At 42.9% G+C, this 44,511-nt stretch carries 40 protein-coding genes (1 of these 40 only partly in view); all 40 read right to left on the bottom strand.

Annotated features, from left to right (window positions below; genetic code table 11):
- Window positions 1-312, bottom strand: the 5' portion of a protein-coding gene (locus tag M3234_RS12210; protein ID WP_262304974.1) for an FtsK/SpoIIIE family DNA translocase. It extends 2,037 nt beyond the left edge of the window; 312 of the gene's 2,349 nt are visible here — the first part of the coding sequence; the start codon lies at window positions 310-312; its stop codon lies beyond the left edge, outside the window.
- A 129-nt stretch (window positions 313-441) separates the two neighbouring features.
- Complete coding sequence (locus M3234_RS12215) at window positions 442-678, bottom strand: YlzJ-like family protein (protein WP_066320693.1); 237 nt, start codon at window positions 676-678, stop codon at window positions 442-444.
- Window positions 675-1,430 carry a ClpP family protease gene (locus tag M3234_RS12220; protein WP_262304975.1) on the bottom strand — a complete coding sequence of 252 codons (756 nt, stop codon included), beginning with the start codon at window positions 1,428-1,430 and terminating at the stop codon, window positions 675-677. The genes M3234_RS12215 and M3234_RS12220 overlap by 4 nt, the downstream gene beginning before the upstream one ends.
- 94 nt (window positions 1,431-1,524) lie before the next feature.
- On the bottom strand, window positions 1,525-3,192 hold the full coding sequence (locus M3234_RS12225; protein ID WP_311315650.1) for a ribonuclease J: 1,668 nt from the start codon (window positions 3,190-3,192) through the stop codon (window positions 1,525-1,527).
- 120 nt (window positions 3,193-3,312) lie between these two features.
- Window positions 3,313-4,185: a 4-hydroxy-tetrahydrodipicolinate synthase gene (gene dapA, locus M3234_RS12230; RefSeq protein WP_262304976.1), complete on the bottom strand. Its 873-nt coding sequence runs from the start codon at window positions 4,183-4,185 to the stop codon at window positions 3,313-3,315.
- A 61-nt stretch (window positions 4,186-4,246) separates the two neighbouring features.
- Window positions 4,247-5,491, bottom strand: a complete 1,245-nt coding sequence (gene dapG / locus M3234_RS12235; RefSeq protein WP_262304977.1) for an aspartate kinase — start codon at window positions 5,489-5,491, stop codon at window positions 4,247-4,249.
- Window positions 5,492-5,521: 30 nt separating this feature from the next.
- Window positions 5,522-6,571 carry an aspartate-semialdehyde dehydrogenase gene (gene asd, locus M3234_RS12240; protein ID WP_262304978.1) on the bottom strand — a complete coding sequence of 350 codons (1,050 nt, stop codon included), beginning with the start codon at window positions 6,569-6,571 and terminating at the stop codon, window positions 5,522-5,524.
- Window positions 6,572-6,749: 178 nt separating this feature from the next.
- A complete protein-coding gene (gene dpaB / locus M3234_RS12245; protein WP_262304979.1) occupies window positions 6,750-7,349 on the bottom strand; it encodes a dipicolinate synthase subunit B in 600 nt (199 codons plus the stop codon).
- A complete protein-coding gene (gene dpaA, locus M3234_RS12250) occupies window positions 7,349-8,248 on the bottom strand; it encodes a dipicolinic acid synthetase subunit A (protein ID WP_262304980.1) in 900 nt (299 codons plus the stop codon). Before dpaA ends, dpaB begins: the two co-directional genes overlap by 1 nt.
- 160 nt (window positions 8,249-8,408) lie before the next feature.
- Window positions 8,409-8,651 carry a YlmC/YmxH family sporulation protein gene (locus tag M3234_RS12255; RefSeq protein WP_262304981.1) on the bottom strand — a complete coding sequence of 81 codons (243 nt, stop codon included), beginning with the start codon at window positions 8,649-8,651 and terminating at the stop codon, window positions 8,409-8,411.
- 294 nt (window positions 8,652-8,945) lie between these two features.
- The gene (locus M3234_RS12260; protein ID WP_262304982.1) at window positions 8,946-10,184 is read right to left on the bottom strand and encodes a M16 family metallopeptidase; all 1,239 of its coding nucleotides are present in this window, start codon (window positions 10,182-10,184) and stop codon (window positions 8,946-8,948) included.
- 97 nt (window positions 10,185-10,281) lie between these two features.
- On the bottom strand, window positions 10,282-11,229 hold the full coding sequence (locus M3234_RS12265; RefSeq protein ID WP_262304983.1) for a polysaccharide deacetylase family protein: 948 nt from the start codon (window positions 11,227-11,229) through the stop codon (window positions 10,282-10,284).
- A gap of 313 nt (window positions 11,230-11,542) precedes the next feature.
- Window positions 11,543-13,660 carry a polyribonucleotide nucleotidyltransferase gene (pnp, locus tag M3234_RS12270; RefSeq protein ID WP_262304984.1) on the bottom strand — a complete coding sequence of 706 codons (2,118 nt, stop codon included), beginning with the start codon at window positions 13,658-13,660 and terminating at the stop codon, window positions 11,543-11,545.
- Window positions 13,661-13,892: 232 nt separating this feature from the next.
- Window positions 13,893-14,162: a 30S ribosomal protein S15 gene (gene rpsO / locus M3234_RS12275; RefSeq protein ID WP_262304985.1), complete on the bottom strand. Its 270-nt coding sequence runs from the start codon at window positions 14,160-14,162 to the stop codon at window positions 13,893-13,895.
- 169 nt (window positions 14,163-14,331) lie between these two features.
- A complete protein-coding gene (gene ribF, locus M3234_RS12280; protein ID WP_262304986.1) occupies window positions 14,332-15,285 on the bottom strand; it encodes a bifunctional riboflavin kinase/FAD synthetase in 954 nt (317 codons plus the stop codon).
- Between the two features lie 30 nt (window positions 15,286-15,315).
- Window positions 15,316-16,236, bottom strand: a complete 921-nt coding sequence (gene truB / locus M3234_RS12285) for a tRNA pseudouridine(55) synthase TruB (RefSeq protein WP_262304987.1) — start codon at window positions 16,234-16,236, stop codon at window positions 15,316-15,318.
- An 84-nt stretch (window positions 16,237-16,320) separates the two neighbouring features.
- Window positions 16,321-16,692 (bottom strand): 30S ribosome-binding factor RbfA, encoded by a 372-nt coding sequence (gene rbfA, locus M3234_RS12290; RefSeq protein WP_262304988.1) that lies wholly within the window; start codon window positions 16,690-16,692, stop codon window positions 16,321-16,323.
- A 15-nt stretch (window positions 16,693-16,707) separates the two neighbouring features.
- A complete protein-coding gene (locus M3234_RS12295; RefSeq protein WP_066320664.1) occupies window positions 16,708-16,989 on the bottom strand; it encodes a DUF503 domain-containing protein in 282 nt (93 codons plus the stop codon).
- Window positions 16,986-19,268 (bottom strand): translation initiation factor IF-2, encoded by a 2,283-nt coding sequence (infB, locus tag M3234_RS12300; protein WP_262304989.1) that lies wholly within the window; start codon window positions 19,266-19,268, stop codon window positions 16,986-16,988. Before infB ends, M3234_RS12295 begins: the two co-directional genes overlap by 4 nt.
- Before the next feature lie 20 nt (window positions 19,269-19,288).
- Window positions 19,289-19,591, bottom strand: a complete 303-nt coding sequence (locus M3234_RS12305) for a YlxQ family RNA-binding protein (RefSeq protein WP_066320659.1) — start codon at window positions 19,589-19,591, stop codon at window positions 19,289-19,291.
- Window positions 19,588-19,872, bottom strand: a complete 285-nt coding sequence (gene rnpM / locus M3234_RS12310; RefSeq protein ID WP_262304990.1) for an RNase P modulator RnpM — start codon at window positions 19,870-19,872, stop codon at window positions 19,588-19,590. The genes M3234_RS12305 and rnpM overlap by 4 nt, the downstream gene beginning before the upstream one ends.
- A gap of 17 nt (window positions 19,873-19,889) precedes the next feature.
- Complete coding sequence (nusA, locus tag M3234_RS12315; RefSeq protein WP_262304991.1) at window positions 19,890-21,011, bottom strand: transcription termination factor NusA; 1,122 nt, start codon at window positions 21,009-21,011, stop codon at window positions 19,890-19,892.
- A 31-nt stretch (window positions 21,012-21,042) separates the two neighbouring features.
- Complete coding sequence (rimP, locus tag M3234_RS12320) at window positions 21,043-21,513, bottom strand: ribosome maturation factor RimP (protein ID WP_262304992.1); 471 nt, start codon at window positions 21,511-21,513, stop codon at window positions 21,043-21,045.
- A 229-nt stretch (window positions 21,514-21,742) separates the two neighbouring features.
- A complete protein-coding gene (locus tag M3234_RS12325; protein WP_262304993.1) occupies window positions 21,743-26,068 on the bottom strand; it encodes a PolC-type DNA polymerase III in 4,326 nt (1,441 codons plus the stop codon).
- A gap of 146 nt (window positions 26,069-26,214) precedes the next feature.
- A complete protein-coding gene (gene rseP / locus M3234_RS12330) occupies window positions 26,215-27,477 on the bottom strand; it encodes an RIP metalloprotease RseP (protein WP_262304994.1) in 1,263 nt (420 codons plus the stop codon).
- An 18-nt stretch (window positions 27,478-27,495) separates the two neighbouring features.
- Window positions 27,496-28,638, bottom strand: a complete 1,143-nt coding sequence (dxr, locus tag M3234_RS12335) for a 1-deoxy-D-xylulose-5-phosphate reductoisomerase (protein ID WP_262304995.1) — start codon at window positions 28,636-28,638, stop codon at window positions 27,496-27,498.
- A 31-nt stretch (window positions 28,639-28,669) separates the two neighbouring features.
- Window positions 28,670-29,458 carry a phosphatidate cytidylyltransferase gene (locus M3234_RS12340; protein WP_066320643.1) on the bottom strand — a complete coding sequence of 263 codons (789 nt, stop codon included), beginning with the start codon at window positions 29,456-29,458 and terminating at the stop codon, window positions 28,670-28,672.
- Window positions 29,459-29,493: 35 nt separating this feature from the next.
- Window positions 29,494-30,270: an isoprenyl transferase gene (locus M3234_RS12345; protein ID WP_262304996.1), complete on the bottom strand. Its 777-nt coding sequence runs from the start codon at window positions 30,268-30,270 to the stop codon at window positions 29,494-29,496.
- A gap of 260 nt (window positions 30,271-30,530) precedes the next feature.
- The gene (gene frr, locus M3234_RS12350) at window positions 30,531-31,088 is read right to left on the bottom strand and encodes a ribosome recycling factor (RefSeq protein WP_066320639.1); all 558 of its coding nucleotides are present in this window, start codon (window positions 31,086-31,088) and stop codon (window positions 30,531-30,533) included.
- Window positions 31,089-31,090: 2 nt separating this feature from the next.
- Window positions 31,091-31,813, bottom strand: a complete 723-nt coding sequence (gene pyrH / locus M3234_RS12355) for a UMP kinase (RefSeq protein WP_066320637.1) — start codon at window positions 31,811-31,813, stop codon at window positions 31,091-31,093.
- 116 nt (window positions 31,814-31,929) lie between these two features.
- Window positions 31,930-32,814 carry a translation elongation factor Ts gene (gene tsf / locus M3234_RS12360; protein WP_262304997.1) on the bottom strand — a complete coding sequence of 295 codons (885 nt, stop codon included), beginning with the start codon at window positions 32,812-32,814 and terminating at the stop codon, window positions 31,930-31,932.
- Window positions 32,815-32,944: 130 nt separating this feature from the next.
- Window positions 32,945-33,649 (bottom strand): 30S ribosomal protein S2, encoded by a 705-nt coding sequence (gene rpsB / locus M3234_RS12365; RefSeq protein WP_262304998.1) that lies wholly within the window; start codon window positions 33,647-33,649, stop codon window positions 32,945-32,947.
- 200 nt (window positions 33,650-33,849) lie between these two features.
- The gene (gene codY, locus M3234_RS12370; RefSeq protein WP_262304999.1) at window positions 33,850-34,629 is read right to left on the bottom strand and encodes a GTP-sensing pleiotropic transcriptional regulator CodY; all 780 of its coding nucleotides are present in this window, start codon (window positions 34,627-34,629) and stop codon (window positions 33,850-33,852) included.
- Between the two features lie 106 nt (window positions 34,630-34,735).
- Entirely contained in the window at window positions 34,736-36,139 is a 1,404-nt protein-coding gene (gene hslU, locus M3234_RS12375) for an HslU--HslV peptidase ATPase subunit (RefSeq protein WP_262305000.1), read from the bottom strand.
- Between the two features lie 19 nt (window positions 36,140-36,158).
- Window positions 36,159-36,701: an ATP-dependent protease subunit HslV gene (gene hslV, locus M3234_RS12380; protein WP_066320628.1), complete on the bottom strand. Its 543-nt coding sequence runs from the start codon at window positions 36,699-36,701 to the stop codon at window positions 36,159-36,161.
- A gap of 320 nt (window positions 36,702-37,021) precedes the next feature.
- Window positions 37,022-38,329, bottom strand: coding sequence for an FADH(2)-oxidizing methylenetetrahydrofolate--tRNA-(uracil(54)-C(5))-methyltransferase TrmFO (gene trmFO / locus M3234_RS12385; protein WP_262305001.1), 1,308 nt, complete (start codon window positions 38,327-38,329; stop codon window positions 37,022-37,024).
- A gap of 152 nt (window positions 38,330-38,481) precedes the next feature.
- Window positions 38,482-40,560 (bottom strand): type I DNA topoisomerase, encoded by a 2,079-nt coding sequence (topA, locus tag M3234_RS12390; RefSeq protein ID WP_262305002.1) that lies wholly within the window; start codon window positions 40,558-40,560, stop codon window positions 38,482-38,484.
- A gap of 331 nt (window positions 40,561-40,891) precedes the next feature.
- Window positions 40,892-41,770 (bottom strand): DNA-processing protein DprA, encoded by an 879-nt coding sequence (gene dprA / locus M3234_RS12395; protein WP_262305003.1) that lies wholly within the window; start codon window positions 41,768-41,770, stop codon window positions 40,892-40,894.
- A gap of 95 nt (window positions 41,771-41,865) precedes the next feature.
- Complete coding sequence (gene sucD, locus M3234_RS12400) at window positions 41,866-42,768, bottom strand: succinate--CoA ligase subunit alpha (protein WP_066320614.1); 903 nt, start codon at window positions 42,766-42,768, stop codon at window positions 41,866-41,868.
- Between the two features lie 23 nt (window positions 42,769-42,791).
- Entirely contained in the window at window positions 42,792-43,952 is a 1,161-nt protein-coding gene (gene sucC, locus M3234_RS12405) for an ADP-forming succinate--CoA ligase subunit beta (protein WP_262305004.1), read from the bottom strand.
- Between the last annotated feature and the right edge of the window lie 559 nt (window positions 43,953-44,511).

The following is a 44,511-nucleotide window of genomic DNA, read 5'->3' on the forward strand; positions in this document are numbered from 1 at the left end:
GGTTACATGACTTAATAGCAGAATAGCTGAAACAATAAAATAGCTACCCACTAATTTAATATGAAAGAAAAAGGGTATTTCTCTTTTCCACATTAAATAAATGCTTAGTAGAACAAGGCCGAGCAAACTGAGCATATACCATTCGCCCATCCAAAAACGGAAGAATATAACAGTAGCCCGTCCGACAGCCCCCAGTTTCGCAATCGAGATAATCGTTATTGCGAGAATAAGCAAAGCGGATAACTCATATTTAACCGTCCGTTTAAGCTGGGTGTCCCTTCGTTTCGGTTGTCGTTTCTTTTTTTTAGCCATTTAATCACCTTGGTTATTAATCGATTTGGCCGCAATCCTAACTGTAAAGCGCCCATCTAAAAAAGGAAGAAGCAGCCCTGTTAAATGGCTGCTCTTGTCTCATTTCCCTCATTATACCATAGTTTTTTCTCAGATTTCCTGATATCCATTAAGATTTGCAAAAGAAATTTTCGTTCCTGGACAAATCTGCTCATTTAAAAAATGCTGCGGGTCACTACTTAAAACCCGAATCACTTGGGCATGCTGGCCATCGACCGCTTCCACCAATAGAGGTACGCCCTGATAGGAAACCGTCTGCTGGTTAGCTAAAGAATCAGTTTCATAGGGGAAGATTAATTCCTGTGGCATCATTGTGTAAAGAATCATTGAATCAACCCCTCTTTATTTTCCCTTTTCAACTCAATCAGTTCATTTAATTTTTTCATGGCCTGCCCAAGCCCGCCGATTTCATCAATTAACCCAACTTTTACCGCATCTGCCCCGATCACATTGGTACCAATATCTCTAGTTAAATTTCCTTTTGCAAACATTAAATCCTTAAAAGTCTCTTCTGGTATCTTTGAATGTTTTGTTACAAAATTGACGACCCGCTCTTGCATTTTATCCATGTATTCAAAGGTTTGTGGCACTCCAATTACCAAGCCTGTAAGCCTGATTGGGTGAATGGTCATGGTTGCTGTCTCGGCGATGAAAGAATAATCACAAGAAACAGCGATTGGCACCCCAATGGAATGCCCGCCTCCTAGGACAATCGATACGGTCGGTTTTGACAGAGTGGCGAGCATCTCGGAGATGGCCAGGCCTGCCTCGACATCACCGCCAACTGTATTTAGGATAATCAGTAATCCTTCGATGTTCGGATTTTGCTCAATTGCCACCAGCTGGGGAATAAGATGTTCATATTTCGTTGTTTTGTTTTGAGGAGGCAAGGCCAGGTGTCCCTCGATTTGCCCGATAATCGTTAAACAATGGATCTTCGAATCCGGTGAAAGCTGCGGTACATTTGTTTGCCCGAGCTGCTGGATTTTTTCCATTAAGGCGGAAGTAGGTTTTTCCTCTTTTTGAGGCTCGACGCCTTCTTGATTATTGGATTGGAATCTATATAAATCGCGATCCATTTTAATACTCCCTTTCAAACATGATATAGTTTAGTATTTACTTGCATGATAAATTCATGCAAAAAAGCACCGAGGGAATCCCCCGGTGCCTTTGTTAAACCTCCATAATAATCGGCAGAATCATAGGTCTGCGTTTTGTTTTTTCAAATAAATAGCGGTTTAAATCATCTCTGATTTCCTGTTTAAGGCTAGCCCAGTCGAATGTGGCTTTTGCAATATTACGGTCAATTATTTCTCGGACCAATTTTGTCGAATCGTCCATTAATTTTTCCGATTCACGCACATAGACAAAACCCCTGGAGATGATTTCCGGACCTGCAGCAATTTTCTTTTCCTGTCTAGTTAGCGTTACTACGACAATCAAAATGCCGTCCTGTGACAGGAGTTTCCGGTCGCGCAAGACAATATTGCCAACATCGCCAACCCCAATGCCATCGATCAGAATATTGCCCGAAGGAACTTTTCCAGTGATGGCAATGCGTCCATCTTTCCACTCAACAACGTCCCCACGGTCCGGAATGCAGATATTTCCATCAGGGATGCCACATTCCAATGCGATTTTTCGATGTGCTTTTAGCATCCGGTACTCCCCATGGACAGGAATAAAGAATTTGGGCTGCATCAGGTTAATCATAAACTTTAATTCTTCCTGACTGCCATGGCTTGTCACATGGATGGTCCGCTTGCCCGAAACGACATTGGCGCCTGCACGGAACAGCATATCGATCGTTTTATACAAAAATACTTCGCTGCCTTTTAATGGTGATGCCGCAATCAGAACAGTGTCGCCCTGTTTAATATTCACATATTTATGTGTTTGCTTCGCCATTTTTTGCAGCGCTTCAATCGGTTCCCCTTGTGAACCTGTCATTAAGACAACAATTTCACGATCCGAGAAATTCTTTAGCTCCTCTACCGAAATAATCAAATCGTCGGCCACTTCCAAATAGCCGAGATCCAGAGCAATATGATAAATACGCTCCAGGCTTTTGCCAACAACGGCCACTTTTCGATTGTGCTCAGTAGCGGCATCAAAGATATGCTGAATTCGGTTTATGTCAGAAGCAAAACAGGCAGCGATGATTCTCCCTTGTGCATTATAGAAAGCATTGGACAGTTCGCGTTCCACAATAGCTTCAGAAGTTGTATAGCCTGGTTTCTCAGCCTCAGTACTGTCAGATAGCAGGCATAATACCCCCTGCTCGCCAATCGCAGCCATTTTTCCGATTTCAGGCTTGTAAAGTTTTGTGGCGGCCTGATCAAATTTAAAATCACCGGTATAAACAATAACCCCTTCGGATGTATGCACACAAACTCCCACAGAATCGGGGATGCTATGGTTGGTTCGGAAAAAGCTTACATTAACCGAATCCAATTCAACAACGGTATCCGAATCTACTTCAATAAAGTTTGCATTTTTGTTATTGTCTTGTTCTTTTAGCTTTGCCCCCGCCAACGCCAGAGTCAATTTTGTGCCGTAAACAGGAACGTCAGTCAGTCCCAATACATAGGAAAGAGCGCCAATATGATCTTCATGTCCATGTGTCAGAAAAATGGCCTTGACCCGATCCTTGTTTTCTTTTAAATAGGTAATATCCGGAATGACCATATCAATGCCAAGCATCTCTTCCTCGGGGAACATTAAGCCGGCATCTATTATCAATATGTCCTTGTCCACTTCCACAAGATACATATTTTTCCCAGTTTCCCCTATCCCACCAAGCGAAATAAACTTAATGGAATGATTTTTTTTCTTTATCACTACCCGTTTCCTCCTAAGTTGGTTTATGCCGATCGAAATCAGTTATGTTTATTATACTTGAAACAAGAAAATCTTTACAATCAAAAAAAAGAAAACCAACCGAAGTTGGTTTCCTTATGATCAAAGTGTATTTAAAATTGAGGCTAAAGTGGCACGTTCCTGCTCTGTCAATCCTACCAGCGGCAGTCTGACAGAACCTACATCCAACCCTTTTAATTGCAGAGCTGTTTTAACCGGTGCCGGACTTGGTGCTTTAAATAGGCCTTCCATAATCGGCAGCAGTTTTTGGTGCAAGGCTGCCGCTTTTTTCGTTTCCCCATCAAAAAATGCCTTCACCATTTCCTGCATTTCATTTCCGATTACATGTGAAGCTACAGATACCACTCCCGTACCGCCAATTGAAAGGACTGGAAGCGTGGCCGCATCATCACCGCTGTAGAGGACAAAATCATCAGCCGTGTTGGCAATAATGTGGGTCATCCCATTTAGATCGCCACTCGCTTCTTTTACCGCCACAATATTTGGTATTTTCGAGAGCCGAATAATCGTTTCAGGAACAATATTAACTACCGATCTGCTCGGGATATTATAGACCATGATAGGAAGAGATGTGGACTCGGCAATGGCCTTAAAATGCTGGTAAAGACCTTCCTGATTAGGTTTATTGTAGTATGGCGCTACCACCATAATACCGTCCACACCAACCTGCTCCGCTTTTTTTGTCAATTCGATTGAAGCGTAGGTGTTGTTGCTGCCCGTCCCGGCAATAACGGGGATTCTTTTGTTCACAACCTTCATAACATGATCAAATAATGCCAACTTCTCTTCCTTTGATAGAGTCGGTGATTCCCCAGTGGTTCCTGCTACGACAAGCGACTCAGTTCCATTTTCTATTAAATAATTGACCAACTTCGTGGTTTTGGCAAAGTCAATATGCCCTTTTTTATCGAAAGGGGTGACCATCGCCGTGGCTACTCTCCCGAAATGAACCATTTTGTTTACTCCTTTCAAGAACGGATGCATGTATTAATGGAACCCGTGTTCCTTAGCCTTTTTAAAAATCAGTTGCGTTTAGCTCAAGCGACTCTTCTTCTAAATGAAAAGCATCGTGCAAAGCATTAACAGATTTTGCCAAATCATCCTGTTTCACGAGTACCCAGATTGTTGTATGGCTGTCTGCAGATTGCAAAATCCGGATTCCCTTATCAGAAAGAGCTGTTACAATTTTTGAAGTGACGCCCGGAACACCGGCTATTCCTGCACCAACAACCGATACTTTTGCACAGTGACGCTCCACTACGGGGTCATGTCCCAATTCGTTTAACACGGTGATCGCTTTGTCAGTCATGTCATCAGAAACTGTGTAAACGACCCCATTTGGCGAAATATTGATAAAATCAACACTGATTTTTTCATTGGCCATCGCTTTAAACACTTCAGCTTGCAAGTAATACTGTTCTTTTTTCGCAAACACTTTAATTTGCGTGACATTGGAAACATGAGCAATCCCCGTCACCAGACGTTCCCTAATGTCACTTCCCCGATTATGTTTGGTGATGGAAGTGACCAGCGTTCCAAGAGAATCGGAATAAGTTGAGCGAATACGAATTGGAACCTTTGCCTGCATCGCAATTTCAACAGCCCTTGGATGAATAACCTTCGCTCCCTGATAGGCCATATTGCAAACTTCGGTATAAGTGACAACAGATAACGGGCGGGCATTTTCAGCAATCCGTGGGTCTGCTGTCATAATGCCTTCCACATCTGTAAAAATATCAATCCACTCGGCATTAAGTGCTGCACCAAGCGCTGCTGCCGAAGTGTCACTGCCGCCGCGGCCAATGGTAGTCACATCGCCGTTCTTCGCTGAACCTTGAAAGCCCGCCACAACTACGACATCATTGCTTTCGAGCTCCCTCAACAGCCGGTCGCATTTCATTTCCATAATTTTCGCATTCGTATGGTCATTATTGGTACGGAAACCTGCTTGCGAACCGGTTAACGCTGTCGCATTTATTCCGCTTTCCACAAGCATATTCGTAAACACTACACTTGAAATCACTTCGCCGCAGGACAATAATAAGTCATGTTCCCGTTTTGAGAGTCGGCTTGCATTCCCGCCAATCAAAGACAATAGTGTATCTGTTGCATACGGGTCGCCGCTTCTTCCCATTGCTGATACAACTACGACTACTTTATATCCGTCAGCTAATGCCTTTTCGATATGTCCTTGCGCTTGTATTCTGCCTTTTTCATCTTTAACAGATGTACCGCCAAATTTTTGTACGATGATTTTCATGGTGACACCCAAACCTGCCTTTTTTGGCTTTTATTTTACTAACCCCAATTTCACTAATCTTTCCGCTATTTGTACTGAATTCCAAGCTGCTCCTTTAAGGAGGTTGTCGGAAACAACCCACATATGAAAACCTCGTGGTTCATCGATATCATTTCTAATTCTGCCTACGAAGACCTCATTTTTCCCAACACAATCTGCAGGCATTGGATATAGCTGATTCTCAGGGTCATCCTGTAAAATCACACCTGGAGCATCCTTTAACAGCTCTTTGATTTCGGCTGCGTCCACATTGTCTGATTCAATTTCAAAGTACACCGATTCAGAATGGCCAACTGCAACCGGAAGGCGAACACAGGTTGCAGAAACATGCAAATCTGGCGAATGCATAATTTTCTTTGTTTCATTAATCATTTTCATTTCTTCGAATGTATAACCATTTTCTTCGAATTTATCAATTTGCGGAATCGCATTGAATGCAATTTGATAATGTTTTTTATCTGATTTTACCGGAAGGATATTTGTTTCAAAGGACTCGTTATTTAAAATTGCTTTGGTTTGCTCCATCAATTCTTCGACCGCGGCGGCACCCGCACCTGAAACAGCCTGATAGGTAGAAACAATGATTTTTTTCAGGCCATACTTTTGACGAATCGGTTCCAACGCTACAACCATTTGGATTGTAGAGCAATTTGGATTGGCAATAATCCCATTATGCTGAAGCAAGTCGGCTTCATTTACCTCAGGGACTACTAAAGGAATATCGGTATCCATTCGGAATGCACTTGTGTTGTCCACAACGATGGCGCCTCGTTTTACAGCTTCCGGGGCAAGTTCTTTTGATACACTGCCTCCTGCTGAAAATAATGCAATTTGCACTCCTTCAAAACTCTCAGGCTTGGCTTCTTGAACGATATGGTCCTCACCGTTGATATTGATTGTTTTCCCTGCAGAACGGGCAGATGAAAGCAAAGTAAGCTTTCCGATTGGGAAATTCTCTTTGATTAATGTTTGGATCATCTGTTGTCCAACCGCTCCTGTTGCTCCTACAACGGCAACGTGAAAACCGTTTTGCTGACTCATTTTAGTTCCCCTTTCAAATCTACTGGCTGGGTTATTTCCTGCTTTTCTTCCAGTTTTAATATTAGTTTATTGGTCAACCTCATCAGTGGGTTATGGAAATAACCCACTGATGAATGATTATTTTATTTTATCATATTCCTAGAAAGAAATAACCTTTTTTAAACATTGGGGAATGAATTTAATCTCCATCTTTATATCTTTCGACCAGAACAGGCTGCAACTGCCTTCCTTCCAATGCCTCTTCCACGGTTTGAGTCAGCAAGGCCATTCTTGCTACCAACGAGTTTGGTTTCTTGAGTGGATCATCCTGGCCATATGGGATAAAGTAAATGTTTTTGGTGGCCATTAATCTCATCAAATTCACGCCATTTAACCCTAAAGCATCATTGGTGGATATGCCAAGCACAACCGGCTGTTGGTTTCTTAACGTCGCTTTGGCGGCCATTAACACAGGGCTGTCATTAATGGCATTGGCAAATTTACTCATTGATACGCCTGTCATCGGTGCAATAACCATGCAGTCCAATGGCGTTTTTGGCCCTAATGGTTCAGCCTTGACAATGGAATCAATCACCTTATTGCCTGTTAAATCCTCAATCCGCTGAACCCAGTCCTCTCCTTTTCCAAAGCGGGTTTCGGTATTTTTCACTGTAAAGGTGACAATCGGAATGACCTCTGCACCGGCTTGCACCAGTTTCTCAATTTCAGGAAACACAGCGTCATACGTACAATGGGACCCGGTTAGGCCAAATCCAATTCTTTTTCCATTTAAACTCATTATGCATTCCCCTTTCTATTTTGACCGGATTCCCGAAGCAATTGTGTGAGAACATCGGCTAAAATCTGCCCGGCCGTTTTTGGAGCAACAATCCCCGGCAAACTTGGTGCCAAGAGTGCTTTAATCCCCCGCTTTTCCGCATAGCGGAAATCGGTTCCTCCTGGTTTTGAGGCAATGTCAATCACAAGAGTATGGGTAGGCAGTTTGGCTATGACTGCCGGAGTCACTATTAATAGGGGGATTGTATTAATTAAAATGTCAGTGTCTGTTACCTCTTTTTCCGTATCGTCCAAATGAAATGGCTTCAAGCCCATTTCTGTGATTCTGGCAAGATGCTCGCTTCTTCTTGCTCCGACCTTTACCTTGGCACCCAAGGCATGAAATGCCCTGGCTATGCTCATCCCGCACCGTCCTAATCCAAGCACGGTCACATTGGAGCCATGGATGGTAAAGTCCGTATGTTGAATGGCCATCATGATTGTTCCTTCCACAGTCGGGATGGAATTATAAATGGCCACATCATCCCTCGCAAACAACTGGACAAGTTTTTTCTTGGACTGCTTTACGATTCCATCCAGATATGAATTGGTAATTCCAGAATAAATCGTACAATGTTCGGGCGTTTTTGAAAGAATATCTTCTGTTAGGACTACTTTCTCGTTAGAGAAAATGGTCTCAACCTGCCCTTCTAAATTAGTGCCTGCTACTGGCAAAATCATTGCATCTATATTCGAAAAGTCAACCTCATCCAGCTTTTCCTTGACTGCACCGGTGAAGGCGTGGTCTAGCTGCTCAAAACCGATTAATGACAATCTTGCATCCAATTCGGTTAACTTTCGGATAATTTCCAGCTGTCTGGCATCTCCACCAATAACGGCTATCTGCATCCCTGTCAGCATGAAAATATTCACCTTCTTTTTTAAAGAATCCTTTCGCAATCTCTCTTTGAGCTTTTCACTTCAACATCTTATGTAACAAAGATTCATTCGGTGAGTATTCCACACTTACGAAATAAAAAAAGCCCAAGCAAATGTTGATTTGCTTGGGCTTTTGACACTTTTATTCATCTTCGTGAACATCAATAATGATCATATCGGAACCGATTTTTTTTATGTGTTGCCAAGGAACCCGGATTTCTCCTCCTTGCTTGCGAAACCCAAACCATTTTACCGAAGGAATTAACAGCGCCTGAACTTGTCCGGTAGTTTCATTGATTTCCAGATCCGTCTGCCCCAATACCCCAAGGCGCTCTGCCTTCTTCACGTCCACTATTTCTTTTCCACTTAACTCACTCAGCCTCATATAAAGAACTCCCCTCTACCCTTTTTATATTAGTTTATAGAAGGAAGTCCATATTTAGACTAAGGAAAAATCGAAGCTTCATCTCTTTAAAATCTTAGAGTTTAATGTTTGGATTGAACCTGCTATTGGGCCTGTTGATTTGCGCTCCAGGTGCTTCGCTTTCCGCGGGCGTGCCGGGGAGCGCAAATCAACAGACTATTGGCATAGACCGACCATTAATAAAGAACACACCACTACAAAATGAAAAAAGGCCATCGAAGTTTATCGACAGCCTTACATTTCCTTATCCGGATATTATATCAATTTATTGGGAAACTCTCCGTCAGGACTGATTAATGAAACAGAGAATGTATCTTTAAATACATTCCTTGCCATGTCATCCACGCTCGCTTTTGTAACTTGATCGATTTGTTCAATAATTTCATCAAGGGAACGATGGCGTTTTAATAGGAGTTCATTCTTGCCATTACGGCTCATCCGGCTATTGGTGCTCTCCAAGCTTAACATTAAGCTGCCTTTTAGCTGCTCCTTGCTGTTGGCCAGTTCCTTGTCGGTAATTCCGGTTTGTTTTAATTTTTCAAGCGTTTCCTGAATGGTTTCGTATAAAACATTCAGTTGCTTTGCCCCGGTTCCGCCATAAATGGTTACGATCCCGCTATCTTGATAAGCTGAGTGATATGAGAAGACGGAATACGCTAATCCGCGCTGTTCGCGCACCTCTTGGAATAATCTAGAGCTCATGCTGCCGCCAAGAATATTATTTAAAGTAATCAGGCTGTAAATATCCTCATGGCCAACCTTCAAGCCTTCAAAACCAATGCATAGGTGTGCCTGCTCGGTTTCCTTTTTACGGGAAATCCGATTAGAATGGAATACCGGGATATTCTCCATATCCTCTTTGCTGCTGCCGCTATAGGAACCAAAATAGGCTTCAACCTCATGAATGAAGGTTTCTGGTATATTCCCGGCAATGGAAATGACAACATTCTCAGGTGTATAGCGCTCATGAATATAATCCTGAAGTGATTGCCCAGAGAAGGTATTTAATGTTTCCTCTGTTCCCAAAATTGGATAACCTAGCGGATGATCCTCGTAGACTGCTCTGCTGAGAAGATCATGAACGATATCATCTGGTGTATCCTCATACATTTTTATTTCTTCAAAAACAACATTTTTTTCTTTCTTTAATTCCTCTTCGACGAAGGTGGAATTAAAGAACATATCTGCAAGTACGTCCAAGGCGAATTTTGAGTGGGTATCAAGAACCTTAGCGTAATAGCATGTATATTCCTTGGAAGTAAACGCGTTTACCTGACCGCCAATGCTATCGAAGGATTCAGCTATTTCTTTGGCAGTTCTGGTCTTTGTTCCTTTGAAAAACATGTGTTCCAGGAAATGAGAAATTCCATTATTTTGCGGATTTTCGTTCCTTGAACCTGTACCGATCCAAATCCCTATTGCGACAGAGCGAACGGTAGGAATTTGCTCTAATACGATTCTTACTCCATTTTGGCATGTGTATTTGTTTATCAATCGACTTCCTCCTGACTATAAACAGCAGATGCTTCTACCCATTAGATAATTATACCTATAATAACTATTTTATCCAACTTTTAGATTCTTGCCCCTATTATTTAATGATTCTTTCCTCTGACATAAGTTCGGATACAGTGCCAATTTTTAAGTTTTTTTCCTTAATCAATGTAATTAATCGGTCCAGCGATTTTGCTGTCGAGTCGGTCGGATGCATTAACACCATTGAACCGTTATCAATTTTTGAGATCACCCGATTAATTAGAACATCTGGAGCGGGTTTTTTCCAATCTACTGTATCCACTGTCCACAACACTGTCTTCATATTAAATTCGTGGGCAATTTTAACCGTTTCTTCACGATAACTTCCGCTTGGCGGCCCAAACCAGGTTACTTTTTTCTCTGTTACTGCTTCAATGATTTCATTGGTTTTTATTAGCTGCTCTCTAGCCTGCCCCGCAGTCAGCTTTGCCATGTCCGGATGGGAATAGGAATGGTTGCCGACTTCGTGGCCAGCACTAACAATCATCTTTGCCAGCTCGGGGTTTTTTTTAACCCAATTACCTTCAAGAAAAAAACTGGCCTGGACATTATGTTTTTTCAATGTTGCCAGGATGTCCGGCAAATATTCATTCCCCCAGGCCACATTAATGATAAAGCTTACCATCGGTTTTTCTGGATGACCTCTGTAAATCGGCGAAGCGGGTAAATCAGTAAGCCCTACCTTTGGTTTGATTTGGGTATAAACGAGTCTCTTTTCGTCAAAAACACCTTTTGTTTTCATATTTTTATAAGAAGCCGCAATGTCGACTTTCAACCCATTGTAACCGGGCATTGCTTTCCAAACGCGATCTATTTTGGCATCGGAAGCCGGCTTTTCGTATGTAGGAGCGTTTTTTAAAATGGTTTGATAAAGCTCATCGGTTTGTTTAACAGCCGGTTGTTCGGCGGGTTTTAAAGAACCAAAATAGTTGTTCACATATGGATTGTCAATCGCAACCCAGGCAACCAAGCAAAACAGTATCATTAAACTTACCCTTTTCATTTACCTTTCCCCCTCTTCTATACAGATTATGTATAAAACGGACAAGGTAGACCATAAAGCGGAAGCGCCTTCGGAACAAGCACAGCTTGTTCCTGCGAAGATTATTCTAAGAGCTTTCCTTAGTAATCAGGGGCGACAGGCATAAGACGAGCCGCCCAGAAGGCTGCACTTAAGCCTTCTTGACGGATTGGCTTATGACCCCGAGCCCCTAGGCGCTGTAGCTATACAGTTTCAAATTTCAGGGAACGTTGAAAAAGTCAGGGACAGCTAATGCCCCTGACTTTTGTAAACAAGTTAATATGCTAAGGGTTGGTTATTGGTTTTGCTCTGCCTTTTCCCGCTGTTCTTTCAGAACTGCCTTGCGGGACAAGTTTACCCGGCCCTGCTTGTCAATTTCCGTGACTTTCACGAGAATTTCATCGCCAATCTTGACGACATCCTCTACTTTACCGACACGTTCCTCGGCTAACTCGGAAATATGAACCAAACCATCCTTCCCGGCAAATATCTCAACAAATGCGCCAAATTTCTCAATTCGTTTTACTTTGCCAAGATACATTTGACCGACAACGACTTCACGGACAATATCTTCGATAATCTTTTTCGCTTTTTCGTTCATTTCTGGGTCACTGGATGCAATAAAAATTGTGCCATCTTGTTCGATATCAATTTTTACGCCCGTTTCTTCAATAATCTTATTGATTTGTTTTCCGCTTGGTCCAATGACGTCACGGATTTTATCCGGATTAATCGTCATTGTCATGATTTTTGGAGCAAACTTAGAAAGCTGTGCTCTTGGTTCGGCAAGGGTTGCCAGCATTGAATCCAAAATTTGCATTCTGCCGACTTTGGCCTGCTGCAATGCCTCTTCCAAGATTTCGCGGGAAAGACCCTCAATTTTAATATCCATTTGGAGGGCAGTAACCCCTTTGGCGGTACCGGCAACCTTGAAATCCATATCGCCAAGATGGTCTTCCATGCCTTGGATATCTGTTAAAACAGTGTAATAATCTCCCGATTTTACAAGACCCATAGCAATACCGGCAACCGGAGCCTTAATCGGCACTCCTGCATCCATCATCGCCAACGTGCTTGCACAAATGCTTGCCTGAGAGGTGGAACCGTTTGATTCAAGAACCTCGGATACAAGACGGATTGTATATGGGAAATCTTTTTCTGATGGCACAATAGGTTCTAAAGCCCGTTCGCCCAATGCACCATGTCCGATTTCACGGCGGCCTGGTCCACGAATTGGGCCGGTTTCACCGACACTGAAGGAAGGAAAGTTGTAATGATGCATAAAGCGTTTTTCTTCTTCAATGCCAAGGCCATCAAGGATTTGAACATCCCCCATCGCTCCGAGTGTACAAATGCTCAACGCCTGGGTTTGGCCGCGGGTAAACAGTCCTGAACCGTGCGTACGCGGCAAAATGCCAACCTGTGACGACAACGGACGGATTTCATCAATTTTCCGGCCGTCCGGACGAATCTTTTCAACGGTAATCAAGCGTCGAACCTCTGCTTTTACCATCTTGTCCAAAATCTGTTTTACCTGCTTAAGGTCATCTTCATTTGCTTCTTGTTCTTGATATTTTAATAACACGCGATCTTTCACTTCTTTAATTGCATCTTCACGGGCATGTTTTTCTTGAACCTGAATCGCTGCAATTAAATCGGCTTCACATATTTCTCTTACTTCGGCTTCGAGTTCTTTATCTAATTCAAATAAAGAAATTTCTCTTTTTGGCTTGCCAATTTCAGCCACTATTTTTTCCTGGAATTGGATCAATCGTTTAATTTCATCATGACCAAACATAATGGCCTCAAGCATGATTTCTTCCGGCACTTCCAGTGCCCCTGCCTCGACCATGTTGATTGCATCTTTTGTCCCGGCAACAGTCAGATGGATATCGCTCTGTTCCGCCTGCTCTACAGTTGGGTTGATGACAAATTCATTGCCAATCCGCCCTACAACAACACCAGCAATTGGACCTTCAAATGGAATATCTGAAGTGCTGAGAGCTAAAGAGGAACCAAACATTGCCGCCATCTCTGTCGAACAATCTTGGTCTACACTCATCACGATGCTGATGACTTGGACATCATTTCGGAAGCCATCAGCAAAAAGCGGCCGAATTGGCCGGTCAATTAGACGGCTGGCTAAAATTGCCTTTTCACTCGGGCGCCCTTCACGTTTAATAAATCCCCCCGGAATTTTACCGACAGCGTACAGCCGTTCTTCATAGTTAACCGTTAATGGGAAAAAGTCTAAGTTTTTCGGTTCCTTTGATGCGGTTGCAGTACTTAATACTGCGGTATCGCCATAGCGGACCAGAACGGCACCGTTAGCCTGTTTCGCTAATTGTCCGATTTCAACCGTTAATTTGCGGCCAGCCCAATCCATGGAATACACATGTTTCTCTTGATCCATATTTATTGCCCCTCTCTATCTAAATCACTTAGGAGGATGATGCGAAAAAAAATCGCGATAATCATCTTTCTAAAGATAAAATATATAAAAAATGACTTAAAAAGCCTATGTTGTCATTCAAATTAATATTAGTATGCACAAAAAAGCCTGAACTTAAAAATATGTATGATGCAAAAACCCCAAATTGTTTTATAACTAACAAAAAAGCGGGAAAAATCCCGCTTCTGAAAGACTAACGACGTAGACCAAGCTTATTGATTAACTCACGGTAACGTTGTACATCTTTGTTACGTAGGTAAGTCAAAAGATTACGACGTTTACCAACCATTTTCAAAAGACCGCGACGTGAGTGGTGATCTTTTTTGTGAGTGCGTAAATGGTCGTTGAGTTTGTTGATTTGCTCAGTAAGGACAGCGATTTGAACCTCTGCAGATCCAGTATCGTTCTCATGAGTTTTAAACTCGTTGATAATTTCATTTTTGCGTTCTTGAGTGATTGCCATCCATATTCACCTCCTAATATCCTAATCCCCTGTTACCGAGCAAGCGTCGGTGACTCGTCTTGCCAAGCAAAGGTTATTTTTAATACGTATTTAAGAATACAATGTTTTATGGCAAAATGCAAGTTTTATCGTGAGATTTTGCAGAAAAAACCACTTATGACAGCGATGGTTAGGATGTTTGTCGGTTTTCCTCAAAATAAGCGATTGAATTTTGCTTATCTTTATTAATCTGCGCCACAAGCTCATCAATTCCCGCAAATTTTTGCTCCGAACGAAGATAGGTATGCCATTCGATGACAACCTCTTCCCCATAAATATTTTGATTAAAATCAAACAGATGAACCTCTACCGTTTGCTTTAACAAATCCTTATGGAACGTAGGCTTATAGCCAACGTTGCAAACACCATTATACCAACGATTATTCACATTCATCCTGACAGCATAAACACCGACCGGAGGCAGAATATAGCCGCTATTTGTATCAACATTGGCGGTAGGAAACCCAATGGTTCTCCCGCGCTGATCGCCGCCGACGACATGCCCTGAGGTAGTGTAGTATCGTCCTAACAATGGTGGCAGCTCGTCCATCTTTCCCGCTTTAATTAAAGTACGGATTCTTGTTGAACTGACTTTTTCATTTTCTTCTGTGAATTTTGGAACGACAGTAAAGGTAAATTGTTCACGGGAATGGAAGGGCAAGGTTTCCATTGTTCCTTTTCCCATCCGGCCATAGGTAAAATCAAAGCCAGCGACTACATGTTTAACATTAAAACCGATGAGAAACTGATCAACAAACTCCTGTGGAAGGAGCGAAGCAAATTCCGTTGAAAAATCGACAATAAAAAGATAATCAATCCCGAGTTTTTCAATAATACTTATTTTCTGAGCCAAAGGGGTGATAAATTGTACATTGGTATTGCTTTTCCCCAAAACGACAGATGGATGAGGGTCAAATGTCATAACGGCACTTTGTAAGCCGTGAGCAAGAGCTTGTCTTTTTGCCTCCAAAATAACTTGCTGGTGTCCTCGGTGAACCCCATCAAAATATCCAAGTGCCATTGCCAATGGGGGAAAATCAATTTGCTCTATATCTAGTGGAAACTTTACCTTTTGAACTTTCAAATGAAACTCACCTTTTTCTATACTGGAAGCTTACAACTGGTTATTTCTTAATACCTTATCAGGTTTTAGCAAGCCCGGTTTTCCAGAATGCTTTGAATAAACCGCAAGTGCCATTCCATCCTTTGTTTCAGCAACAATCGGCCCGCTATAGCTATTAAACTGTTCAGGTATGGGTAGAAGTGCTCCATTTTTCACTTTCTCTGCTACTTTATCATTAATATGCAATTTCGGCAAATGAGAAAGCGCGGATTCCAAGGGCCTTAATTGGCTCGAAATGTCTCCTTCTGCCATCAGTCGTTCAATTTCAGCAAAAGTCAAGCAGTCATCCAATGTAAACGCAGCAGACCGTATTCTTGTCAAGTTTGACATATGGGCAGGGAACCCAAGTGCTTCCCCAATCATGACCGCCAATGTCCGAATATAGGTGCCTTTACTGCAGCTGACGCGGAACCTGAAGCGAATTTCGTTTCCGGAAAACTCACTTCTGTCATCCAACAATTCAATCTTATATATCGTTACGATCCTTGTTGGACGTTCAACCTCGATGCCTTTTCTGGCATATTCGTACAGGCGCACACCACCGACCTTAACAGCTGAATACATCGGAGGAGTCTGCTTAATTTGCCCTGTTAAAGACGCTAAAACACGGAGTATTTCCTCACGTGAAATCGGTCGGTCGACACTTCTTTTCTCCACCACTTCCCCGGAAGCATCTTCGGTAGTCGTGGAAAAACCGATTGTGACCTCTCCTTCGTATGCCTTTCCGGCATCAGTGATATACTCTGCCACCTTAGTCGCTCTTCCGATACAAATCGGGAGAACCCCTGTAACATCGGGATCAAGTGTACCAGTATGGCCAACTTTTTTTGTTTTTAAAATCTTTCTCAATTTAAAAACACAGTCATGACTGGTTAATCCGGCAGGTTTAAATAAGGGCAAAATTCCTTCCATTTTATCCAACTTCCCTTCATTACCGAAAAAAATGGATAGACGATTGTCTATCCATTCCCCCTCCATTTGGGGTATACCACAATATTACTCCTCTTCGTTCCGCTCCACCGGCTTATCGTCTGTATGGAGCTGGTGCAAAAGAGTTTCGATTCGATTTCCATAATCGATAGATTCATCAAATTCAAAGATGATTTCGGGTGTTTTACGGAGGCGAATCCGGTGGCCAATTTCCGAGCGGATAAATCCTTTTGCTTTGGCCAGGCCTTTTAACGTATTCTCCTTTTGCTCATCATCACCCAAAACGGAAATATACACTTTGGCTTGCTGCAGATCTCCCGTTACTTGAACATCAGTAACTGTTACAAAGCCTATCCGGGGATCTTTAATTTTACGGCCAATGATCTCCGTCAGCTCTTTCTTCATTTGTTCACCCACACGATTTGGTCTGTGGCTCATCTCATATTCACCTCTTTATAGCCATTCAATCTCGGTGATGGTTCTTTCTATTTCTGGAAAGGAATCCAAAAATTTCAAGGCATTGTTTAGCTCCTGCTCGGTCGCCACTTTGGCGCCAGTAACAGCCACAATGGCAATTTTGGTCCTTTGCCAGACATCCTGATAGTCAACCTCGGCAACTGACACATTAAATTTTTGCTTTAATCGTGTCATTACACGCTGGAGAACAGCTCGTTTCTCTTTCAAAGAATGGGCATCGTATATCAGGCATTCACACTCGGCAGCGCCGATGATCATTTACGTTCCACTTCTTCCATTACAAATGCTTCAATGACATCGCCTTCTTTGATATCATTAAAGTTTTTAACGGTAATACCACATTCATAGCCTTGGGCTACTTCTTTGGCATCATCTTTAAAACGTTTTAGGGCATCAATCGTTCCTTCAAAAATGACCACTCCATCACGGATTACACGGACACCGCTATCGCGGGTAATCTTGCCGTCGGTGACATAGGAACCAGCAATTGTACCAACCTTTGACACTTTGAATGTCTGACGAACTTCCGCTTGACCAATAATCTTTTCTTCAAATTCCGGATCAAGCATCCCTTTCATGGCAGCTTCGATTTCTTCTATCACCTTGTAAATAATCCGGTGTAAGCGGACATCTACATCCTCCGCTTCAGCCGCGCGTTTGGCATTTACGTCAGGACGGACATTAAAGCCGATGACAATGGCGTTGGACGCAGATGCCAGGCTAATATCGGATTCATTTATCGCTCCTGCTCCGCTATGAATGATTTTAATGTTGACACCTTCAACATCTATTTTAAGCAAGGAAGCCGCAAGCGCCTCGGCTGATCCTTGAACATCCGCTTTAATGATGATATTTAAATCCTTCATTTCACCCTGCTTTAATTGTTCAAAAAGATTATCAAGGCTGACGCGGGATTTTTCGCCGCGCTGGGCAGCTAATGCCTGCTGAGCACGAGCTTCCCCAATATGGCGAGCTGTCTTTTCATCATCAAAAACGACGAAACGGTCACCAGCTTGCGGTACATCATTTAAACCGGTAATTTCGACTGGGGTAGAAGGTGCAGCTTCTTTTACGCGGCGTCCGATATCATTGACCATGGCACGGACACGGCCAAATGTATTTCCGACAACAATCGGGTCGCCGATCTTTAATGTTCCGTTTTGCACAAGAAGCGTTGCCACTGATCCGCGGCCTTTATCCAGCCTTGCCTCAATGACGGTCCCGGCTGCATTTCGCTTTGGATTTGCTTTATATTCTTCCACTTCGCTTACAAGTAAAATCATTTCGAGTAAGCTGTCAATTCCTTCGCCATTTTTTGCAGAAATCGGTACAAAGATAGTATCTCCGCCCCAAGCCTCCGCTACTAATCCGTGTTCTGTCAATTCTTGCATGACACGGTCTGGATTAGCTGCTTCTTTATCCATTTTATTTACCGCTACGATAATTGGAACTTCAGCAGCTTTGGCATGGTTAATCGCTTCGACTGTTTGCGGCATGACACCATCATCGGCGGCAACTACGAGAATCGTAATGTCTGTAATCTGTGCGCCACGAGCACGCATGGTCGTAAAGGCGGCGTGTCCCGGGGTATCGAGGAACGTGATCCTCTTACCATTTTCCACTACTTGGTAGGCCCCGATATGCTGGGTAATCCCCCCGGCCTCTCCTTCGGTCACCTTTGTGTTACGAATGGAGTCAAGCAAGGTCGTTTTACCGTGGTCAACGTGCCCCATAATCGTGACGACAGCAGGACGCTCTACTAAAACTTCAGGAGCATCTTCTGTGAAATAGATTTCCAGGTCAGTGGAATCCACTTTAATTTCTTCTTCTACTTCAACACCGTATTCACCGGCAATTAATTCAATTGCGTCTTTATCAAGCTCCTGGTTAATCGTAGCCATTACACCTAATAAAAATAGCTTTTTGATAATTTCAGAAGGTTCCCGGTGCAGCTTCTTCGCAAGTTCTGAAACAGTTAAGGATTCACTGAATGTAATTTTTGCAGGAAGTTCCTTTTCTTTTCTCTTTTGCGGAGCCTGTTGTTGCTGCGCATGCTGATGATTTCTCTTTTTATTTTGATTATGATTGCGATTTTGTTGATGGCTGTGGTTTTTTTGTTTACCTTTGCCTGGTTGGAAAGGCTTATTTTCCTTTGATTGATAGTCTTGTTCTTGCTTTTTGCCTTCTTTGGCTTTCGGCGCAACTGCCACTTTCACCTTATTTGGGACAGCGACTTCGTCTTCTTCCCCCACCGCTTTTGGAGTAACCTTAGGCTGTGCCTGAGGCTTCTTCGCCGCATTTTGGTGGGCTGGCCTATTATTGGATCGTTTTTGCCCTGGAGCAGCATTATTCGACTTTTGCTGTGCCCCATTATTTTCCTTCTTATTATAGAGAGCGTCCAGCTTTTTTAAATCTGACGCTTCTAATGTTGCCATATGGTTGGAAACTTCTATGTTCATTTCTTTTAATTTCGTAATAATTTCCTTACTCGAAATGTTGTGTTTTTTTGCATATTCATAAACACGCATTTTACTCATTCTTTTCACCCCCGCAAGATTTAATCGAGCATTAGTTTCAATTTCTTGGCGAATCCATTATCCAAAACAGCTACAACAACGCGGGCTTCCTTGCCAATTGCCTGGCCAAGAAGATAACGATTTTCCACCATTTTAATCGGAACCTCATACGTATTACACTTATCGGTAATTTTTTTTGTCGTATTTTGAGATGCATCTGCGGATAATAAAACAAGCTTTGCATTTCCCTTTTGGATTTGCTTTACGGTTAGCTCCTCACCTGAAATAGTTCTACCTGCTCGATTGGCCAATCCAAGAAATGACATCCATTGATTTTCCTTCATTTGGCCGACCCGTTCTCCTTCTCTACCAACCCTAGCAGCTCATCATATAATGATTCATCGATGGATACTTCTAAATGGTTGGCTAAGATATTCTTTTTCTTTGCCAAGAGGATGGCTTCTTTATCCTTTGAAAGGTAGGCACCCCTGCCGGATTTTTTCCCGGTCAAGTCAACGGATACTTCACCCTCTTTAGAGCGAACGATGCGAACGAGTTCTTTTTTCGGTTTCATTTCACCGGTAGCCACACATTTGCGCATAGGAACTTTTCTTTTCGTGTTCACCATCATTCACCCCTTATTTATTCAAAATCTTCCTCATAATCGAAATCAGTATCATCTTGATCATCAAAAAGTCTGATTGTTTCTTCACGCGGATAGATGCCCATTTCACGAGCTTCCGATTCTGATTTGATATCAATCTTCCAGCCGGTTAATTTTGCAGCCAAGCGGGCATTTTGTCCCCGCTTTCCAATCGCCAATGACAACTGGTAATCCGGAACGACTACAGTCGTCGCTTTATCATCCTCACTGACCATAACATCGAGAACTTTGGACGGGCTTAAGGCATTGGCCACAAATACGACCGGGTCATCCGACCACTTGACAATATCTATTTTTTCGCCCTTCAACTCATTAACAACCGCTTGGACCCGTGCCCCTTTAGGGCCCACACATGACCCAACAGGATCTACTTCCGGATTATCAGAATGGACGGAAATTTTGGAACGGTCGCCTGCTTCACGGGCAACGGACTTGATTTCCACGGTTCCATCATAAATTTCAGGAACTTCGATTTCAAACAACCGCTTTAACAAACCGGGATGCGTTCTAGAAACAAAAATCTGCGGCCCTTTTGTGGTTTTTTCCACCTTGGTAATAAAAACCTTAATGCGGTCATGCGGCTTGTATCTTTCATTTGGCATTTGCTCATTAATCGGGAGCAATGCTTCAATTTTTCCAAGGCTGACGTAGATGAATTTAGCATCAAGCCGCTGGACAATACCGGTCATAATGTCTTCTTCCCGGTCGATAAATTCGGAATAGATAATGCCTCGTTCCGCTTCTCTGACGCGCTGGGTCACAACCTGTTTCGCTGTTTGTGCAGCAATCCGGCCGAAATCCTTTGGCGTGACCTCCATCTCAACGATATCTTCCACTTGATAGTTCGGGTTAATTCTTCTAGCGTCCTCCAAAGAAATTTCAAGGCGCGGATCGAAAACCTCATCGACTACCTCTTTACGGGCAAACACCCGCATGGAACCTGTCTCGAGATTCAGGTCAATTCTTACGTTCTGGGCTTGGTTGAAATTTCGCCGATAAGCCGAGATTAGCGCTGCTTCCATCGCCTCAATTAAAACATCTCTGGAAATGCCTTTTTCTCTTTCCAGTACTATAAGAGCATCTAATAATTCGCTGCTCATTTCTTTTTATCCCCCTTTTCTCCTAAATTTTTTACGAAAAAGCAACCGCCAAACGGGCATTAGCCACTTTCTCATAAGGAATTTCAATTATTTTCTTTCTTGTTTTAATCTTTACTTCCACTTTTACTGTCTGGCCGTCAAAAGCCGTCAGTGTACCCTCGAAGCTCTTTTCGCCATCAATTGGCTCATAGGTTTTGATATAAACATTCTTGCCGATTGCCTTTTCGAAATCTTTGTCTTTTTTTAACGGGCGTTCTGCCCCTGGCGAAGATACTTCAAGAAAATAGTTATGCGGAATTGGATCGACTTCATCCAGTTTTTCACTAAGACGTTCGCTTACCAGACCGCAGTCCTCGATGTCAACTCCGGTGTCCTTATCGATATATACGCGAAGAAACCAGCTTTTTCCTTCTTTCACATACTCGATTTCTACGAGTTCCAAACCAAGTTCCTGAAAAATGGGTGCAGCCAGCTCTTCAACAACTTCCGTTATTTTGCTCATGCTATACCTCCTTTTTCCACTTCATTCTATGTAGCAGACATTTGTAGAAAAATACGCAAAAACCTGTAACAACACGAAAGAGTGGGAGAATCCCCACTCTTTTACACGAGAGTATGTCTTAGTATTTCCAATAAAACTATAACATAATCAAAGGCCTTATGCAAATTAAACCAAAAGCGCCAAGGGCTGGAGCTAGATGACACTATAAGCTGAACGCCCTGGCATCGCCTTAAAACAAGGAAAGCTGGTTTTGCTCGGGAAGGGCTGACAGGCAGCCTTGCTTATCCAGGTATTCCAGAATGGTCTTTGATACTTTTCCTCGCTGCTGGAGGTCTTCTTTTGACAAGAACTCCCCATCTTCCCTGGCCTTGACAATATTGACGGCGGCATTTGTTCCGAGACCCGGTATCGAGTTAAACGGAGGGATTAACGAATTGCCATCAATAATAAATTCCGATGCGTCTGATTTATATAAATCATAGTTTTGGAAGGAATAGCCCCTCTCGGACATCTCAAGGGCAAGTTCCATCACCGTCAGAAGGTTTTTCTCTTTATTCGAAGCCTCGAGACCTTTTGCATTAATTTCCTCAATTTTAGCTCGAATCGCCTCAGAACCGCGTGACATTGTTTCAATGTCAAAATCCTCGGCGCGTACAGTAAAGTAGGCGGCATAGTACAAAAGCGGCAGATGCACTTTAAAATAGGCAATCCTTACAGCCATTAATACATACGCGGCAGCGTGCGCCTTCGGGAACATGTACTTAATTTTTTTGCAGGAATCGATATACCATTCCGGTACTTCGTTTTTCCGCATTTCCGCTTCCATTTCTTCAGTCAGGCCTTTACCTTTACGAACCGATTCCATAATTTTAAAAGCAAACGAAGGTTCCAGCCCCTGGTAGATCAAATAGACCATGATATCGTCACGGCAGCCAATTACCTCGCTCAATGTACAAATCTTCTGGTGAATCAGCTCCTGGGCATTTCCCAGCCATACGTCGGTCCCGTGCGACAAACCGGAAATTTGTACAAGCTCCGAGAAAGTGGTTGGCTTTGTATCCTCAAGCATTTGTCTGACAAAGCGGGTTCCAAATTCCGGAATTCCAAGCGTACCGGTCTTGCACATAATCTGTTCTTCTGTCACACCGAGAGATTCAGTGCCGCTAAAAATTTTCATGACTTCCGGGTCATCTGTCGGAATCGTTTTCGGATCAATTCCGCTCAAGTCCTGAAGCATCCTGATTACCGTCGGATCGTCGTGACCTAGTATATCGAGCTTTAGGACGTTATCGTGAATCGAGTGGAAGTCAAAATGGGTCGTTTTCCATTCTGAATTTCTATCATCCGCTGGAAATTGAATCGGCGTAAAATCATAAACATCCATGTAATCGGGAATAACGATGATTCCACCCGGGTGCTGGCCGGTCGTTCGTTTTACACCGGTACAGCCGGCGACAAGCCGGTCCATTTCTGCATTGCGCAGATGAAGATTTTTTTCCTGCTGATAGGCTCTCACATACCCATATGCGGTCTTATCAGCAACGGTTCCAATCGTTCCAGCGCGGTAAACATAGTCCTCGCCAAACAGAACCTTCGTATAATTGTGGGCCCTTGGCTGATACTCACCAGAAAAATTCAAATCTATGTCTGGGACCTTGTCGCCTTTGAAGCCAAGGAAGGTTTCGAATGGTATGTCGTGGCCGTCCTTGCGGTATTTGCCGCCGCAGTTTGGGCAGTCTTTATCAGGCAGGTCGTACCCTGAACCTACGGAACCGTCATTGAAAAACTCCGCTTGTTTGCAGGTCGGGCAGATGTAATGCGGCGGCAACGGATTTACCTCGGTAATTTCGGTCATTGTCGCAACAAACGATGATCCGACCGATCCCCGCGAGCCGACGAGATAGCCATCATCCAATGACTTTTTAACGAGCTTATGGGAAATCAGGTAAATAACGGCAAACCCGTGGCCGATGATACTTTTCAATTCCTTTTCCAAACGGGCTTCCACGATTTCCGGAAGCGGGTCACCGTAAATTTTACGAGCCATGGCATAGCTCATGTCCCGCATCTCATCCTCGGCGCCTTCAATTCTCGGTGTATATAGATCATCTTTAATCGGTTTGATGGAATCAATTATATCAGCAATTTTATTCGTATTCGTTACGACAATTTCCTTTGCCTTTTCTTTTCCTAGGAAGGCAAAGGCTTCAAGCATCTCATTTGTAGTCCGAAAATGGACATCCGGCAGTTCATGGCGGTTTAACGGATTGGCACCGCCCTGAGAACTGACAAGGATTTTTCGATATATCTTGTCGTTCTCATCGAGGTAGTGAACATTTCCGGTTGCCACCACCGGTATTCCCAGTTTGTCGCCGAGGGCAACAATGTTGCCGATAATTTGTTCAAGCGCTTTTTCATTACGGACCAATTCCATTTCAATCAATGGCGCATAGACCGGTTTCGGCATGACTTCGATATAATCATAAAACGTCGCGACGGATTCTACCTCGTCAGGTGACTTTTGCATCATCCCTTCAAATACTTCGCCCTTGTCGCAGCCGGAACCCACAAGAATGCCTTCGCGATATTTTTGCAAAACAGAGCGCGGGATTCGCGGCACACGGTAAAAATATTCAAGATGGGCAATAGAAACTAGCTTAAATAGATTTTTTAAGCCCTGTTCTGTTTGGGCTAACAGTGTACAGTGATACGGGCGCGCCCGTTGATAGGCATTTCCTTTTCCCATATTATGGTTAAATTCATCGTGATAGGCGATACCTTTTTCTGCGGAATCCTTCAACATTTTCATTAACAAGTATCCTGTCGCTTCCGCATCATAAATGGCCCGGTGGTGCTGGGTCAGTTCAATATCGAACTTTTTCGCCAACGTATTCAACCTGTGGTTCTTCAACTCTGGATACAGGAAACGGCCCAATTCGAGCGTATCAATAACCGGATTCTTGGCTTTTTCCAGTCCCATCTTCTTATAGCCGACATTCAGGAAACCCATATCGAACGACGCGTTGTGGGCAACCAGGACCGCGTCGCCTGCCCAGTCATAAAATTTCTGCAGGACCTCGGACACTTCCGGCGCAGTTTGCACCATATCATCGGTGATTCCGGTCAGGTTAATAGTTGTCGCTGACAAGCGGTGATGCGGATTGGCAAAGGATTCAAACCGGTCCACAATTTCTCCGTCCCTTACCTTAACAGCAGCCAATTCAATAATGGTGTCGTATACCGCTGACAGACCAGTTGTTTCGACGTCAAAAACGACATAGGTATCCTCCGCCAGCAAACGGTGGGCATCATTATACGTGATCGGAACACCGTCATCGACTAAATTGGCTTCTACCCCATAAAGAATTTTAATGTCATTTTTCTTTCCGGCGCTGAATGCTTCCGGGAACGACTGCGCCACAGCATGGTCCGTGATAGCGATTGCCTTGTGGCCCCATTTTTTTGCTTGGGCGACCAGGGCACTTACTGGGGTAACGGCATCCATTTGACTCATCGGGGTATGCAAATGCAATTCAACCCGCTTTTCATCATCCGGTGCCGTATCCTTGCGCAGGGCCGGCTTTATTTCGTTAATATCATTACAAATCATCACCAGGTCACGGACAAAGGTATCATTTTGGATGCTGCCGCGAACCCTAACCCACATGCCTTTTTTCACTTGTTGGAAAAGTGCGGCATCTTCTTTGTCGCGTGAAAACATTTTTACCATAATCGAGCTTGTATAGTCGGTCATTTTAAAGGTCAATAATGAGCGTCCGCTCCTTAACTCACGGATTTCCGCGTCAAAAATATAACCTTGGACGACAATCCGTCTTTCCTCATCGACGATATCAACAATACTGCGAAGCTCGCTGTCGTCCTTAATCGTGAGGCCGATTGTAAGCGGCCCTTCCAATGCTGCACCGTTGGCCTGGTCCTTCTCGGCTTCCTTCTTTTGCATTTCGACCATGGCGAGGAGTGCCCGTTCCTGGTCTTCCTTCTGTTTGGCCTCTAAAAATTGTTGGTATTCTTCACTTTTTTCATCGGGATTAACCTTTGTTTCGAATGATAGCGGAGGAAAGCCGACTGACTGATAGATTTCCGAGATAATCGGGCTGTATTTTTGTTTTATTGTCAGTCCCTCCGCCTCGTTTCTGACAGAAAGGGTTATTTTATTCCCGCTCACTTCGGGTACCTGCCCATTTAACAGCTTTACTAGTGGCGGTGAGATCCCGTCAATTTGCCGGATACAGTAACTCCAATAATCGCAGAAAATTTCCGGCGCATAGGTATGGTTGGCTGTCTTTAAGCTGAATGAAACAGTCGCTATATTTGAAAAGGTTCGTTCGAGCTGGGTGGTAAACATGGTGAAAACTTTAAAGGGAAGGATGTTTTCAAGTAAAAATTGAAAATGCCATTTCCTAGCTTTTTTTTCAACCAGTAGCCTGTCAATTTGTGCATTGTTGAAATACACTACAACAGCATCTTCTGTTAATTGGAGCTGCTGGAGTAAGAGTTGGAATCGCTCTTTTTTGCCAAGGGCATGTTCGCTCAACCGACATCTCTCCTATCTATAAAATCTCTTTCTCTTTCTATTTCAAAACATAATTATACCATATGATACGATAAGATTCGGGAATGTTCGACAGAAAACTTTATCCAAAAAAAAAGGAACCGCAAATACGGCCCCTCTAATAAACTTTATTTTAAGAAAAACCTTTGAATGTCGTTCCACGTAACGACCAGCATCAGCAGCATCAACAGGGCAAACCCGATGAAATGAACCATGCCTTCTTTTTGACGGTCGATCGGCTTTCCCCTGACAGCCTCAACAGCGAAGAACATCAATCGGCCGCCGTCGAGTGCAGGAATTGGCAGCAGGTTCATGATCCCCAAGTTGATACTGAGGATTCCGGCCCATTTCATTAAGTAATAAATCCCCGATTTAGCAACTTCATCTGTTGAAACATAAATGCCCACCGGTCCGGATAAGGCGTCAATCGAAAATTGACCTGTCACCAATTTCCCCAGCATGACAAAGATCTGCGTAGTCCAAAAATAAGTTTCCTTTGCCCCGGCTGTTACAGCCTGAACAGGCGATTTTTCGACAGGGCTGTACACCCCGATGATTCCTATTGTTTTGCCTTCTACTGTCTTTTCATTCGGTGTGACTTGTATTTCTTGTTCGGACCCATTTCGGACAATCATAAATTCCAGTTTTTCATTCGGATTTTCGCGAATAATTTCAACGACATCCGTCCAGCTGGAAATTTCTGAACCATTGATACTTTGAACAATATCGTCCTGTTTCAGCCCTGCAGCCTTTGCCGCACCATCAGGGGTAATTTCGCCCAATTTTGGCTCGTTTGTTGGGACACCCTGAAGCAGGGCAATTATTATAAACACAACAAATGCAAGCACAAAGTTCATCATCGGCCCAGCAAAAATGGCCATAAATCTTTGCCCTAAAGTTTTAGAACCAAATTGACGGTCAAACGGAGCGATTTGGGATTCGACCCCATTTTCAATAATAACTGCCTGTGGATGAATCAAAAAGGTTTGCATATTTTCTGAATCATCTTCAAGATAGCCCTTAATGATAAGGTCCTTTTCTATATCCGCATGCTCCACTTCCACAATGCGGCAATTAGGAAACTTTTCTTTATTATTGATGATGATTTTTGTTACTTTTTCCTGCTTGTCGAATAATAGTCCAATTCGGTATCCCGGCTTAATTTCAACCATTTCCGCATCTTCGCCGGCCATCCTAACATATCCGCCGATAGGCAACAGTCGAATGGTGTAGGTTGTTTCATTTTTATGATAAGAGAATACTTTTGGCCCCATGCCTATCGCAAACTCGCGGCAAAGAATGCCCGCTCTTTTTGCAAAAATAAGGTGACCTAATTCATGAAAGAAGACGAGTGCGCCAAAAATCACAATGAAGGCAATAACTGTACTCAAAACTCAAAACCACCTTTTTTATAAGAGTGAACGTACATACTGTCTCGTTTCTTTGTCGACCTCCTGGATCTCAGCAAGACTAGGATGTTCCATCGTTTGATGCTTGCTCAATGCCTTCTCAATCAGATCTTCAATCTGCAAGAAACGAATTTTGCCTTCCAAAAATGCCGCGACTGCCGCTTCGTTCGCCGCATTTAATACTGTTGGCATTGTTCCGCCCTGCTTTCCGGCACTATAAGCAAACTGGAGACAGCGGAATCTTTCCAAATCCATTTCCTGAAAATGCAATTTGCCAACCTGAGCCAAATTCAACCGATTGCCTGATGGAAGCTGCAAACGGTCAGGGTAGGTTAGGGCAAATTGGATTGGCACCCTCATATCAGGTGTTCCCAATTGGGCTATGATACTTGAATCGTGAAATTCAACCATCGAATGGATAATACTTTCCTTGTGAAGCAGCACATCGATTTTTTCATATGGCATTTGGAATAACCAATGGGCCTCAATCACTTCTAGGCCTTTATTCATCATCGTTGCCGAGTCAATCGTGATTTTTGCCCCCATTGACCAGTTCGGATGATTTAGCGCTTCCTCGACAGTTACGTCTTCCAGCTCTTCCCTGGACCGATCGCGGAAACTGCCGCCCGAAGCTGTAAGGATCAAGCGCTCGATATTTTTCTCCCGTTCCCCTTGCAACGCTTGAAAAATCGCGGAATGCTCACTATCAACAGGGAGAAGCGATACATGATTCCTCGCTGCGGCCTCCATCACCAAATGTCCGGCCGTAACGAGGGTTTCTTTATTAGCAATGGCAATCGTTTTCCCAGATTCAATAGCCTGTAGCGTAGGATTTAAGCCGACACTGCCAAGAACGGCATTGACAAGGATGTCAGCTTTTTTATAAACTGCTGCTTCAATGAGCCCATCGTCCCCATATGTAAATTTTACAGAGGGGAATTCTGCTTTTAATGTATTATAATCATTGCTAGTTTGTACAGAAACAAGCTCCGGTTGAAATTCATTAATAATTTTTCTGGTTAACTCAATATTTTTACCTGACGACAAAGCCACGAGGCCAAATTCGCCGGGATGTTCACGAATGATATCTAAAGTTTGGGTGCCAATCGAGCCAGTTGCACCCAATAAACTGATCTTTTTCAAAAAACTTCAACTCCCATATATGAACAGCAGATTACCAAAGGTGGAATAAGTGCAGCAATGGCAGGACAAATAACAAACTGTCAAATCGGTCGAGAATTCCTCCATGTCCCGGCAGAATATTCCCGGAATCCTTAACCCCAAAATGCCGTTTATAGGCAGACTGCACTAGGTCGCCAATTTGTCCAAAAATAGACAGGACCACCGTAATCCCCATTATTGTGATGAGGGATGCATTAAATTCGGAAAACAATCCGAAGAAAACGGCAACAATGACGGCGCAGACAACCCCTCCTAGCGACCCTTCAACCGTTTTATTTGGGCTGATTTCCGGCCACAATTTTTTCTTGCCCATCGCCTTTCCAATAAAATAGGCACCAGAGTCCGTTGCCCAAATAATAAACAAGGAATAAAAAATATAAACAATCCCTGCTGTACGTGCTTCCATCAGGAAATAGAAGCCAATCCCAACATAAATGGCCGACAAGGTAGAAAATGCGGCATCCTCAAACGTAAAGCGATTTTTTGTAATAACACTGTAGGTTAATAACAATAGAATAAAAGCGATACCCAGTTCTGTTTTGGAATAATAGAAATCAGCAATTATTTCATCATATTGTTTTGGAAATAAGATCACCCATAGCAATACAAGGGAGAGAAATCCGTTTGGTGAAAAAATGTTAAGCCCCTTCATTCTTAATAATTCATAAAGCCCGACAGTGGCCATCACATACGTTAACAATACAAACGGAAGGCCCCCATAAAAAACGATTGGCAAGAAGAGTGCCGCTGCTATGACTCCTGTAATGATTCTTTGCTTCATAAAATTGAATTCAACACCTTTTTTTAAAAAGCTACTTAAATTCCCCCAAATCGACGCTGGCGCTTTTGATAATCCTCAATCGCAGTAATCAGGTGATTCTCACTAAAATCTGGCCATAGGACATCAGTAAACCAGAATTCTGAATAAGCCAGCTGCCAAAGCATAAAATTGCTCAGGCGAATCTCGCCACTTGTCCGAATCAATAGGTCAGGATCGGGAAAATTGGCTGTCATGAGATAGGAGGAAAATCGCTGTTCGTCAATTTCCGTTTCTTTAAGTATTCCACTTTTGTATTCATTTAAGACTTGCTTAACCGCATCAAGAATTTCGGCCCTGCTACCATAATTTAAGGCGAAGTTTAACACGAGCCCGGTATTATTCTTCGTTTGCTCCATCGCATTATTGATTGCCCTTAACGTATGATCCGGAAGCTGATCCTTATATCCCATCATTTTCACTTGAACATTGTTTGCCACCAATTCAGGGAGGTAAGAACCTAAAAATTCCTCCGGAAGCTTCATCAAATAATCCACTTCATTTTTTGGCCGTTTCCAATTCTCGGTTGAAAACGCATATAAGGTTAACACCTTTATTCCCAAATCATTGGCAAGCATTGTTGTTTTTCGGACAACCTTCATCCCTTCATAATGACCGGCAACACGGGGAAGGGCCCGTTTTTTTGCCCACCTGCCATTACCGTCCATAATGATGGCAACATGCTCGGGAACAGGCAGTTTTTTTATTTCCTCTATTTTATCTCGGAGAGTGGAAGAGTTGTTTTGGTTCTTCCAGAGTTTTATTTTATTTAACATACTATTGCTCCTCCAATTAATTGATCATTTCCTCCGATAATAGATGATTCCGTTGACGAGTTAGTCATCGTATGTATTATAAAAAAATGTAGCATGCCTATATCATACCAAAAATGAAAAAAGATATCTCTTTAAAATACTTATGTAAATATTGAGGAAATAAGAATAATGTTCAGACAACTTTTAATAGACGCGGTCGAAATTGAACAATGCTTTTAGATAGTGAAAAAACCCCCTAAAAAGAGGGTCTTTTCGCCTGTTTATACTTCCATAATTTCTTTTTCTTTGTCTTTGGTGATTTGGTCAATTTTTGAGATATGTTCATCCGTAAGCTTTTGGATATCGTCGGAATAACCGCGAAGGGCGTCCTCAGTAATCTCACCATTTTTTTCAAGCTTTTTCAATTCGTCATTGGCATCACGGCGAATATTGCGGATCGCTACCTTTGCTTCTTCTGATTCCTTTTTCACTACCTTAACCAGCTCTTTGCGGCGTTCCTCGGTTAACTGAGGAATGGCAATTCGGATGACTGAGCCATCATTGGTAGGATTTATTCCCAAATCAGACTTTAAGATTGCCTTTTCAATATCGCCCAAAATCGTCTTGTCATATGGCTGAATGACAAGCAGTCGCGCCTCCGGCGTAGAAATCGATGCCATTTGGTTGACTGGAGTAGGCGCGCCGTAATAATCAACCGTAATTCGGTCCAAAAGCGATGCGCTTGCCCTGCCTGCACGAATGCTGGCAAGCTCACGAGTATAGGCTTGAATTCCTTTTGTCATTCTTTCTTTTGCAGAATTGATGACTTGCTTTGCCATTATTATTTCCCCCTAACGATTGTTCCAATTTTTTCGCCCATGACTGCCCGCTTTATATTTCCCTGTTCCATAATCGAGAAGACAATCAATGGGATATCATTATCCATACATAAGGAAGATGCGGTCGAATCCATAACGGCCAAACCTTCCTTGATTACATCCAAGAATGATAAATCATCATATTTGGTGGCATTCGCGTCAACCTTAGGATCCGCGGAATATACGCCATCAACATTATTTTTCGCCATTAGTATCACTTCGGCATCAATTTCTGCTGCCCTTAATGCCGCTGTTGTATCAGTTGAAAAGTACGGGTTTCCAGTACCGGCAGCAAAAATGACAACACGTTTCTTTTCCAAGTGTCTAATTGCCCGGCGTCTTATGTATGGTTCTGCAACCTGGCGCATTTCAATAGAAGTTTGAACGCGAGATTCGATGCCTAATTGCTCCAAACTATCCTGCAATGCCAAGGAATTCATCACCGTTGCCAACATTCCCATATAATCGGCAGTGGCCCTGTCCATTCCCATTTCGCTTCCGATTTTGCCTCGCCATATGTTTCCGCCGCCAACAACTACGGCAACCTCTACTCCCAGCTCAGCAATTTCTTTTACTTGAATGGCAATCGATTTGATTACAGAAGGTTTAATTCCAAAGCCCGAATCACCTGCCAGGGCTTCTCCGCTTAATTTTAAAACAACACGCTTATACATAGGATTGCTCATATAAACCTCCGTAAAAAAGAATGATCATTTTTCATAACCTTTAAAAATAGGGAACACTGCGTGTTCCCTATTCAAAATCAATTAATTAACAAGTTTTGCAGGCCAAGAATAATTGACTATTTCTTATTTACTTGGTTCATAACTTCTTCAGCAAAGTTATCTTCGCGCTTTTCAATACCTTCGCCTACTTCGTAGCGGATAAATTCACGAACAGTGCCGCCTTTTGATTCAACAAACTGACGCACTTTTTGATCAGGGTTTTTAACAAATGTCTGGTCAAGCAAACATACATCCTCAAAGTATTTACCAAGACGGCCTTCGACCATTTTTGCGACGATATTTTCCGGCTTGCCTTCATTAAGGGCTTGCTGAGTTAATACTTGACGCTCATGCTCAACTTCTTCTTGAGATACTTGGTCACGAGAAACATATTTAGGATTTAATGCAGCAATGTGCATGGAAACGTCTTTAGCAGCATCAGAATCAGTTGTTCCTACAAGAACAGTTAATACAGAGATACGGCCGCCCATGTGAAGGTATGCGCCAAATGCATCGTTATCTGTTTTTGAAACAACTGTAAAACGGCGAAGTGTTAATTTTTCTCCAATTTTAGCTACTGCAGCATTAATATAGTCATTAACAATTGCTCCATTTTCCATTGTTTGTGTCAATGCCTCTTCAACAGTTGCAGGCTTATTCTTTAATAAATGTTGGCCAAGTTCCTTTACAAGCGTTTGGAAACCTTCGTTTTTCGCAACGAAATCAGTTTCGGAGTTCACTTCAAGAATAACAGCTTCGTTACCTTCTGTTAAAATGGAAGTCAATCCTTCTGCAGCAATACGATCCGCTTTCTTCGCTGCTTTTGCAATGCCTTTTTCGCGAAGGTAATCGATGGCTTTGTCCATATCGCCATTTGTTTCAGTAAGAGCCTTTTTACAATCCATCATACCTGCGCCTGTTTTTTCACGTAGTTCCTTAACCATTTGAGCAGTAATTGCCATAACTACATTTCCTCCTTAATTTTACTATGTATTCCTATCTTTACCAATGAGTGTGAAGAAAAAACTTTCATTCTTTAAAAAAAGGTGATAAAGGGTCTCCCTCTTATCACCTTTTTATCAGTACACGCTATTAGGCTTCTACAGCTACCTCTTCGCCTTGCTTTGCTTCAAGGATCGCATCTGCCATTTTGCCAGTTAATAGTTTAACCGCACGGATTGCATCATCGTTAGCAGGAATTACTACATCGATTTCATCCGGATCGCAGTTTGTATCAACAATGCCTACGATAGGAATGTTTAATTTCTTCGCTTCAGCAACTGCAATGCGCTCTTTACGAGGGTCGATGATGAATAATGCATCTGGAAGCTGTTTCATATCTTTAATTCCGCCAAGGAATTTTTCAAGGCGTTCTTGTTCTTTCTTTAATTGAACAACTTCTTTCTTCGGCAATACATCAAAAGTGCCGTCTTCAGCCATTCTCTCAATATCTTTTAAGCGGCCGATACGCTTTTGGATGGTTTCGAAGTTTGTTAAAGTTCCGCCTAACCAGCGTTGGTTTACATAGTACATACCGGAACGTTCTGCTTCTTCTTTAACAGAGTCCTGAGCTTGTTTCTTTGTACCAACGAAAAGCATTGTACCGCCGTTAGCAGCAAGATCCTTTACCCAGTTGTAAGCTTCTTCAACCTTCTTGACTGTCTTTTGAAGGTCGATAATGTAGATGCCGTTACGCTCAGTGAAGATGTATTTCTTCATCTTAGGATTCCAACGGCGAGTTTGGTGTCCGAAGTGTACACCAGCTTCAAGCAATTGCTTCATTGAAATGACTGACATGATTTTTCCTCCTAGTGGTTTTATTTTCCTCCGCTCGTCTCATTTTTAAACAGAAACTAAAATTTTAGCACCATCTGCCTAAATCAACAAGCGTGTGTATTAACACCATCAAATAATATAGCACATGGTTTTTAAACAATCAAGGTTTAGGTGCGAAAAAAATTCCCAACCGCTGCTGGGAATTTTTTTCACAGAATAAATTAATGAGATTTCAGTTTATCCAGTTCAACAAGAAACTTGTCGTTTAGAACTTTGATATAGGTCCCTTTCATGCCAAGGGAACGTGATTCAATAACTCCGGCGCTTTCAAGCTTTCTTAATGCGTTAACAATGACGGAACGGGTAATTCCAACGCGATCGGCAATCTTTGAAGCAACCAAAAGTCCTTCATGACCGTTAAGCTCTTCAAAAATATGTTCAATGGCTTCCAATTCGCTATAGGATAATGAGCTAATCGCCATTTGAACAACCGCTTTGCTTCTTGCTTCCTCTTCAATTTCTTCCGATTTTTCACGTAAAATCTCCATGCCGACTACGGTTGCGCCATATTCACCAAGAATAAGGTCATCGTCATTAAACTTGTCATGCAGACGGGCTAGAATTAGCGTGCCGAGGCGTTCCCCGCCGCCAATAATCGGAACAATCGTTGTCAGTCCTTCACGGAATAAATCTCTGTTTTCCACTGGGAAAGCGGTATATTGGCTTTCGATATCGAGGTTTGAAGACGTCTCGGTAATATTAAATAAACTGTTGGTATATTCTTCAGGGAATTGGCGGTCTTCAAACATCTTCTTCATGCGTTCATTTTCAATTTGCTGGTAAATTGAAAATCCCAAAAGTTTCCCGCGGCGGCTTACGATATAAACGTTTGCTTCGATTGTCTCGCTTAGGGTATCAGCCATTTCTTTAAAGTTTACCGGCTTACCTGCAGCTTTTTGCAATAACACATTAATTCTTCTTGTTTTTGATAGTAAATCCATCTGTTTCTTCCTCCTAAATAACTACAGCCATTATTAATTTTTTTATTTGATAATACGATAATTACAACGTATTAGGGCAACAAGAATAAAAGGGCGTCGATTATGACTATAAAATGAATTGACTTAAGTCTTTGTTTTTAGAAATCGCCCCTAGCTTTTCATCAACATATTGCGGCGTGATCGTGATTTTCTCCATCGTGATATCCGGTGCTTCAAAGGATAGGTCTTCTAGCAATTTTTCCAATATCGTATGAAGGCGTCTTGCTCCAATATTATCGGTATTTTGATTGACTTCAAACGCTACTTCCGCAATCCTACGAATAGCATCGTCAGAAAATTCAATTTGTATACCTTCTGTTTCCAATAATGCTTGATATTGTTTTATTAAAGCGTTATCTGGCTCGATTAAAATCCTGAAGAAATCCTCAACTGTCAGCTTTGTAAGCTCGACTCTGATTGGGAAGCGTCCCTGCAGCTCCGGGATTAAATCCGACGGTTTAGCCATATGAAATGCGCCGGCAGCAATAAACAATACGTGGTCGGTTTTGACAGGGCCGTATTTTGTCACGACCGTAGAGCCTTCGACAACAGGTAAAATGTCCCGCTGGACACCTTCCCTAGAAACGTCTGCCGATGACCCGCCTGTATTGCGGCTGGCAATTTTATCGATTTCATCGATAAAAATGATTCCGTTTTGCTCAGTACGGTAAACAGCTTCGGCAGTTACCTCATCCATATCAATCAGCTTGGCGGCCTCTTCATTCGTCAATACTTTCCTTGCCTCACGAACCGTCAGCTTTCGCTTTTTGCGTTTCTTCGGCATAAAGCTGCCGAGGGCGTCCTGCATGTTCATGCCCATCTGCTCCATCCCGGAACCTTGCAGCAGGTCGAACATGGATGGCGCTTGCTCTTCCACCTCAACCGTTACCATTTGCTCTTCCAATTGGCCAAGTGCAAGCTGTTCCCGGACGATTTTGCGTTTTTCATGAACGGAATAATCCTCTTGCTGCGTGTCCTGGTCCTGAGTTTGGTTTCCGCCGCCGAATAACATCTCAAGCGGATTTTTATAAGCCGTTGATTTTTTTGCAGACGGCACTAACAAATCAACGAGTCTGCTGTTGGCATTCTCCTCAGCCCGTTCCTTTACGCTTTGCATCCGCTCTTCCTTTACGAGACGAACTGATGTTTCAGCGAGGTCACGTACCATGGATTCAACATCACGGCCGACATAGCCGACCTCAGTAAATTTGGTTGCTTCCACTTTTATAAACGGCGCGCCAACAATCTTGGCAATTCTTCTTGCGATTTCGGTTTTCCCGACACCAGTAGGACCAATCATTAAAATATTTTTCGGGATAATTTCATCACGGAGCTTTTCGTTGAGCAATCCCCGTCTGTAGCGATTTCGAAGTGCGACCGCAACAGCTTTCTTTGCATCCTTTTGGCCGATAATATATTGATCAAGTTTCTCAACAATTTGCCGGGGGGTTAAATTGGTGGTTCTTGCCATTAACTTTCAGCCTCCTCCCTCATATTTCTTCAACGATAATATTATGGTTTGTATAGACACAAATCTCGGCAGCAATTTCCAAAGCTGCCTTGGCAATTTCCTTGGCATTTAAATGGTCGCCCGCATATTTCTTAAGCGAACGGCCTGCGGCCAATGCATAATTGCCACCCGAGCCAATTGCTAGTATTCCGTCGTCCGGTTCGATTACCTCACCGGTTCCTGACACCAATAGTAAACTGTCACGATTCATCACAATCAGCATAGCTTCAAGCTTTCTAAGGACTTTATCGCTTCTCCACTCTTTGGCCAGCTCAACCGCCGCCCTTTGAAGGTTGCCGTTAAATTCCTCCAGTTTTCCTTCAAACAGTTCAAACAAGGTGAAAGCATCGGCAACCGAACCCGCGAAACCGGCTAATACCTTTCCATTAAATATCTTCCTTACCTTTCTTGCTGTGTGTTTCATCACAACTGCATTGCCCATTGTAACCTGACCATCACCCGACATCGCGCATTGCCCATTATGATGGATCGCAAATATCGTGGTGGCATGGAATTGTTCCATAAGAAATTCCTCCTTTTGGAGTTTCGGTTTCGAGTACACAAACTATGTAAAAAATCTGTCTACAGAGAAAGTTATGAAAACTGTAACCAATTATTCCCTTTGTCAAAAAGGATTAAACGTTTTTTTCATCTTGTTCAATTATGAACAAAATGAAAGCACTGATTCCATTATGATAATATTCATTTGTATTTTGAGGGAATATGTTCCACTTTGTAAATAGCTGCCAACCAAGTTTAATAAAACATTCACAATTATAAAATCTAGTCAATTCACAAGGGCTACTAAATAGTATCATACTTCCATAGCCCTTGCAATAAATTTTACAAAACCTTCACAAAGTTCTGAATTGTTTCCAGGGCCCGATTTGCATGCTGCAAATTACGTTCCTGTTTCCCTTTGATCTTTGCCGGCAATTCTGGAAATAACCCGAAATTGGCGTTCATTGGCTGAAAATTATTTGGGTTAGCACTTGTAATATAGCGAGCCATGCTGCCAATCGCAGTTTCTGCCGGGAATTCCACGGTCTCGAGCCCCTTTACCAACCGTGCCGCATTCAAGCCGGCAATCAGCCCGCTTGCGGCAGATTCCACATAACCTTCCACACCGGTCATTTGCCCAGCAAAAAATAAATCTTCACGATTTCTAAATTGATAAGTAGCCTTTAACACTTTTGGAGAATTGATAAAAGTATTGCGGTGCATGACACCATAACGAACAATCTCGGCATTTTCAAGACCCGGGATCAATTGAATGACCTCTTTTTGCGGCCCCCACTTTAGATGTGTCTGAAAACCGACAATATTATACAACGTTCCCGCCGCATCATCCTGACGAAGCTGGACAACGGCAAACGGACGTTTTCCTGTCTTTGGGTCCTCCAGGCCGACCGGCTTTAACGGGCCAAACAGCATCGTTTTCGGACCCCTTGCTGCCATAACTTCAATCGGCATACAGCCTTCAAAGAAGACTTCTTTCTCAAATTCCTTTAACGGGACAGTTTCCGCTGCTACAAGCGCCTCATAAAACCGGTTAAACTCTTCCTCCGTCATCGGACAATTCAAGTAAGCCGCTTCGCCTTTATCATAACGGGATTTTAAATACACCTTGTCCATGTCAATGCTTTCTTTTTCAATAATTGGAGCTGCCGCATCATAGAAATAAAGATAGTCCTCGCCGGTCAAGCTCTTAAGCTTAGCCGACAAATCCGGGCTTGTTAACGGACCGGTGGCAATAACCGTCGGTCCTTCAGGAATATCGGTTACCTCTTCATTAATTATTGTAACATTTTCATGATTCTTGACCATCTCCGTTACTTTCGCGGCGAATTCATGGCGGTCTACCGCGAGCGCGCCGCCTGCAGGAACGGCACAGGCATCGGCAGCGGCAATAATGACCGAATCAAGTCGTCTCATTTCTTCTTTTAAAACACCAACCGCGTTTGTCAATGTGTTGGCTCTCAGTGAGTTGCTGCATACCAGTTCGGCAAATTTATCAGTATGATGGGCCGGCGTTTGTTTTACCGGACGCATTTCATAAAGACGGACCTTGACACCGCGTTTGGCAATCTGCCAAGCCGCTTCACTTCCGGCGAGCCCGGCACCAATTACGTTTACAGTTATATCTTTCATGTTGACCTCCTGAAAAACTTCCACTTTTCGAAAAAAGTATCTATAAATTTAACTTTCCCTGAATTTAGTCCATCTTGCATTGTACTATACGATTGAAACAGAAAAAAGTTTTATGTTTTTAAAAATTAAAAAGAGTGAGCAGCGCCCACTCCTTAGCTTTGCGGTTCCTCTTTATAATCACACGAAACGCATTGCACCTGGACTCCCTTTTTCAATTTCTTTTCAACAAGGAGACCTTCGCATTTCGGACAGCTTCTAGGCAGCGGCTTATCCCATGAAAGGAAATCGCAATCTGGGTACCGGCTGCAGCCATAAAACAGCCGCTTTTTCTTGCTCTTTCGTTCAACGATTGTGCCTTCTTTACAATTAGGGCAGGTGACGCCGATTTCTTTTACGATTGGTTTTGTATTTCGGCAATCAGGAAAATTGCTGCAGGCCATAAATTTGCCATAACGGCCCATTTTGAACACCATTGGATGGCCGCAATTCTCGCAATCCTCGCCTGCAGGCTCATCCTTGATTTCCACTTCCTGCATTTCTTTCTCCGCTTTTTCCAAATGGATTTTGAAATCCTTGTAAAATTCATCAAGAACCCGGACCCAAGGAATTTTTCCTTCTTCAATATAATCCAAACCCTGTTCCATTTTCGCAGTAAATTCCACATCAAGGATCTCTGGGAAGAACTCCATTAATATCTCATTAATAATGATCCCAAGTTCCGTCGGTACAAAGCGCTTATTATCCAAGGCGACATAGCTGCGCTTTTGAATGGTATCCAAGGTCGGTGCGTAGGTAGACGGCCTTCCAATTCCAAGTTCCTCAAGCGTCTTGACCAATCTTGCCTCTGTATACCGTGGCGGCGGCTGGGTAAAATGCTGCTTTGGCTCGATGTCCTTTTGGAATACTTCGTCACCTTCATTCAGGTCTGGAAGCATTTTATTGATTTCTTCGACTTGGTCATCGGAACCCTCGACGTACAGCTTCATAAAACCTGGAAACTTTATTTTCGATCCGTTTGCTCGAAAAATGGCGTTTCCATTTTGCAAATCCACGCTCATGGTATCCATTACAGCTTGGGCCATTTGGCTGGCTAGAAATCGTTCCCATATTAATTTATACAGCCTGAGCTGATCCCTTGATAAGAAATCCTTTAAACTATTTGGGTCTCTATAGGTGCTTGTCGGCCGTACAGCCTCGTGGGCATCCTGGGCATTTGTCTGCTTTTTTTCTTTTCTCTGTTCAACCTTTAGGTAGTTTTCGCCATAGGTGGTTTTAATATAATCGGCGGCTTCGGTTTGTGCCACTTCAGATATTCTCGTTGAATCGGTTCTCATATAAGTTATGAGACCAACCGTTCCTTCTTTTCCTAGCTCAATCCCTTCATATAGCTGTTGGGCAAGCATCATTGTTTTCTTGGCACGGAAGTTTAGTTTCCTGGCAGCTTCCTGCTGTAAGGAGGAAGTCGTAAACGGTGGTGCCGGATTCCTTTTCCTTTCCTTTTTCGTTACCGAGATGACCTTGTATTTATTGCCGTCCATTTGCCGCAAAATATTTTGCATCTCTTGCTCTGAACGCAGTTCTGTCTTTTCCTGACCGGCCAATGTATTAAAACTCGCACGAAATTGTTCATTTCCTTTTAAAAGATCGGCTTCAATCGTCCAATATTCCTCTGGAACAAAGGCCTGTATTTCCTTTTCCCGATCAATAATTAATCTCACTGCAACAGATTGTACCCTTCCCGCACTAAGGCCCTTTTTTACCTTTTTCCATAACAATGGGCTGATATTATAACCGACAAGGCGGTCAAGGATTCTGCGGGCCTGTTGCGCATCAACCAAGTCCTTATTGATTGGACGCGGGTGCTTAAATGATTCTTTAATGGCATCTTTCGTGATTTCATTAAAGACCACGCGGCATTCCGATTCCGTATCAACACCGAGGCTATGGGCCAAATGCCAGGCAATAGCTTCCCCTTCGCGGTCAGGGTCGGCTGCTAGATAGACTTTTTTCGCCTTTTTGGCCGCTGTTTTTAATTCTTTAAGCACAGGGCCTTTTCCGCGAATGGTTATATATTTTGGCTGAAACCCATTTTCTACATCAATCCCGGTTTGACTGCGGGGCAGGTCGATCACATGCCCCATCGATGCTTTTACTTTATATTTTTTTCCTAAGTATCGTTCAATCGTTTTCGCTTTTGCTGGCGATTCTACGATTACCAGAAAATCTGACATATCAAAATCCTCCTTCAAAGAGGGAAGTGTGAAAGCGCCTTGAATTCGGCAAAAGCCTGTTCTTAAGATGCTTACCATTTAGAAGTTTTTTATATTTATTTACAAAATTACTTGCAGAAATACTTGACAAAACTCCCATATCCCAAATTTATTTTCAATAATAGTTTATTTACATTCATATTTTACCAATTTTCATATATTCTATTTTTCGAACATCTGTTGGAAAATGTAATACAAATTAGAAATAATTTCAACCATTTTAAGCTACTTTTTCTTCATTTATTCAAAAAACCCTGCAAAAACGTTTAAATTTTTTTCTTTAAAAGCAGTTTCATCTTAATTCAACCAAAATATCCCCGGCATTCGTTACAAGTTTTGCCCCCTGCTGAATTAAATCATTCGCTCCGACTGAACAAGGATTAAAGATGCTCCCTGGCAGCGAAAATACTTCCCGCCCTTCATTTACAGCGTAATTGGCCGTAATCAGCGAACCGCTTTTTCTTTTTGCTTCTATAATAAACGTTCCTTGGGACATTCCGCTAATAATTCGATTCCTTGCTGGAAAATGCCAACGCTGCGGCATCGTGTCAGGTGGGTATTCTGAGACGATCAGCTGGGTGTTCATCATTTCCTTAGCAAGTTTCACATTTTCCTTTGGGTAGATATGATATAAACCACCCGCAATAACAGCAATGGTCCGGCCATTATTTTTAATGGCATGCTCATGGGCAAGAGTATCAATTCCCTTCGCCAACCCGCTGACAATGACGATACCATTTTCAATTAGTTCCGGAAATAAGCTGCGAATGGCATTTTTGCCATACTGGGTCGCCTCCCTTGAACCCACAACAGCCAGTTTTGGCTCTTTTTCCAGAAGTGATAAATCCCCCTTGGCAAACAGGGCCCATGGCGGCTGATAAATTTCTTTCAAATATTTTGGGTATTGTTTATCAAAAATCGTAATGACCGTAATGTCATTTGTTTTGTATTGACGAATTTGTTCATGAATGATTTCGGGATAAAAGGATTCATTTGAAGGCTCAGTGGCAAGATTACCGGTGGAGGGGAAGGCCATCTTCAGCTGTTCAGATGATTGATAGGGGTGAAGGGTGTCGAGTGTGGGGTCTCTTTTCAAGATCTGGAAAACGGTACTCCACGAAATAGTCGGATAATGCAGCAATGCAATCAGTTTTTCATTAAATTCATTCACAAAAGTTTTCCTCCTTTTTGTTTTTAATCTATAGAAATAGCCCCTCAGAATATGAGGGGACTATCTGCTAGTTTCGTTAGTTGAAAAATACTATTTTAGTGGGTTTTGCACTTTTCATATAACCCTTTTTCTTTTAACACTTCAATTAAAGTTTCACCCATAACGGAAGGGGTTTCAGCCACTTTGATTCCGCACTCATTCATGACGCGGATTTTTTCGTCAGCTGTCCCTTTACCGCCAGAAATAATCGCGCCGGCATGGCCCATGCGCTTGCCTGGAGGTGCAGTGCGGCCGCCGATAAAGCCGACAACAGGCTTGGTCATGTTTGCTTTTACCCATTGTGCCGCTTCTTCTTCCGCCGTTCCGCCGATTTCCCCAATCATGATCACAGCATAGGTTTCAGGGTCTTCATTAAACGCCTTTAACACATCGATGAAGTTTGTGCCATTGACTGGGTCGCCGCCGATGCCGACTGCGGTAGTCTGGCCGACGCCGGCCTGAGTCAATTGATGAACCGCTTCATAGGTCAATGTACCAGAGCGTGAAACAACTCCTACATGGCCTTTTGTATGGATGTAGCCAGGCATGATGCCGATTTTACATTCATCAGCCGTAATCACACCAGGGCAGTTAGGGCCGACCAATCGGGTCTTTTTGCCTTCCATGTAACGCTTCACTTTAACCATATCAAGAACCGGAATATGCTCTGTGATACAGATAACCAAATCCAATTCAGCATCGACCGCTTCGATAATCGAGTCTGCTGCGAATGGAGCCGGAACATAGATAACAGAAGCGTTTGCGCCGGTTGCATCTACAGCTTCTTTAACTGTATTGAAGACAGGAACGCCTTCTACTTCCTGGCCGCCCTTGCCCGGTGAAGTGCCGCCGACAATTTTGGTGCCATATTCAAGCATCTGTTTTGTATGGAAACGGGCGGTTCCGCCTGTAATCCCTTGAACAATAACTTTCGTATCTTTATTAATAAAAACGCTCACGTTAATTCCCCTTTCTTGAGATCCTATTTTACTAATTCGACGATTTTTTGTGCGCCGTCAGCCATCGATTCAGCAGCAACGATGTTAAGACTAGATTCAGCAAGGATTTTCTTGCCCAAGTCCACATTCGTACCCTCCAAACGGACTACAAGCGGAATAGATAGTCCGACCTGTTTCGCCGCCTCGACAACACCCTCGGCAATAACATCACATTTCATGATACCGCCGAAGATATTAACAAAAATACCTTTTACGTTTGGATCAGAAAGGATAATTTTAAATGCTTCTGTAACCTTCTCAGCTGTAGCACCGCCCCCAACATCAAGGAAGTTGGCGGGGTCACCGCCGTAGTGCTTGACAATGTCCATAGTCGCCATTGCAAGGCCGGCACCGTTTACCATACAGCCGATATTTCCATCTAAGGCAATATAGCTTAAATCATACTTGGATGCTTCGATTTCCTTTGGATCTTCTTCTTCCAGGTCACGATATTCCAAAACATCCTTTTGACGGTACAAGGCATTGGAATCAAAATTCAATTTGGCATCCAGCGCCATAACTTTGCCGTCGCCGGTCACAACCAATGGGTTGATTTCAGCGATGGAACAATCTTTTTCAATGTAAGCAGTATATAAACCTGTCATGAATTTGACCGCTTGATTGACCAATTCTTTTGGTATATTAATATTGAACGCCAGTCGGCGTGCCTGGTATGGCATCAAGCCAAGAACCGGGTCAATTTCTTCTTTAAAAATTTTCTCTGGAGTCTTTGCGGCAACTTCTTCAATCTCTGTTCCGCCTTCTTCAGAACCCATTAACACCACCCGGGAAGTGGCACGGTCCAAAACAAGACCAATATAGTATTCTTTCTTAATATCGCAGCCTTCTTCAATTAACAGGCGCTTTACTTCTTTCCCTTCAGGACCCGTTTGGTGGGTCACCAAGGTTTTCCCAAGAATTTCACTTGCATATGTACGAACCTCATCAAGATTTTTCGCAACCTTTACGCCGCCGGCTTTTCCCCGTCCGCCTGCGTGGATTTGCGCTTTGACGACACATACTTGAGTGCCAAGCTCTTTCGCCGCTTCAACTGCTTCTTCAACAGTAAAAGCCACTTTTCCGTTTGGAACCATTACCCCATATTTTCTGAGGATTTCCTTCCCCTGATACTCATGGATATTCATTTCCCATCCTCCTAATCAAACTGTTCAAAAAATTGACTCCGTTTTCATTTTATATAATGACTGAAACCTTGTCTACCATAAAGCAATAATTATATTTATATTAAAATTTTTCTGTGCGTATGGAGGTGTGTTGTAAGAAAAATAATCGTATGCCTGCAAATTATTTTATTAACATAATAAAAACAGGCTTTCGCCTGTACAGATTGTCGAGAAAGGCTATATTTCTCGGCAATTTTTTGTTTATTAGAATCTGAAATACCGATTTTATTGAAAAAATTGTCCCTGCTAATGGGCCTGTTGATTTGCGCGGAAGGCACGAAGACTCCTGCGGGAGTACGGGGCAGTGGGAGACCCCGCAGGCGCTTGCGCCGAGTTATCATGAACGAAACTAGCTCCTACTCGTAAATACGTAGGTTAATTTGGTTAGAATGGTTACTGGAAAAACAAACCAAATCAGAGCTGCAATACGAAAGGAGCTAGTTATTATGAAGGATACCATAAAATATGTAGGTTTAGACGTATCAAAGGAAAAAATAGCTGTTGCGATTGCCGATGAAGG

This window comes from Neobacillus niacini (assembly GCF_023715785.1).
GTDB lineage: Bacteria > Bacillota > Bacilli > Bacillales > Cytobacillaceae > Neobacillus > Neobacillus niacini_E.

Excerpts from the sequence above, each read along its gene's own strand:
- M3234_RS12215 (WP_066320693.1), bottom strand. The coding sequence starts at position 678 with ATGATTCTTTACACAATGATGCCACAGGAATTAATCTTCCCCTATGAA.
- M3234_RS12220 (WP_262304975.1), bottom strand. The coding sequence starts at position 1,430 with ATGGATCGCGATTTATATAGATTCCAATCCAATAATCAAGAAGGCGTC.
- dapA (WP_262304976.1), bottom strand. The coding sequence starts at position 4,185 with ATGGTTCATTTCGGGAGAGTAGCCACGGCGATGGTCACCCCTTTCGAT.
- dapG (WP_262304977.1), bottom strand. The coding sequence starts at position 5,491 with ATGAAAATCATCGTACAAAAATTTGGCGGTACATCTGTTAAAGATGAA.
- asd (WP_262304978.1), bottom strand. The coding sequence starts at position 6,571 with ATGAGTCAGCAAAACGGTTTTCACGTTGCCGTTGTAGGAGCAACAGGA.
- dpaB (WP_262304979.1), bottom strand. The coding sequence starts at position 7,349 with ATGAGTTTAAATGGAAAAAGAATTGGATTTGGCCTAACCGGGTCCCAT.
- dpaA (WP_262304980.1), bottom strand. The coding sequence starts at position 8,248 with ATGCTGACAGGGATGCAGATAGCCGTTATTGGTGGAGATGCCAGACAG.
- M3234_RS12255 (WP_262304981.1), bottom strand. The coding sequence starts at position 8,651 with ATGAGGCTGAGTGAGTTAAGTGGAAAAGAAATAGTGGACGTGAAGAAG.
- M3234_RS12265 (WP_262304983.1), bottom strand. The coding sequence starts at position 11,229 with ATGAAAAGGGTAAGTTTAATGATACTGTTTTGCTTGGTTGCCTGGGTT.
- pnp (WP_262304984.1), bottom strand. The coding sequence starts at position 13,660 with ATGGATCAAGAGAAACATGTGTATTCCATGGATTGGGCTGGCCGCAAA.
- rpsO (WP_262304985.1), bottom strand. The coding sequence starts at position 14,162 with ATGGCAATCACTCAAGAACGCAAAAATGAAATTATCAACGAGTTTAAA.
- truB (WP_262304987.1), bottom strand. The coding sequence starts at position 16,236 with ATGGAAGGAATTTTGCCCTTATTTAAACCTGCCGGATTAACCAGTCAT.
- rbfA (WP_262304988.1), bottom strand. The coding sequence starts at position 16,692 with ATGAGCCACAGACCAAATCGTGTGGGTGAACAAATGAAGAAAGAGCTG.
- M3234_RS12295 (WP_066320664.1), bottom strand. The coding sequence starts at position 16,989 with ATGATCATCGGCGCTGCCGAGTGTGAATGCCTGATATACGATGCCCAT.
- infB (WP_262304989.1), bottom strand. The coding sequence starts at position 19,268 with ATGAGTAAAATGCGTGTTTATGAATATGCAAAAAAACACAACATTTCG.
- M3234_RS12305 (WP_066320659.1), bottom strand. The coding sequence starts at position 19,591 with ATGAAGGAAAATCAATGGATGTCATTTCTTGGATTGGCCAATCGAGCA.
- nusA (WP_262304991.1), bottom strand. The coding sequence starts at position 21,011 with ATGAGCAGCGAATTATTAGATGCTCTTATAGTACTGGAAAGAGAAAAA.
- rimP (WP_262304992.1), bottom strand. The coding sequence starts at position 21,513 with ATGAGCAAAATAACGGAAGTTGTTGAAGAGCTGGCTGCACCCATTTTT.
- M3234_RS12340 (WP_066320643.1), bottom strand. The coding sequence starts at position 29,458 with ATGAAGCAAAGAATCATTACAGGAGTCATAGCAGCGGCACTCTTCTTG.
- M3234_RS12345 (WP_262304996.1), bottom strand. The coding sequence starts at position 30,270 with ATGTTAAATAAAATAAAACTCTGGAAGAACCAAAACAACTCTTCCACT.
- frr (WP_066320639.1), bottom strand. The coding sequence starts at position 31,088 with ATGGCAAAGCAAGTCATCAATTCTGCAAAAGAAAGAATGACAAAAGGA.
- pyrH (WP_066320637.1), bottom strand. The coding sequence starts at position 31,813 with ATGAGCAATCCTATGTATAAGCGTGTTGTTTTAAAATTAAGCGGAGAA.
- tsf (WP_262304997.1), bottom strand. The coding sequence starts at position 32,814 with ATGGCAATTACTGCTCAAATGGTTAAGGAACTACGTGAAAAAACAGGC.
- rpsB (WP_262304998.1), bottom strand. The coding sequence starts at position 33,649 with ATGTCAGTCATTTCAATGAAGCAATTGCTTGAAGCTGGTGTACACTTC.
- codY (WP_262304999.1), bottom strand. The coding sequence starts at position 34,629 with ATGGATTTACTATCAAAAACAAGAAGAATTAATGTGTTATTGCAAAAA.
- hslU (WP_262305000.1), bottom strand. The coding sequence starts at position 36,139 with ATGGCAAGAACCACCAATTTAACCCCCCGGCAAATTGTTGAGAAACTT.
- hslV (WP_066320628.1), bottom strand. The coding sequence starts at position 36,701 with ATGGAACAATTCCATGCCACCACGATATTTGCGATCCATCATAATGGG.
- trmFO (WP_262305001.1), bottom strand. The coding sequence starts at position 38,329 with ATGAAAGATATAACTGTAAACGTAATTGGTGCCGGGCTCGCCGGAAGT.
- topA (WP_262305002.1), bottom strand. The coding sequence starts at position 40,560 with ATGTCAGATTTTCTGGTAATCGTAGAATCGCCAGCAAAAGCGAAAACG.
- sucC (WP_262305004.1), bottom strand. The coding sequence starts at position 43,952 with ATGAATATCCATGAGTATCAGGGGAAGGAAATCCTCAGAAAATATGGG.